Here is a 56,022-nt window from a genome sequence, read left to right as displayed (position 1 = left end):
CCGCCACCCGTGAGGGTGTAGAGGAGGTCGACGTTGTTGAACTCCCAGACCGCGCGCAGCAGTGTGGACAGGACGATGGCGTCCTTGAGGTGCGGCAGCGTGATGTGCCAGAACTGCTTGAACCGGCTGGCGCCGTCGACCTCGGCGGCCTCGTACAGGTCCTTGGAGACGGACTGGAGGTCGGCCAGGATGAGGATCGCGAAGAAGGGCACGCCTCGCCAGAGGTCGGCGACGATCGCCGCCGGGAACACGGTGGAGGTGTCCGACAGCCAGCTTGTGCCGTACGCGCCGATGCCGGCGTCGGCGAGGTAACGGGTGATGCCCGTCTGGGAGTTGTAGAGCAGTACCCAGATCGCGGAGGTGAGGACTCCCGAGACGGCCCAGGGCGAGAAGACCAGCGCGCGGCCGATCGACCGCCCCACGAAGGTCTGGTTGACGATGAGCGCGAGTGCCAGACCGAACATCAGCTGCAGGCCGACCTCGACGACGACCCACTTGCCGCTGAAGACCAGCGTGTCCCAGAACTGGGGGTCCTTGGTGAAGGCGTGCGTGAAGTTGTCGAAACCCGCGAAGCCGTTGCGCCAGGGCTTGGTGGGGTTGAAGTTCTGCAGGCTGTAGTAGAAGACGCTGAGGACCGGGTAGGCGATGAAGCCCAGCATGAGCAGGGCGGCCGGTGCGATCAGCAGGTAGGGGAGCCTTCGCGGCGTCGCGGAGGCACGCCGGCGCCGGGGTGGCGTGGGCGGTTTCGCCACGACTGCGGCTTGGGCCATGACTGTTCTCCGTTCTCGGTACGTCGTGCGTGCGTGCGGACGTGCGTCGGGCAGGAAGCGCTTTCTCGCTGTGCGGAGGTCGGCCCCTTTCGCGGTACGGGGTGCCTCTTGCGGTGGTGCGGCGGGCGCGGGTGCGCAGTGGCCTTTCGCGCAGTTCCCCGCGCCCCTGGGTGGGCTGACTCAACCTGCGTAAGGATCTGGGGACTTGCCCGGCCTGGCCAGGAACTCGAAGTCGCAGCCGGTGTCGGCCTGGGTGATCTGCTCGTTGTAGAGCGCGCCGTAACCGCGCTCGTACCGTTCGGCCGGCGGCGTCCACTCCGCCCGCCTGCGCGCCAACTCATCGTCGTCCACGTTGAGTTGGAGCGACCTTCCCTCGACGTCGAGGGTGATGGTGTCGCCGGTGCGGACGAGCGCGAGCGGCCCGCCGACATGCGACTCGGGGGCCACGTGCAGCACGCACGTGCCGTAACTGGTGCCACTCATCCGGGCGTCGGAGATCCGCACCATGTCCCGTACACCCTGCTTGAGCAGGTGGTCGGGGATGGGCAGCATCCCGTACTCGGGCATGCCCGGGCCGCCCTTGGGTCCGGAGCCGCGCAGCACCAGGACGGTGTCGGCGGTGATGTCCAACTCCGGGTCGTTGATGGTGCGTTGCATGGTGCGGTAGTCGTCGAAGACGACCGCGCGCCCGGTGTGCTTCAGCAGGTGCGGCTCAGCCGAGATGTGCTTGATGACGGCGCCGTCCGGACAGAGGTTGCCGCGCAGGACGGCGACCCCGCCCTCGCTCGCGACCGGCCTGTCACGCGGCCGGATGACCTCGTCGTTGTGCACCTGTACGCCGTCGAGCTGCTCGCGCATGCTGTCGTACGACACCGTCGGCCGGTCGAGATGCAGCAGGTCGGTGATCCGGGAGAGGAAGCCGGGCAGGCCGCCGGCGAAGTGGAAGTCCTCCATGAGGTACGTCTGTCCACCGGGCCGTACGTTGGCGAGTACGGGCACGGTCCGCGCTATGCGGTCGAAGTCGTCGAGGGTCAGCCGGACACCGGCCCGGCCCGCCATGGCGATCAGATGGATCACGGCGTTGGTGGAACCGCCGAGGCCGAGGACGGTCGTGACCGCGTCGGTGAAGGCGTCGGCGGTGAGGATGTCGCTCAACCTGCGGTCCTGGTGGACCAGTTCGACGATCCTGAGGCCCGATGCGGCGGCCATCCGGTCGTGCCCGGAGTCGACCGCGGGGATGCTGGACGCCCCCGGCACGGTCACCCCGAGCGCCTCGGCGGCGGCGGTGAGCGTGGACGCCGTACCCATGGTCATGCAGTGACCGGGGGAACGGGCGAGCCCGCTCTCCAGCTCCGTCATCTCGCAGTCGCCGATGAGCCCGGCGCGCTTGTCGTCCCAGTACTTCCACATGTCGGTGCCGGAGCCGAGGACCTCGTTGCGCCAGTGCCCCGGCAGCATGGGCCCGGCCGGCACGAAGACGGCCGGCAGATCGACGGACGCGGCACCCATCAGCAGGGCGGGCGTCGACTTGTCGCAGCCGCCCATCAGGACGGCCCCGTCGACCGGGTACGAGCGCAGCAGCTCCTCCGTCTCCATGGCGAGGAGGTTGCGGTAGAGCATGGGGGTCGGCTTCTGGAAGGTCTCGCTGAGCGTGGAGACCGGGAACTCCAGGGGGAATCCGCCCGCCTGCCACACGCCCCGCTTCACGGCCTGCGCCCGGTCACGGAGGTGCACATGACAGGGGTTGATGTCCGACCAGGTGTTGAGGATCGCGATGACGGGCTTGCCGAGGTGCTCCTCGGGCAGATAGCCGAGCTGGCGGGTACGGGCCCGGTGACTGAAGGAGCGCAGCCCGTCCGTCCCGTACCACTGGTGGCTTCGCAGCTCCTCCGGTGCTTTTCGTGCCTGTCCGGGCTTCATATGGACCACCCGGCGGCTATCTCGGCGACCTCGGCACGTTCGTCCTCGGGCAGCGCGCGGCTCGGCGGGCGGACGTCGCGCCGGCACAGGCCGAGGGAGGCGAGGGCCTCCTTGACGACGGTCACGTTGTTCGCGGAGGCGTTGGCGCCGCGCAGCTCCTCGAAGCGGCGGATCTGCTCCCAGACCTTCATGGCGCCCGGGAAGTCACCCGACCGAAGCGCTTCGATCATGTTCAGCGAGACGGCCGGGGCGACGTTCACCAGGCCGGAGGTGAAGCCGGTGGCGCCGGCCGAGAAGTAGGAGGGCGCGTAGGGCTCGGCGAGCCCGGCCACCCAGACGAAGCGTTCGAGGCCGGCGTCCCGGGCGAAGGCGGCGAACCGGGCGGCGTCCGGGACGGCGTACTTCACCCCGATGACGTTGGGGCAGACATCGGCGAGTTCGGCGAGCCGGAGCCCGCTGAGCGAGGCGTTGCGAATGTACGGAACGACGCCCAACTCCGGTACGGCCTCGGCGATGGCCCGGTGGTAGTCGACCCAGCCGCCTTCGGACACGTACGGGTGGATGGGCTGGTGGACCATCACCATCGCGGCCCGGTTGTCCCGGGCGTGCCGGGCGGCGGCCACCGCGGTCGGTACGTCGTGGCCGACGCCGACGAGGATCACGCTCCGGTCGCCGACCTCGTCGACGGTCAACTCGGTGACCAGGCGCCGCTCTTCGGGAGTCAGGGTGTAGAACTCGCCCGTGTTGCCGTTCGGCGTGAGGGTGGTGATGCCGCCGTCGACCAGTCGGCGCAGCAGGGCCCGGTGAGCACTCTGGTCGACGGAGCCGTCCTCGGCGAACGGGGTCACCGGGATCGCCACCACGTCGGCCAGGGCCGCCCGTTGGGCCTCGAACGCCACGCCGCTCATTCCTGACCGCCCTCTCCCTGGACCTCGGACTCCCCTGCGGGGTAAGCCCGTTGCACGAACGACTCGATATGGGCGTGCAGGGCGCGCGCCGCACCGTCCGAGTCACCGGCCAGGGCGAGCCGCAGGATCTCCCGGTGCTCGTCCGCCTCCCGCTCCCACGACGGGTTGGCGGCCCAGGCGACGGCGGAGACCAGGGCCGCCTGGTCGCGCACCTCGTCGAGCATCCGGCCGAGCAGCGGATTGCCGCACCGGACGTAGAGGGAACGGTGGAACTCCCGGTTGGCCAGGGACCGTTCGGCGGTGTCGGTGGCCTCGTCGGCCCTGGTCAGCGCATCACGAGCGGCGTCGAGCGAGGCTCCTCTGCGGACGGAACGTTTGAGGGCCTCCGGCTCCAGGAGCAGCCGTACGTCGTAGACCTCGCGCGCCATGTCCGCGTCCACCATGCGCACCGTGACGCCCTTGTACTGGTTCATCACGACGAGCCCGGTGCCGGCCAGTGTCTTGAGCGCCTCGCGCACCGGGGTCTTCGACACCCCGAACTGTGCGGCGAGCTCGGTCTCGACCAGGGCCTGCCCCGGCGTCAACTGTCCGGTGAGGATGCGGTGTTTGATCCCCTCCAGCACGAACTGCGTGCGGGACGGGATCGGCGTGGGCACAGAGGTCATGCGTGCCTCTCGGAGCTTGACGGACCTGACCCACCGGATCAGATCTCGCGTATCGGATCTCACATATCGCGTCTCATATATGACGTACGAAGTACGACGGCTTGAAGGTAGGAGGGGCGCCGTGTTTCGTCAACGCTTCTGACAAGAGAAGTTGAGAAGAGAAGTCGAGGAGACGCGCGGAACCGAACGTGTCCCGTGCGTCAGATGAGCTTCGTGGTGCCTTCGAACGCCGTGTCGGTGGGCCCGCCGAACACGGCGGCGGCTCGGTCGGTGGCCGCCTCGGGAGTGAGCGTGGGCCCGACGTGCGTGATGAGCAGCGAGGCGGCACCCTTCGCGTAGGCGCCCGCGTCCTCCGGCGTCAGGTGCACCTGTTCGCCATCGCCATCGTCGTGCCGGTCGATGTCGGCCTCGCACAGGAACAGGTCGGCGCCCCGGGCGAGTTCGGCGAGGGCGTCGCAGGGGCCGGTGTCCCCGGAGTAGGCGAGAGCCTTCCCCTGCGACTCGGCCCGCAGCCCGTACGCCTCGATGCCGTGGGAGACGGCCCGGCTCGTGAGGCGCAGGTTCCAGTGCCGGACGGTGTGGCCGTCGTGCAGCGGCCTGAAGTCGAGGATTCCGCTCAGGAAGCCGAGGTTGGGCTGTCCGAAGAACCCGGCGATCCGGCGCGCGCACTCGCGAGGCGCGTAGACGGGAATGGGTGCGGGCGGGGTGAGCCCGCCGTATGCGAACCCGTAGACAGCGGCCAGCAGATCGGCGTTGTGATCGGCGTGCAGATGGGAGATCCAGATCGCCGTGAGGCGGGCGGGATCAGTGTGCCGCTGCAACTCCGCGAACGTTCCGGGCCCGGCGTCCACCCACACCTCGGCACCGCCGCCGCGCACCAGATAGCCGGAGCAGGGGCGTCCCGGCGCCGGATGCGGAGAGGCGGTGCCGAGGACGGTGAGGCTCAGGGGCATGCCCGGAGCGTACGGGGCGGTGCGGGCGGCTGTACGGGGTTTGGCACGCGTTGCGGGCGGTGACAGGCCACCCGCTCCCGGTCACTCGGCCGTCCACCTCGGATCCCGTCCGCTGAGCCCGATCACCCGGTCCAGCAGCGGAGCGTCGTCCGGCACCGGGACGACGGGGCCGAAGACGCCGGCCCCTCCGCTCTGGTCGACAGCGGCGGCCAGGAAGCCGTGGGCCGCTTCCACGGCGGCCGGATCGGGCTCGTACTCCTGCCCGGTGGCGCGGGCCAGATCCCAGCCGTGGACGACGAGTTCGTCGGCCGCGACGGCCGCGGCGACCGCGCCCGGCAGTGTCACGCCACCGGCGCGGGTCTCGCCGGTCCAGGCTGCCGGGTCGCGCCAGGCGTCGGCGAGTTCGTCGAGCGCCTTCGGCAGGCTCTCGCGCCAACCGTCCGCGATGTCGGGCACGGCATCGGCCGGGCTGGTGTCCGTCGTCGCGCCGAGGTCCTTGCGCGCGGCGTCACGGAAGGCGACGGCCAGTCCGGCGACATGCCCCAGGAGATTGCGCACGGCGTACGCCGGACACGGCGTCCCGGCCGCGAGCCGCTCGTCGGTCACCCGCTCCGCGAGCCGGGCCACGATCCGGGCCTGCGGTCCGAGGTCGAGGGTGGTCGTCCGGTCGGTCATGGGTTTCTCCTCAGGGCTGGTCGGCACGGCAGGGGGTAGACCGCCGCCGTGGGCGAAACTCATCGCCCCTCACTCCGAACCTCCCGCCCACTCCCGTCCCCGGCCCTTTTCTAGGGCACCTTCCCGATCCCTCCGACCACCCCTTAGCTGAACGATGACCAGGCATGACGACTCGAAACTGGTCCGTGGTGCGCGTGCTGCGGGACCGCGCCGCCGGGCTCTGTCTCGCCGGGGTCGTGGTCTCCGGGTTCGGCACGTCGGCGCTGTGGCTCGCGTCCGGGATCTGGGTCAAGGACCTCACCGGCTCGGACGGCCTGGCCGCGCTCTGTCTGTTCGCCATGTGGGCGCCGAGCCTGGCAGGCCCGCTGCTGGGCACGCTCGCCGACCGAAGCCTCAGAAAGCCGCTCCTGATCTGGACGAACCTGACCCTGGCGACCCTTCTGACGGCTCTGTTCACGGTCGACTCCGCGGACCGCGTGTGGATCCTCTTCGCCGTCCTGTTCGTATACGGCGCGGTGGGCGTCGTCCAGGACGCGGCCGAGCCGGCCCTGGTCGCCACGGTCGTCGACCCAACGTTGCTGGGCGACTTCAACGGCCTGCGCATGACGGCGAACGAGGGCATGAAACTGGTCGCCCCACCGGCCGGTGCGGGCCTCTACGCGGCCTACGGCGGCCCGAGCGTGGCACTCCTGGACGCCGTCACGTTCGTCCTCGCCACGCTCCTGTACGCCTGTCTGCGCGTCCACGAGAGCCCTCCGCAGCCCCCGGTGACCGGCCTGCGCGCCCGGACCGCCGAGGGCGCCGTCTTCCTCTGGCGGCACGACCGGCTGCGCCCGCTCGTCCTGGCGGGCGGCACGACGATGCTCCTGTCGGGCCTGAGCGCCGCCACCCTCTACGCCGTCGTCGAGGGGCTCGGCCACTCCCCCGCGTACGCCGGGCCGCTGTACGTCCTCCAGGGCGCCGGCTCGGTGGCGGTCGGCCTGGCCTCGGGCCCACTGCTGCGCCGCCTCGGGGAGCGCGGGTTCGCGGCGTACGGGATCGTCCTGACCGGCGCGGCCATGGCGCTGCGGGCGGTCCCGGCCGACCTCGCGGTCCTCGGCTCCGGCGTGGCGGCCGGGATGGGCCTGCCGTGCGTGCTGATCGCGGGCCTCACCGCCGTCCAGCGGGAGACGCCCGAGGAACTCCTCGGGCGTACGGCGGCGACCGCCAACACCCTGATGTTCGCGCCCACGGCGATCGGTCTGGCCGTGGGCGCCGCACTGGTCGAACTCGTCGACCACCGGGTGCTGCTCCCGCTGTACGCCCTCGCTCTGCTGCTGACCGCGGTCCCGCTGTTTCAGCGCCGGGCGAGCGCGTCCCGTACCGCGTCCAGGTCGCCGTCCGACGCCAACCCGGCGTGATAGAGCCGCAGTTCGGTGGCTCCGAGCCCGGCCGCGCGCTCCGCGTCCGCCGCGAGCGTGGCCGGGCTGCCGCCCATCCCGGAGACCACGACCAGGTTGGCGGCGAGGACCGCGCCCCGCCGCTCCACCTCGGCGAACGGCGTCAACAGGGCCGCCCCGCCCGTGCACGGCACCACCACTCCGTCCGCGACGGACAGGATGTGCGCGGGGTCCACGCCCGGGTTGGCACCGACGTGGTAGGGCACGGGGTCGGCGTGCAGCAGCACCTGGAAGCCGGCCGGGGCCGCCGCTCGGACCGCCGCGACGGCCAACTCCTGGAGCGTGCGGGCCGTCTTCTCGCGCCACGCCCACGCGCGGGCGGCCCGGTCGTCGCCGAGGGCCTTCTCGACCCCCGCCCAGCCCCCGTGGTCCGGCTCGCCCCGCCACAGTGGCTCCAGGGCCGCGCGTACGGCCGCCGCCAGCTCGTCGGGGTCGAGGCCCTGACCGCCGTACCCGGCCCGGCAGGACGGGCAGAAGCAGAGCGCCATCAGATACTGGCCGGCGTCGCCGAGCCCGATGCCACCGGTCTTGTCGTGGGCGTGCAGATGTGTGAGTCCGTACCAGCCGAGGGACTCCAGTTCCGTACCGCGCGCCCCGGGCCGTACGGCGGCCTCGGCGGCGAGATCGACGAGGTACGCGCGCGTGGCGGGCTGCGCGATACAGGGCGCCCACGGGTAGCGGTCCCCGTAGGCGTTGACCACGGAGGTGTCCGGACGGTCGGCGCCCAGGCGGGAGTTGTGCGCGAGGACGACCCAGGTGTGCACGTCGAGACCCGCCTCGGCGAGGGCGTCGGCGGCCTCGCCGTACGCGTCCCCGGGGGCCCAGGCTCCGGCGGCGTACGGCCGCAGCTCACGGCCCGCCCAGCGCTCGTCCGGCGGGTACAGCACGGCCGCGTGCTCGGCGGTGACGATGCGGTGGCGGGGGTGGCGGGGGGTCAACGCGCGCGTGGAGTGGTACGCGGAGGCCAGGGTCACCTGTTCCACGCCGAGCGCGGCGATCCGCCGGGCGGCGTCGGGGTCGCCGTTGACGTCCCAGGGATAGACGAATGCGGACGCCTTCACACGCTCTCCTCGAACTTGTCGAACTTGCCGAACTCGGAATCGTCGACCGCGGCGCGGTGACGGACGCCCTCGGCCCCCGCACCGCTGCCGGCACCGGACTCGGCGTCGAGCAGCGCGTGACCGCGCTCCACGAGCCCCACGAGCTGCTTCACATGATCCTCGGCCGGCTCGTGCAGCGGCGGCCGGACCTCCCCGACGTCGAGTCCGGTCTGTCGTACGCCGGCCTTGACGAGCGAGACGGCGTATCCACGCCCCCGCGCCCGCAGTTCGACGAACGGCCGGTAGAAGCCGTCCACGAGCCGGTTCGCGGTGACGTCGTCGCCGGTGCCCAGCGCCTTGTGGAAGGCGAGCGCGATCTCGGGCGCGAAGCAGAAGACGGCCGACGAGTAGAGGGTGACGCCGATCCCCCGGTAGGCGAGCTGGGTCAGTTCCGCGGTCGGCAGCCCGTTGAAGTACAGGAAGTCGCCGGGCACCGCCGTGCGGACGGCGCTCACGATCCGCTGCATCAGGTCCAGGTCGCCGAGCCCGTCCTTCAGCCCGATGATCCCCTCGGTGCTTGCCAGTCCGACGACGGTCTCGGGCTTGAACACGGCGTTGTCACGCTGGTAGACGATGACCGGCAGCGCGGTGGCGGCGGCCAGCTCCCGATAGTGGCGCAGCAGCCCCTCCTGCCCGGCCACGACCAGATACGGCGGCATGGCGAGCAGCCCGTCGGCTCCGGCGTCCTGCGCGAGACGCGCGTACCGCACGGCGAGCGCGGTGCCGTATCCGGCACCCGCGACCACGGGTACGCGCCCGGCCGTCGCCTCGACCGCCGCCCGAACACAGTCCTGGAACTCCTCCGGCGTCAGCGCGTGGAACTCCCCGGTGCCGCAGCACGCGAAGACGGCCGCGGCACCCGCCTCCACACCCCGCCGCACATGCGTGCGATACACGTCGAGGTCGAGCGAGCCGTCGGGGCCGTACGCGGTGACGGGGAAGAACAGCGGACCGCTCGGGACGGTGAGTCGGGCGGCGAGGGGGGCTGGCGTCACGGGCTCTCCCTGGACAGGCATTCGTGCACGCTTCTGATTCATGTCTACATTTCTGAACACTTTCACGCTAAGGGCCCACCGCGGGGCGGGTCAAGCCGATCGACACCCGCCCAGAGGCAGAATGCGCAGCTCTGCGCCACACTTGACGGCAGCCGCCACGGCTCCATAGCGTGTCCACGAATGTGAATGCCGTACACGCATACGGCCGCCACATCCCGCCGCACCAGGGAGGTCCCAGGACCCCTCCAGGAGCCCGAAGGAGACCCGAGGATGCCCGCTCCCCGCACCGTCCTGCTCACCGGCGCCGCCGGCGGACTCGGCACCCTGATGCGGGACCTGCTCCCGTCCTACGGCTACGAACTGCGCCTCTTCGACCTGCTCCCCGTCGAGGGCGAGCCGGACGCGATCACCGCAGACCTCACGGACAGGGCGGCGCTGCGCGAGGCCGTGCGAGGCGTCGACGCGATCATCCATCTCGCGGGCATCTCCCTGGAAGCCTCTTTCGACAAGATCCTCAGGGCGAACATCGAGGGCACGTACAACCTGTACGAGGCCGCGCGCGAGGAGGGCGTCTCACGCGTCGTCTTCGCCTCCTCCAACCACGCGGTGGGCTACACCCCCCGACCCCAGGGCACCGATCCGCTGATCCCGGTCGACACCCCGCACCGCCCGGACACCTTCTACGGCCTCTCCAAGGCCTTCGGCGAGGACCTGGCCCAGTTCTACTGGGACAAGCACGGTCTGGAGACCGTCTCCGTCCGCATCGGCTCCTGCTTCTCCGAGCCGACCAGCGTGCGCATGCTGTCGCTGTGGATGAGCCCCGCCGACGGCGCCCGCCTCCTCCACGCGGCCCTGACCGCCGAGGAGGTCGGCCACACCGTCGTCTACGGCTCCTCCGCCAACACCCGCCTGTGGTGGGACCTGGACTCCGCGCGGGCGCTCGGCTACACCCCGCAGGACGACTCCGAGCCGTACGCCGAGAAACTCATCGCCGAACAGGGCGAACTCCAGACCGGCAACGAGGGACACGCCTACCTGGGCGGCCAGTTCGTGACGGACCCGCCGATCTGGCCGTACTGAAGTCCGGTCGAGAGCGCGGACGGGCACCGAACGGGCCGCCCGTTGCCCCATTCGGGCACGCGAACACCCGCTGCCGTACCCCTGGAACGGGCGCGGCAGCGCCCTTCCAGGGGCGCGGGGAACTGCGCGACCAGCCACATCGCACCCTCGGCCGGCACCCAACAGCACCCACCGGGCTCCTGGTCCCCACCCGAACCCGGACCGGCCCGAACGGGCACACGCGGGCACTATCACCCCCGTAACAGACCTGGTCACCCTCCCGCACCCGCTGTAGAACTTCCCCCACAGGCCCGAACGGGCAACGCGGCAGGCAGGCGGGTGACAGACAACATGACCAACACCGCGGAAGACCGCCAGCGGCACATCGTGCGCACCGCCCGCACCACCGGCTCCGTCGACGTGACCACGCTCGCGGGCGAACTCGGCGTGGCCAAGGAGACCGTACGGCGCGATCTGCGCGCCCTGGAGGAACACGGCCTCGTCCGCCGCACCCACGGCGGCGCCTACCCCGTGGAGAGCGCCGGTTTCGAGACGACGCTCGCCTTCCGCGCCACCAGCCACGTGCCCGAGAAGCGCCGGATCGCCGCCGCGGCGGCCGAACTGCTCGGGGACGCCGAAACGGTCTTCGTCGACGAGGGGTTCACCCCCCAGCTCATCGCCGAGGGACTGCCCAGGGACCGGCCGCTGACCGTGGTCACCGCGTCCCTGCCCGTCGCGGGCGCGCTCGCGGAGGCCGAGAACACCTCGGTCCTGCTGCTCGGCGGGCGGGTCCGCCCCGGCACCCTCGCGACGGTCGACCACTGGACGACGAAGATGCTGGCCGGCTTCGTCCTGGACCTGGCCTACATCGGCGCCAACGGCATCTCCCGAGAACACGGCCTGACCACGCCCGACCCCGCTGTCAGCGAGGTCAAGGCACAGGCGATCCGGGCCTCGCGGCGCACGGTGTTCGCGGGCGTGCACACCAAGTTCGGGGCGGTCAGCTTCTGCCGCTTCGCCGACATCGGCGACCTGGACACGATCGTCACGAGCACCCTGCTCCCCACGGCGGAAGCACACCGCTACGCCCTGCGAGGCCCGCAGATCATCCGCGTCTGAACCCCCACCCCCCGACTCCCCCACCCCCACACCGCACCACCCCCAATCCATCCCCACTCCCCCCTCCATCGCCACTCCCTGACACCCCTTTCCGGGTACACCACCCCCAGACGTGCCCTTTATGCCCCCATACCTCCAGGAGCGATCCATGCGAACCCCGAGCCGACGGAGGCCACGAGCCACGCTCGCCCTGGCCGCCGCAGGAACGCTGCTCACCCCGCTGCTCTCCGGCTGCTGGGCCGGAGCGGGCGGGTCCGGTTCCGGCGGCGACGCCGTCAACGTCCTGATGGTGAACAACCCGCAGATGGTCGAGCTGCAGAAACTCACCGCGGCCCACTTCACCGAAGAGACCGGCATCAAGGTCAACTTCACGGTCCTGCCCGAGAACGACGTCCGCGACAAGATCAGCCAGGACTTCGCCAACCAGGCGGGCCAGTACGACGTGGCGACCCTCTCCAACTACGAGATACCGATCTACGCCCGCAACGGCTGGCTGCACGAGATGAACACGTACGTCGCGAAGGACAGCGCGTACGACGAACAGGACGTCCTCACGCCGATGCGCCAGTCCCTCACCGGCGACGACCGCAAGCTGTACGGCCAGCCCTTCTACGGCGAGTCGTCCTTCCTGATGTACCGCAAGGACGTGTTCGGGGCGAAGGGCCTCACCATGCCGCCGCACCCCACCTGGACCCAGGTCGCCGACCTGGCGGCGAAGGCCGACGGGGCCGAGCCGGGCATGAAGGGCATCTGTCTGCGCGGACTGCCGGGCTGGGGCGAGGTCATGGCACCCCTCACCACGGTCGTGAACACCTTCGGCGGCACCTGGTTCGACAAGAACTGGAAGGCGAGGCTCGACTCGCCCGAATGGAAGCGGGCGGTGACCTTCTACGTCGACCTCGTACGCGACCACGGCGAGTCCGGCGCACCCCAGTCCGGCTTCGCCGAGTGCCTCAACAACATGACGCAGAGCAAGGTCTCCATGTGGTACGACGCCACCTCCGCGGCCGGCTCCCTGGAGTCGGCGAACTCCCCGGTCAGGGGGAAGATCGGCTACGTCCCCGCCCCCGTCGAGAAGACGGAGTCCTCGGGCTGGCTCTACACCTGGGCCTGGGGCATCCAGAAGGCCTCCCGAAACCCCGACAACGCCTGGAAGTTCGTGTCCTGGGCGTCCAGCAAGCAGTACGAGCAGCTGGTCGGCGACAAGATCGGCTGGTCCAACGTCCCGGCGGGCAAACGCGCGTCGACGTACGAGAACCCCGCCTACCGCCAGGAGGCCGCCGCCTTCCAGGAGACGACGAAGGAGGCCATCGAGGGCGCCCGCCCCGAGGACCCCGGAGTCCAGCCGCGTCCGGCACCCGGAATCCAGTTCGTCGGCATCCCCGAGTTCACCGATCTCGGCACCAGGGTGTCGCAGGAGATCAGCGCGGCCATCGCCGGACGCCAGTCCGTCGAGTCGGCCCTGAGGAAGTCCCAGAAGCTGGCAGAGGAGATCTCCGAGGAGTACGAGGGACGATGACCGCGACCACCACAGCCCCGACAGCCACCGCACCATCCGTACGCGCCCGGCAGCGCACCTCGGGCGACCGGCTGCGCGCCTGGGCCACCCGGGCCCCGCTGCTCCCCGCCCTGATCTTCATGATCGCCGTGACCCAACTCCCGTTCGTGGCCACGCTGGTGATCTCGTTCCTCGACTGGAACGCGCTCTACCCGAAGGCCCGCCGCTTCACCGGCTTCGCCAACTACACGGAGGTCCTGACCGACGCCGACCTGCGTCAATCGGTGTGGACGACGGTCCTGCTCACGGCGGCGGTGGTCCTGGCCAGCCTGGTCCTGGGTCTGGCCCTGGCACTTCTCCTCGACCGCCGGTTCCGCGGCCGGGGCTTCGTCCGCACACTCCTCATCGCCCCCTTCCTGGTGGTCCCGGTGGCGGCGGCCCTGCTCTGGAAGCACGTGCTCTACAACCCCGAATACGGCCTGCTCAACGGCCTGTTGCACTACGTGGGAGGCCCGCAGCCGGACTGGATCTCGAACACCCCGCTGCTCGCGGTGGAGGCGTCGCTGGTCTGGCAGTGGACGCCGTTCATGATGCTGATCCTGCTGGCGGGTCTGCAGAGCCGCGACCAGCAGCAGATCGAGGCGGCGAAGGTGGACGGGGCGAACGACTGGCAGATCTTCCGCCACCTGACCCTCCCCCACCTGCGCCGATACCTGGAACTGGGCGCGTTGCTGGGCTCGATCTACATAGTCCAGAACTTCGACGCGGTCTTCACCATCACATCAGGCGGCCTGGGCACGGCGAACCTCCCCTACACCGTCTACCAGAGCTTCTACCAGGCCCACGAGAACGGCCTCGCCTCCGCGGCCGGTGTCCTGGTGGTCATCGGCTCGATCATCATCGCGACCTTCGCACTGCGCGTGGTGTCGTCCCTGTTCCGCGAGGAGGCGTCCCGAGCATGAGCGCCACGGCGACCGTACGTGAACGTCCCCGCCGCACCCGAGGAACGGGCCTGGGGCTGCTGGCCTGGCTGGCGGGCGTCCTCTTCTTCCTCCCGATCGCGTGGATGGCCCTGACGTCCTTCCACTCGGAGGAGGACGCGGCGACCAACCCCCCGTCCTTCGGAGCCGCGCTGACCCTCGACGGCTACCGCGAGTTCTTCGGCACGGGAGGCGGCGCGAGCCCCTGGCCGTCCCTGATCAACTCGACGGTGGCGTCGCTGACTTCGACCCTCTGCGTCCTGGTCCTCGCGCTCCCCGCGGCCTACGCCCTGTCGATCCGCCCGGTGCGGAAATGGACGGACGTCCTGTTCTTCTTCCTGTCGACGAAGATGCTGCCGGTGGTGGCGGGCCTGCTGCCGATCTACCTGTTCGCGAAGAACACGGACATGCTGGACAACATCTGGTTGCTGGTCATCCTCTACACGTCCATGAACCTGCCGATCGCGGTGTGGATGATGCAGTCGTTCCTCTCCGAGGTTCCGGTGGCGATCATCGAGGCGGCCAGGGTGGACGGGGCGAGGCTGCCCACGGTCCTCACCCGGGTGGTCGCCCCGATAGCCCTCCCGGGCATCGCCGCGACGGCCCTGATCTGCTTCATCTTCAGCTGGAACGAGCTGCTGTTCGCACGAGTGCTGACGGGCGTGGTCGCGGAGACGGCCCCCGTCTTCCTGACCGGCTTCATCACCAGCCAGGGCCTGTTCCTGGCGAAGGTGTGCGCCGCGTCGCTCGTCATCTCCCTGCCGGTGCTCGCCGCGGGATTCGCCGCCCAGGACAAACTGGTCCAGGGCCTGTCACTGGGAGCCGTGAAGTGAAGGCAGCCGTCATCGAGTCCATGGGCAAGGCCGTCGTCACCGAGGTCCCGGACCCGACACCGGGCCCCCGCGAGGTCGTCGTCGAGGTCGCGGCCTGCGGCCTGTGCGGCACCGACCTGCACATCCTCCAGGGCGAGTTCGCCCCCACACTGCCGATCGTGCCGGGGCACGAGTTCGCGGGCGAGGTGGTGGGCGTGGGCACGGCGGTCACGGAACTGTCGCTGGGCGACCGGGTCGCGGTGGACCCCTCCCTCTACTGCCACGAGTGCCGCTACTGCCGCACAGGCCACAACAACCTCTGCGAACGGTGGGCGGCGATCGGCGTGACGACGGCGGGTGGCGCGGCCCAGTACGCGGTCGCCCCCGTCGCCAACTGCGTACGTCTGCCGGAGCACATCCGCACCCAGGACGCGGCGCTGGTGGAGCCCCTGTCGTGCGCGGTACGGGGCTACGACGTCCTGCGCTCGCGTCTCGGCGCCCACGTCCTGATCTACGGCTCGGGCACGATGGGCCTGATGATGCTGGAGCTGGCCAAGCGGACGGGCGCGGCGAGTGTCGACGTGGTCGACATCAACGCGCAACGCCTGTCCACGGCCCAACTGCTCGGCGTGTCCGGATCGGCGACGAGCGCGGACGAGCTGGACCGTCCACAGGGCTGGGACGTCGTCGTGGACGCCACGGGCAACGCGGCGGCGATCCAGGACGGCCTGGACCGGGTCGCGAAGGCGGGCACGTTCCTCCAGTTCGGCGTCGCGGACTACGCGACCAGGGTCACGATCGACCCGTACCGCATCTACAACCAGGAGATCACCATCACCGGCTCGATGGCGGTCCTCCACAGCTTCGAACGCGCGGCGGAGCTGTTCGCGGCGGGTGCGCTGAACCCCGAGGTGTTCATCAGCGACCGCCTGCCGCTGGACCAGTACCCCCAGGCACTGGACCAGTTCGCCTCGGGCGTGGGCCGAAAGATCGTGGTGGTGCCGTAGGGGACATCTCCCACCCACCCGTTCACCGCCTCCGCCCAGCGCGGCCCCGGGTGCCTCACCCTGCCCGGCGTTCGAGGACAGGCCCCTCCCGCCCCACCCATCCCAACCCGCCCGGCACCTTCCCAGCGCCGGCCCGCCGTCCCAGCCCGTCCGGCGTTTGAGGACAAAGCCCCTTCAGGGCCGATGGGGGGTCTGGGGGCGCAGCCCCCAGGAACGGGATGGGACGGGTAGGGGCGGCGGGGGCGAAAAACCCTACGCGGCCCCCATCTCACCCCACCCGAACCAAATGACCCCAAGGTAAGGGAACGGCAAAGCGGGTCCGCTCGTTCACCGGTCATGACAGCTATGACACCCGGCTCGAACATCCCTCTCCCCGTCACCAGAGTGACGGTGGACGTCGCTGCCCCGGTGCGGCTCGACGTATCGAGCCTGCTGCTCACCGCCGACGGCAAGGTGCGCTCCGACGACGACTTCATCTTCTACAACCAGCCGACCGGCCCCGGCGTGACCTACCGCTCCGGCGGCGGCACCAGCCCCGACTCGATCACGGTCGACACCACCGCCGTCCCCCCGGGCATCGAGAAGATCGTCGTCACGGCGAGCCCGGACGCCACGGGCCAGACCTTCCAGGGCATCGAACCGACGGCCACCATCCGCAACGCGGCCGACAACAGCGTCCTCGCCTCGTTCACGCCCCCTCAGCTCGGCACGGAAACCGCCCTGGTGATCGTCGAGATCTACCTCCGCAACGGCGCCTGGAAAGCCCGCGCCGTGGGCCAGGGGTATGCGAACGGCCTGGCAGGCATCGCCACGGACTTCGGCGTGAGCGTGGAGGAACCGGCACCCGCACCGGCACCGACCCCCGCACCGACCGCCCCGCAGGCGACCCCGGTCCAGCCGCAGGCGCCCCAGGCACCCCAGGCACCCCCGACGGCACCCCCCGCTCCGCCCCTCGGCGCCGGAAAGATCAACCTCGACAAGGGCCGCGTAAGCCTCCAGAAGAACCAGACCGTCTCCCTGGTCAAGGGCGGCCGGCCCCTCCTCTCCCAGGTCAAGATGGGCCTCGGCTGGGAGCCGGCGTTCCGGGGCAAGGACATCGACCTGGACGCGTCGGTCATCGCGTACGGCCCGCAGCGCAACCACATCGACAGCTGCTACTTCGGCAAGCTCTCCATCGTGAACGGCGCGATCAAGCACTCCGGCGACAACCTCACGGGCGAGGGCGGGGGCGACGACGAGGTGATCGTGGTCGACCTGGGCCGTCTGCCCCAGGAGGTCACCGGTCTGGTGTTCACGGTGAACTCGTTCTCCGGTCAGAAGTTCACCGAGGTGGCGAAGGCGTACTGCCGTCTCCTGGACGCGGCGACGGGCGAGGAACTGGTCCGCTTCGACCTGACCAGCGCCGAACCGCAGACGGGCGTGATGATGGCCAAGATGATCAAGCAGTTCTCCGGCGAGTGGGAGATGACGGCGATCGGCGACTTCGTGAAGTCCCGCACGGTCAGGGGCATGGTGAAGCCGGCCGCACAGTCGCTGTAACCACCCTCAACCACTCGCCCGCACCACCACACGCCCGTATCACCGCACCACCGCACCACCCGCCGAAGCGGACCGTGGGCAAGACATCAAGCCGTCACCGTCACCGCCAACACGTCACTCCGTCACCTTGACGAAGAACGCGGCGACGTTCCCCACGGTCCGCCGGATCTTCTCCTCCAGAGTGATCGTCTCGTGCAGCCGCGCCCCGGCGCCCGCGTCCCTCCTGCCCCGCACATACAGCGAGCAGCAGAGGTCGCCGCATATGTACGCCCCCACCGAGTTGCCCTGCTTCCCTGCTTTCCCCGCCTTCCGCGCGACCATCAGGGACACGCCTCCGGTGTGCGAGGTCAGGCACATCGAGCACATGCTGCGCCGCGTCTGCCCAAAGGCGGGCGCCGAACTGCGCAGGGCAAGGCCCGCCACCCCGCCGTCCACCTCGGCGACGAGGTAGGCCCGGTCGGGCGCCTGCGGATCTCGCCACCCCAGGAAGTCGAGGTCCTCCCAGGGGCGGTCGGCCAGGTCACGCGGCACGGCCAGACGCTGCGCCTCACCCTTCGTACAGTTCACGAACGCGGCACGGATCTCTTGCTCGGTCAGCGGCTCCATAACAGCAGGCTAATTTGCCTAAACTCTTTAGGCAAACCTATATTCGCCTTGGCCGAACAGCTTCGGCTGAACAGGAGGAGGGTCATGGCACGCGCGGGACTCACCACCGAACGCCTGACCAGAGCCGGAGCGGAACTCGCCGACGAGGTCGGCTTCGACCAGGTGACCGCCTCGGAGCTGGCCCGGCGGTTCGACGTCAAGGTCGCGAGTCTGTACTCGCACATCAAGAACACCCAGGACCTGAGGACCAGGATCGCCCTGCTCGCCCTCGACGAACTCGCCGACCTCGCCGCCGACGCCGTGGCCGGACGGGCCGGCAAGGACGCCCTGACCGCCTTCGCGAACGTCTACCGGGACTACGGCAGGGAACACCCCGGCCGCGCCGCCGCCACCCGGATGAGACTCGACCCCGAGACGGCCGCCGCCGGCGGGGGCGTCCGCCACGCTCAGATGACCCGGGCGATCCTGCGCGGCTACGACCTCAGCGAACCCGACCAGACCCACGCGGTCCGTCTCCTGGGCAGCGTCTTCCACGGTTACTCCAGTCTGGAGTCGTCGGGCGGCTTCAGCCACAGCGCCCCGGACTCGGAGGAGAGCTGGACCAGGATCCTGGACGCCCTCGACGCCCTGCTGCGCAACTGGCCGACCCCTCCCACCCGTTGACCGACAGGCCGAGGACCGACATGCACACCCAGCGCAGCTGGACGACGACCCCGATCACCGCGGACCTGATACGCGGCGCCCTCGACCTGGAGCACACCTCCCACGGCGTGCTCCCCCACCGTCTGCCCGCCCGGGCCCGCGCCCAGTGCACGGACCCCCAACTCGCCGCGGCGGAAGCCCAGCCCTCCGGCGTACGGCTGGTCTTCCGCACCCGGGCGACCTCCGTCGAACTGGACGCGCTGCCCACCAAGCGGGTCTACGCGGGCGCCCCGCCCCGCCCCGACGGCGTGTACGACCTCCTCGTCGACGGCCGGCTGACCGCCCAGTCCTCGGTGACCGGAGGGGGCAACACCCTGACCGTCGACCTGACCGCCGGGACGACGACACACGAACCCGGCCCGCACGGCACCCTCCGCTTCACCGGGCTGCCGGACCGCCTGAAGAACATCGAGATCTGGCTGCCCCACAACGAGACCACCGAACTGGTCGCCCTGCGCACCAACGCCCCGGCCGAACCCGTGGCCGCACGCGACAGGACTCGCGCGGTGTGGCTGCACCACGGCAGCTCGATCAGCCACGGCTCCGACGCCGCGAGCCCCACGGCCATCTGGCCCGCGCTCGCCGCGTCCCTCGGCGGTGTGGAACTGATCAACCTGGGCCTGGCGGGCAGCGCGCTGCTCGACCCGTTCACCGCCCGCGCGATGCGCGACACCCCCGCAGACCTGATCAGCGTCAAGATCGGCATCAATCTGGTCAACACCGACCTGATGCGTCTGCGCGCCTTCGGTCCCGCGGTCCACGGCTTCCTCGACACCGTCCGCGAGGGCCACCCGACCGCACCGCTCCTGCTCGTCTCACCCCTCTACTGCCCCATGCACGAGGACACCCCCGGCCCCACAGCCCTGGACTTCAGCACGATGGGCGCCGGTCAGGTGCGCTTCCAGCCCATGGGCGACCCCGCCGAGCGCGAGGCCGGCAAACTGACCCTCAACGTCATCCGGGAGGAGCTGGCCCGCATCGTCGAGCAGCGGTCGGCGGACGACCCGAACCTCCGCCATCTCGACGGCCGCGTCCTGTACGGCGAGGCCGACTTCGCCGACCTCCCGCTGCCCGACCAGCTCCACCCGGACGCGGCCACCCACCGCCGTATCGGGGAGCGCTTCGCCGAACTCGCCTTCACCGGACCAGAACCACTCCTGCGCTCCTCGGACTCGGCCTTCCGGAGGGACCGGTAGAACCAGTAGAGCCTGTCCATCGCACCGACTAGAACAGCGCACTGTACGCGTTCAGCGCGGGCTGACCGCCCAGGTGCGCGTACAGCACGGTGGACTCCCGCCCGATCTCCCCCCGCGCCACGAGGTCGATCATCCCGGCCATCGACTTGCCCTCGTACACGGGATCGGTGACCATCCCCTCGGTACGGGCGGCGAGCCGCATCGCCTCCAGGGTCGTTTCGTCCGGGATCCCATACGTACCCGCGTGATAGCGCTCGTCCAGCTCGACGTCCGCCTGGGTCAACTCCCGCTTTACACCGATGAGTTGGCCGGTGTTGTGGGCGATCCGCGCGATCTGCTCCTTCGTCCGGGCGGGCGCCGCCGACGCGTCGACGCCGAGCACCCGCCGGGACCGGCCGCCCGCCTCTTCCAGCGCCGCGAATCCGGCGACCATTCCGGCCTGGGTCGACCCGGTCACCGAGCACACCACCACGGTGTCGAAGAAGACCCCCAACTCCCTTTCCTGTTCCGCGACTTCGTACGCCCAACCAGCGAACCCGAGGCCGCCCAGCGGGTGGTCGGAGGCGCCCGCCGGAATCGCGTACGGCTTGCCGCCCCCTTCCTCCACCTCCCGCAGCGCCAGCTCCCAGCTCTCCTTGAACCCGATCCCGAACCCGGCGCGCACCAGCCGCACATCGGCCCCGGCGAGCCGGCTGATCAGGATGTTGCCGACCTTGTCGTAGACGGAGTCGGGCCACTCCACCCAACTCTCCTGCACAAGCACGCACTTGAGCCCGGCGCGGGCGGCACAGGCGGCGACCTGACGGGTGTGGTTGGACTGCACCCCGCCGATCGAGACGAGCGTGTCGCAGCCCTGGGCGAGCGCGTCGGCGACCAGGTACTCCAGTTTGCGCGTCTTGTTGCCGCCGTACGCGACACCGGAGTTGCAGTCCTCGCGCTTGGCCCAGAGGGCGGCGCCGCCGAGATGCGCACTGAGCCGCTCCAACGGGTGCACTGGGGAGGGCCCGAAGAGAAGGGGGTAACGCTCGTACGAGGCAAGGGACATGGGGTTCCTCCCAGGATCAGTCGCTGTCGGCGAGCTCGGCGAGGCCCCGCCAGATCTCCGCGGTGACACGGACCGCTTCGTCCACGTCTCCGGCCGCGCAGGCGTCGAGGAGCCGGTCGTGCAGGCCGGCCGAACGGCAGTTGCCGCCCTCGCCGAAGCGTCGTCGCTCCAGACGGCGGATGAGCGGTGTGTAGCGGGCGGCGGTGGCAGCGGCGGCGCGATTGCCGCTGACCCGCACGAGGACGTCGTGCAACTGGTCGTCGGCGCGCAGAGCGGTCTCCACGTCACCCGCGCGGACCGCCTCCGCGAACCGCTCGTTGGCGGCGCGCATCGTCTCGACGTCCGCGGCGAACAGCCGGGGCACGGCGGCCCGGGTGACCAGCTCGTGCATGGCCCCGACCACGGCCGCCGCGTCCCGCACGTCGGCGGCCACGACCGGCGTCACCTTCGTGTAGCTCTGCGGCTTGCTCTCCAGCAGCCCTTCGTCGACCAGCCGTGCGAACGCCTCACGCACCGGCGCCCGGGACAGCCCGAGCCGCTCGGCGAGCTCGGCGTCACGCACCACCGCACCGGGTTCGATCTCCCCGGCGACGATGGCGTCCCGGATCGCTTCGTACGCGCGATCCCTGAGCAGGGTCCGAGTGACGGGTCGCATGGCATCCACAACTGAAATGTTAGATGTCAGACCGGTCGACACACAAGGGTTTGCTCGGTAGCGCACACAGCGATGTGGCCCGCACCGAAGTACGGGCCACACACCACTCGTCTCGCTGTACTTCGCCTCGCCTCAGACGACCCACGGCCAGTCCGCGTCGCGCGCGCCTTCCAGCAGCGGAATCATCCGGAAGGCCGCGTCGGAGAGCCCCCCGAAAGTGTGCCGGTTGCCCGACCCGGACGGGCCGTGGCCCGCCTGGTACCCGGCGAGGTTCCAGGTGTAGACCGGCACGTCGGCCGGCACCTGCTCGGTCGGGTCGCCGTGCACACTGTGGGCGTACTGCTCGTCCGTGACGATCACCACCCGGTCGTGCCCGCGGTAGTGGCGCCGGACCGCCGCGGTCGTGTCGGTGCCGCCCAGGTCGCCGAAGCGGTCCAGGATCCTCAGCACCGACTCACCCCCGCGGTACGACAGGCGCTTGCTCGACGTACCGAACTCGACCAGATCCGCGCCCGCCGCCCGCAGCGCGAGCGCCGAGCCGAAGATCGCCGCCGCGTCGGCCCGGGTGAGTTCCGAACGGTCGGACAGCCGGGAGAAGAACATCGAGCCCGAGCGGTCGACGAGGACGAGCGTCCGCCCGTCCAGAGCCGGCACATTGGCCAGCGAGTGTCCGAGCGCCTGCTCCAGCGGGTACGACCAGCGCAGCGAGGGCGCGTGCCGGTACGCGGCGAGGTACCGGAAGGGGAACTGCCGCGAGCGCGCGACCTCGGCCGGGTCGCTGATCCTGGCGGCGACCCACGCCGCGACCTCGTCGCTCACCCCCGCCTCGTCGAAGTTCCGCAGGTTTCGCACCAACGCCATCGCGCCCATGGACGGGATGACCGCCTCCCAGGCCGCCTTGTCCATCGGGCCCTGCAGCCAGCCCGCCAGCGCCTCCCAGGTCATGCCCGCGTCCGCGAGCCGCCCCGCTCCGCCCGCTCCGGTCACGACCTTGCGTCGCTTTGCGGGCCGCAGCGCCATCAGGTCACGGTGTGCGGTGAGCACGGGCAGCGACTTGGGGACGACGGCCGTGTCCGGGTTGTGGCGCCGGTCCAGCGCGTACTGGAACAGCTCGCCCTGCCACGGCTTGTCCGGGTCCGGCGCCGCGTGCACCAGATTGAGGATGTCGCCGAAGCGGTAGCCCTTGGACGCGGTGTCGTACTTCAGCAGCGACTTGCCGCTGTAGAGCCGCCGTACGGCGTCGGCGACGCCACGCTTGACGGGCTTGGGGATGTTGCGGCCGTACCGGGAGGTCCAGTAGGCGAGCAGTTCGCCGGGCTCGTCCGGGCGGCGCAGTACGGAGTCGATGACCTGACGGTTGGTGGGACCGTCGGTGGCGTTCGCGTCGAGGCGTGCCTTCACGTACTCGGCGGCACCCACGATGGCGGCCGTACGCAGGTTGCCGTCGCCGCGCAGCCAGCCGAGCAGTCCGGCCGTCCACGCCGGGTCGGTGACTGCGAGCCGGCGGACGAGCGCGGCGAACCGGTCGTCGCGGTCCTCGCCGCTCTCGTAGAAGGTCTTCTGCGCCACGAAGTTGGCGATCGACAGCAGGAAGAGTTCAGAACGCTCGTCCCGCTCACGGCCGCGGCCCCCCTGGTGGGTACGGAGCACCCGCCCCGTCGAGGTGACCCGCGAGGTGGGCCGCGCCTTGGCGGCCTTGGTGTTGAATCGCGCCATGATGAATTCCCCCCATTCGCCAGCACTTCGTGCGTGGAAAGGCTTTTTTGGAGGGAGGCGCGGCAATAGGAGGATGCCCGAGATCGAGATCGGCGACGGTCGCTTATAAACTGGCGCGTCTTCCGTTCCGCCACACCGACCCGAGGTCGATGACGGGATTCGAACCCGCATGAGGAGCTGTCCCCACCAGTTCCCGAAGTATCCGCTGCCTTCGCACCGGGCACCCACCATTTGCCGCACCTCCCCGAGATCGAATCGCGCACCGGGAGGTGCCTGAAGTTGTAGGTGTCCAGAGATCGAAGCCGGCGGAACCGACGTAGGCGCTCTAACCCCTGAGCTACACCGGCACGTTGTACCGGTGACGGGACTCGAACCCGCGGCCGCCCCATTATGAGTGGAAGTAGGTCCTGCCTTCGCACCTGGACGTTCATCACTCTAGGAGGCGTACCGCGGGCCGAGCGACCCAATTAATTATCCGCGCTTCTGCCGCTTCCAGGGCCCGGTGATCGCCAGCATGATCCCCGGCGTCTGAATGTTGGCGTACAGCGTCTTTCCGTCGGGCGAGAAGGTCACACCGGTGAACTCGCTGTATTCGGGCGCCTCTTCGGTGCCGGCGTTGAGTTCATTGCGGGCGATCGGGTACGTACGTCCGCTGTCCGTCGCGCCGAACAGGTGCTGCACGCCTTCGCCGTCCTCGGCGATGACCAGGCCGCCGTACGGGGACACGGTGATGTTGTCGGGGCCGTCGAAGGCGCCGTCGGCCGACGGGTCGGGGTTCACGCCCAGCAGGACCTTCAGGGTGAGGGTGCGGCGCTTGGGGTCGTAGAACCAGACCTGGCCGTCGTGCTGTACGGGGCTCTCGGAGCGGGCGTACGACGAGACGATGTAGGTGCCGCCGTCGCCCCACCACATGCCCTCGAGCTTGCGGGCCCGGGTGATCTCCCCGGCGCCGAACTGCTTGCGCACGTCGACGGTCCTGGCATCGCGGTCGGGTACGTCGACCCAGTCGACGCCGTAGACCGTGCCGATCTTCGTGGCGCGGGAGAGGTCGTCGACGAACTTGCCTGTGGAGTCGAAGCACTTGGGCGCCTGGAGGGTGCCCGCGGTGTCGGAGAGGGTGCGGAGGTTGCCGTGGCCGTGGTGGCAGGTCCGCGGCGGGGTCCAGCGGTAGAGAAGGCCGTTGGGAGACGCGGCGTCCTCGGTGAGGTAGGCGTCGCCGCGCTTGGGGTCGATGACGACGGCCTCATGGTTGTAACGCCCGAAGAACTTCAGGGGCTTGGGGTTCCGGTTGGCGCGCTTGTCGGAGGGGTCGACCTCGAAGACGTACCCGTGGTCCTTGGTCATGCCGTTGACGCCGGCGCGGTCGGAGTTCTCCTCGCAGGTGAGCCAGGTACCCCAAGGGGTGCTGCCGCCCGCGCAGTTGGTGGAGGTACCGGCGATGCCCACCCACTCGGCGACCTGGCCGCCGGGACGCACCTCGACGACCGTGCAGCCGCCGGACGCGGCGGGGTCGTAGACGAGGCCCTCGGTGAGCGGCACCGGGTACTTCCAGTCGGCGCGCGGGCCCTTCAACTCGTGGTTGTTGACGAGGAGGGTGGTGCCGCGCGGGCCCGCGAAGGCGGCGGTGCCGTCATGGTTGGACGGGGTGATCTCGCCGGACTCCAGCGTGGTCTTCCCGCTGTGGGTGATCACCCGGTACGAGAACCCGGCGGGCAGCGCCAGCAGGCCCTTGGGGTCGGGCAGCAGCGGGCCGTAGCCGACTCCGTGGTGCCGGTCCGCCGATTCCCCGTCCGCACTCCCGGTCTCCGTGGACGCGAGGGCGTTCGGCGCGGTGGCAAGAGCACCAACGGTCCCGGCCAGCACAACCCCGGCCGAGCTGATCGCGGACTGTCTACCGAAGTCCCTACGGGTGAGCGCCATGACGTCTCCTATGACGATGAACCTGCCGTGACCGCCACGTTCCCGCCCACGCCTGAACGGAAGCTGAACGGAAGCCGACGTCACGGAGGCAGCTGCCCCGAAGGGGCACTGCCGAGGGGCGCGGGGAACTGCGCGACAAGCCACAACGCACCCGCAGCCGGGGTCGGACAGCACCACCCCCCACAGAATCCGCCCCGCTCAACCCCCTTGCTGCGACCGCGCCTTGAACGCCGCCTTACGCGCCTCCTTGGCCACCCGCTTGTCCGGATGCAACCGCCCCATCGCCTCCAGCACATCCGCCGTAGCCGGATGTTCCACCCGCCAGGCCGCCTCGAAGAAACCGCCGTGCTGCTGGGCCAGCCCCTCGACCAGCCCGAGCAGCTCCGCCGAGTTGCCCTCGGCCGCGAGCTGCGCGGCCACCGTGTCGATGGTCAGCCAGAAGACCATCGCCTCGGACGGCGCCGGCACGTCCGGCGCGCCCTGCTCGCTGAGCCAGACCCGGGCGAGGCCACCCAGTTCGGCGTCGTCGAGGACCTCGCGCAGCGCGGGTTCGGCCTCGGCGCCGACGAGGGACAGCGCCTGCTGGCAGCGCAGCCGCCGTAGCGGCGCACCGGCGTCGCCGCCCCGGGCCGCCGCGAGCAACTCCCTTGCCGCACCAAGGGGTTCGCGGCGGGTCAGCCACTGTTCGGTCTCGGCCCGCGCGGCCGTCGCGGGGAAGGCCGCCGTGCCGTCGAGCAGCGCGTCCGCGCCCTTGTCGGCGAGGTCACCGACGGCGGGCGCCGCGAAGCCGGCCTCCAGGAGCCGGGCGCGTACGCCGTACAGGCCGAGCGGGGTCAGCCGCACCATGCCGTAGCGGGAGACGTCGGTGTCGTCGCCCGTCGGCGTGCCCTCGGTGGGGTCGTCGATGTCCGCCATGAGCGCCTCGTCGACGGGCTGGTAGGCGACGAGCCCGATGGGTTCGAGCAGCCTGAACTGGTCGTCGAGGCGCATCATCATGTCCGAGACCTGCTCCAGGACGTCGTTGGTGGGCTCCCCCATGTCGCTCGGTACGACCATCGACGCGGCCAGCGCCGGCAGCGGCACCGGGCCGTCGGCGGGCCCGGCCTCGCTGACGCTCAGCAGGTACAGGTTGGCGAGCACACCGTCGAGGAAGTCGGCATCCGCCTCGGGGTCCCAGTCCAGCTGGGAGAAGTCGACCTCGGCGCTGTCGTCCATGGCGTCGACGAGATCGTCGAGGTCGGGCACGCTCGCGTCGGCGAGGACGGTCTCCAGTGCCCCGAGCCATACCGCGAGCACCTCGTGCGGTGCCCCGGAGGTGAGCAGCGTCAGGTCCTCGCCGACGGTGACGGTGCCCTCGTCCTCGTCGACGACCTCGACGAGCCCGGCGTCCACGGCGACCCGCCAGGCCTCACCGGCGTACGCGAGCGCGTCCTCTACGTCCGCCCCACCGGCGGCTTCGCCCTCGATCAGGCCCAGGGCCCGTGCCGCCGCGGCCAGTTGCTCCTGGACCAGTTCGCCGCCGGCCCCGACCCTGGTGTCCGGTCCGGCCCAGCGGGCGAGCCGGGCGGCGCGGGACACCAGCGGGGCGGCGAGCGCGTCCCGCGCCAGTTCCGCTTCGGAGTGCAGTCGCACCGGCGGCAGGGGGGAGCTGTCTGACATCGGCTGTTTTCTCCTCAGGCGCCCGAAAGGCCGTACCACGGCACCCGGATGCGCCCGGAGTCCGACGACGGCGTCTGACGACCGTACGACGTTGCGTTGAAGGCCGTACGACTCAGCCGCTCAGCCTAGACGGATTTGGCACCATGCCGCCCGGTTCATGAACCTGTCAGAGCTGGTACATGGCTGAAACCTTGACAAGTGGCGTGACCAGGCAGGAGATTGACGCGCGTAGAAGTCGAGGGGACGCCGGGCCACCGCATCGCCTCGCCTTCCGCCAGGTTCTATCGTGTTCACTGTTCTCCCAAGCCGGGCGTTCACTGCCGATCGCCCGGTGGCCGAGCCTTCGGTGCGAAGCCTTTCGCACCGGGAGTTCACCCGATGTCTACGCGCGTCGCCAGCCGCCCTGCAGCTCGCGTTCCCCCCACGGCACCACCCTTAGCTTCTTCGTCCCGGCACCCATGTCTGTCCCCGGAGGGATCCCGTTGCCGAGCAAGTCTTCCGCGCGCCTCGGCGCGCTCACTGTCGCCGCCGTCTGTTCCACGCTCGCCACCCTGGTGGTGCTGCCGTCGACCGCTCACGCCGACACCGTGCGTATTCATGACATCCAGGGCACCACGCGCCTGTCCCCGCTCGCGGGCCAGAAGGTCACGGACGTGGCGGGAATCGTCACCGGTGTCCGTACCTACGGTTCGTCGCGCGGGTTCTGGATCCAGGACACGACCCCGGACGCCGACCCGGCCACCAGCGAGGGCGTCTTCGTCTTCACCAGCTCGAAGCCGACCGTCGCGGTCGGCGACTCGGTCACCGTCACCGGCACGGTCTCCGAGTTCGTGCCGGGCGGTGCCGCGTCCGGCAACCAGTCGGTGACGGAGATCGTCAAGCCGACGGTCACCGTCGTCTCCAGCGGCAACGCGGTCCCGGCCCCGGTCGTCGTCGACGCCCGGTCCGTACCGGCCGTCTACACCCCGGCCGGCGACACCGCCGCGAGCGGTTCGGTGAACGCGCTGACGCTGCGTCCCAAGAAGTACGCCCTGGACTACTACGAGTCCCTTGAGGGCATGAACGTCCAGGTCAAGAACGCCCGCGTGGTCACCGCCACCGACCCGTACACCGAGCTGTGGGTCACGGTGAAGCCGGACGAGAACGACAACCGGCGCGGCGGCACGGTGTACGGCGCGTACACCTCGCAGAACACCGGCCGGCTCCAGATCCAGTCGCTGGGCGCGGTCGCCGACTTCCCGACCGCGAACGTCGGTGACAGCCTCAAGGGCGCCACGACCGGCCCGCTGGACTACAACCAGTTCGGTGGCTACACGCTCGTCGCCAACGAGCTCGGCACCCTCAAGCAGGGCGGCCTGAAGCGCGAGACGACCCGCAAGCAGTCGCGCGGTGAGCTGGCGGTGGCGACGTACAACGTCGAGAACCTCGACCCGTCGGACAACACCTTCGCCGCGCACGCCGCCGCGATCGTGAACAACCTGCAGTCGCCCGACATCCTGTCCCTGGAGGAGATCCAGGACAACAACGGCGCGACGAAGGACGGTACGGTCGCCGCCGACCAGACGGTCAAGAAGCTGGTCGACGCGATCGTGGCGGCAGGCGGCCCGGCGTACGAGTCGCGCTCCATCGACCCGGTGGACCTCGCGGACGGCGGCGAGCCCGGCGGCAACATCCGTCAGGTGTTCCTGTTCAACCCGGCGCGCGTCTCCTTCACCGACCGGCCGGGCGGCGACGCCACGACCGCCGTCGGTGTCACCAAGGACCACGGCAAGGCGGCCCTGACCCTCTCGCCGGGCCGAATAGACCCGACGAACGTGGCCTGGACGAACAGCCGCAAGCCGCTCGCGGGCGAGTTCGTCTTCCGTGGCAAGACCGTCATCCTGATCGCCAACCACTTCGCCTCGAAGGGCGGCGACCAGGGTCTCACCTCGCAGTTCCAGCCCCCGGCGCGCAGCTCGGAGACCCAGCGTCACCTCCAGGCGACCGCGGTGAACACGTTCGTCAAGGACATCCTGAAGGTCCAGAAGAACGCGGACGTGATCACGCTCGGCGACATCAACGACTTCGAGTTCTCCGACACCGCCAAGCTGCTCGAAGGCGACGGCGAACTGTGGTCGGCGATCAAGTCGCTGCCGAAGAGCGAGCGTTACACCTACGACTACCAGGGCAACAGCCAGGTCCTGGACCAGATCCTGGTCAGCCCGTCGATCAGCCGCAGCTGCGACTTCGACTACGACTCCGTGCACATCAACTCGGAGTTCAACGACCAGATCAGCGACCACGACCCGCAGGTGCTGCGCTTCCAGCCGTAACGGTGAAGGCGAACAGTCAACAACCCCTCTGGATCAGGGCTGGTCGAACACACCGTTCAGCCAGCCCTGCCAGGCGGTCTCGCACTCCTTGATGTCCGCGCCCGGCGTGAAGTCGTGCAGGGAGATGCCGACCGGGTGGCCCCAGTGGTTGCGCCCGAAGATGCGGGTGAGCCCCCGGTCGGTGCGCAGCCCGATGAAGTAGTCGTCGCGGAAGTCGACCACGGCCTCGAACTGGTCAGGCCCCTGGACCGTCACCCGCGAACCGACCGGCACGTCCTCTCCGACCCCGAGCGCCCGCCCGACGGCGGCGAGGGCGTCGGCGGCCTTGGACGCCTCGGGCCCGTCGAACGTGGCGAAGGCGACAGGCCGGGGCGCGAAGTGGGTCAGGTACTCGCGCAGGGTGTGCAGATAGAAGTCGGTGTGCCGGGCAGCGCCGTCGTACTGGTTGTCCCAGTCGTCGACGAAGATGCCACTGTGCACGTACCGCACCCAGGCCCGGCGGCCGTCGTCACGCGGCTCGACCGTGTAGTCGAGCTGGTTGAGGGTCTGCTCGGAGATGCCGTCGACGTTCTCGACGCGGTTGGTGTAGCGGTGCGGCGGATCCCAGGCGATGACCTTGGACCCGAAGGGCCCCCGGCCGCCGACGTGCGGCTCCGGCGGCTCCATCGGCCACAGATATCCTCCGGTCCCCGTGGTGAACGCCTCCCACACCTCCTCCGGACTGGCGTCGACCTCGAACTCACGAGCGATCTCGAATTCCCTGGAAACTTCCTCGGACATGGCGCTCACTCCTGGATTTCCGCAGTGCCTGTGCTGTCCACAGTGCCTGTGCTGTCTACGATTTCGGTGATATCCACGCTGCCGGTGGCGTCCCCGGTGTCCGTCGTACCGGAAGTCGGCTCACCGGCCTGGGGTTTGACCGTCGGATGCACGGCCACGACGATCCGGTGATCGCGCCCACCCTCGACGCCGGGCGAGTCGTACTTGCGCACCAGCGCGCTGACGCCTGCCGTCAACTCCTCGATGAACGCGGCCCGGTCGACGGCGGAGGCGAACCGCACCTCGCCGTCGAGCGCATAGGTGGCGAGCCGCTTACGGGCCCGGGCGGCCCCGGTGACCAGTGTGCCGACGTCCCGCACCAGCCGCGCACCGACCGCCAGCAGCCAGCGCGCGGAGAGCTGATCCCGGAACCGGTCGGGATCGGGCTGTACGGCCGCCAGGGCGAGCGGTGAGATGACGTACGACGCGGCGGTCGCCCGCATCAGTCGCTCGTTGACATTGCCCTTGCGACGCTCCCCGGCCAACTCGACCAGCCCGTGCCGCTCCAGCGCCTTGAGGTGGTAGTTCACCTTCTGCCGGGGCAGCCCGACCTTTCCGGCCAGCATGGCGGCCGAGGCGGGCCCGGCGGCCAGCTCGGCGAGCAGCCGGCCCCGTATGGGGTCCAGCGAGGCGGCGGCGGCCGCCGGGTCCTCGATCACGGTGACGTCCAGCATGGCTCCACCGTCCCACCGAAAACTTTTTTTGTCCAGGAGAGAAAATTATTCGGCAAGCATTTTTTCACAACACTGAAGCATCGCTTACGTGCACTCGGTAAGAAAATTAAGTGGAGCTTCACAGACACCTTGCCGAGACTGGTCGTATGACGACACCACCCACGCCGCCTCCTCCCCCGTTCGGCCGCGCCCTGTGCGCGATGGTCACCCCCTTCACCGCCGAGGGGGCCCTGGACCTCGACGGTGCACAGCGGCTCGCCGACCGGCTGGTGACCGGGGGCTGCGACGGCCTCGTCCTGTCCGGCACGACGGGCGAGTCCCCGACCACGACGGACGCGGAGAAGTCGGCGCTGGTACGGGCGGTGCGGGAGGCGGTCGACGGACGGGCGTCGGTCGTGGCGGGCGTCGGCACCCCGGACACCCTGCACTCCGTCGAACTGGCGCGGGCGGCCGAGAAGTCGGGCGCGGACGGCCTGTTGGCGGTCGCGCCGTACTACAGCAGGCCCCCGCAGGACGCCGTCGAGGCCCACTTCCAGGAGCTGGCGGACGCCACCGCCCTGCCCCTGATGCTGTACGACATCCCAGGCCGCACCGGTGTCCGCATCGCCCCGGAGACGATGATCCGCCTCGCCGCCCACCCGAGGATCGTCGCCGTCAAGGACTGCGCGTACGACCTGATGGGCACTCAGCAGGTGCTGTCCCGGACCGACTTGGCGATCCACACGGGCTGCGACGAGTACGTACTGGCGCTGTACGCGCTGGGCGGCGCCGGATACGTCAGCACCGTGGCGAATGTGATCCCCCGTCACTTCCGCTCGATCATCGACGCGTTCGACGCGGGCCGGACCACCGAGGCCGCCCGCCTCCAGCAACGGGCGCTGCCGCTCACCGAGTTGATGATGGCATCCGGCCTGCCCGGGGCGGTCACGGCCAAGGCACTGCTCGGCGGGCTGGGCCTGCCCTCGGGTCCGGTACGGGCCCCGCTGCGGCCGGCCGGCCGGGAGGCGACGGACGAGCTGCTGGCGGCGTACGAGGACGTGCGGGACATGACGTAGGGCACGGCGACCGAACGGAAAGGGCCCGTACCACGCGCGAAGGCGGCGGTACGGGCCCAGACCCATGAAGGCCGACAGTCATTCGCCGGCGGTCATTCGTTCGTCGACAGGCGCTCGCCGACTGTCATTCCCAGCGGTACCCGTCACCGAACAGCAGGAAGTGCTCCAGCACGTCCTCCATCGGATCGTCGACCTGGCCGATGTTGACCAGACCGACCCGGGGGCCGTTGTGCGAACCGGTGTTGGTCTCGTCCGCGTAGGCCGTCCCCACGGGGACCCCGCAGACCACGGCCGCGGTGACCGCGCCCGTCAGCCAGCGCGCCGCGCCCCTCTTCCGCCCGTTCGTCATGTGCTCCACCCCTCGTCGGCACTTCCACTACCTCTGCTCCGGCAGCTGATCGGACCCTGTGTCCACCCGTTCATCTGCCTGAAGCCCGACGAGGTCACGCGGAGTAACCCGTACGTGATCTTGGGCGTCGCCGTCCGTACCCGTACGGCTGGAGGGATCCGTCAGTTGTGGCTGTGCAGGACGTCGTTCAGACCGCCCCAGACCGCGTTGTTCGGGCGGGCCTCGACCCTGCCCGTGACGGAGTTGCGGCGGTAGAGGATGTTGGAGGCACCGGAGAGTTCGCGGGCCTTGACGATCTGTCCGTCGGGCATGGTGACGAGGGTGCCGGCGGTGACGTACAGCCCGGCCTCGACCACGCACTCGTCGCCGAGGGCGATCCCGACGCCGGCCTCGGCGCCGACCAGGCAGCGCTCGCCGATGGTGATACGGACCTGCCCGCCACCGGACAGCGTGCCCATCGTCGAGGCACCGCCGCCGATGTCGGAACCGTCTCCGACCACGACACCGGCGGAGATCCGGCCTTCGACCATCGACGTACCGAGCGTGCCGGCGTTGAAGTTGACGAAGCCCTCGTGCATGACGGTCGTGCCCTCGGCGAGGTGCGCACCGAGGCGCACCCGGTCGGCGTCGGCGATACGGACGCCCTTGGGGGCCACGTAGTCGGTCATACGGGGGAACTTGTCGATGGACGTGACCTGGAGGTACAGGCCCTCGGCGCGAGCGTTGAGCCGCACCTTCTCCACGTCGTCCACGGCGACCGGGCCGAGCGAGGTCCAGGCGACGTTGGCGAGGTGGGCGAACATGCCGTCCAGGTTCTGCCCGTGGGGCCGCACGAGCCGGTGCGAGAGCAGATGGAGGCGGAGGTAGACGTCGTGCGCGTCGAGCGGCTTGTCGTCGAGGGAGGCGATGACCGTACGGACCGCGACCACCTCGACGCCCCTGCGCGCGTCCGGCCCGACCGCTTTCGCCGCCCCTTCACCGAGCGCCTCGACGGCCTGCTCGACGGACAGCCGCTCGGTACCGGCGGGGCCGGGCTCGGCGGACAGCTCGGGGGCGGGGAACCAGGTGTCGAGAACGGTGCCGTCGGCGGCAAGGGTGGCGAGCCCGGCGGCCACGGCGCCGGTGGTGCGGGAAGCAGTCGTGTCGGTCATGGAGAAAACCTAACGTGAGCCGCCCCGCGCGGGCGAACCACTACGAACGCATCTCAAGGACCGGGCACAGCTGGACGGCGCCCCGGCACCACGAGCCTTCAACGCTGCCTGGAAATCGAAATCGAGGCGAGACGGGTGGGTGGGAAAGGCAGTTAGAGCGCACCCTGCAAACAAACCGAGACGGGCGGGTGAGCGGGTAGACAAAGCCCCCTACCCCCGCAGCACCCTCCCGAACACCTCCCGAGCGAACGCCTCCTCGTACACGGCCCCCGTGAGCAGCACCTGCAGACACATCCCGTCCAGCACCGCCACCAGCGCCCGAGCCGTCACCGCGTCCGTCCGCTCGGCCAGCAGCTCCGCGACCCCCTCCGCCCACTCGGCGGCGACAGGCCGCAACGCCGGCCGCCGAAGCGCCGCCAGATACAGCTCGCACTCCAGCTCGACCCCCGCCCGGTCCCCCGAAAGCCACTCCCCGAGCAGTCCGGCGAGTTCCCCCGCAAGATCGGCCCGGTCGTCCCGCAGCCCACCCCTCGCGGCCACCACCTTCGCGAACCCCTCGTTCGCCTGGCGCAGCGCGGCCACGAGAAGTTCGTCGAGGGTGCTGAAGTGGTACGTCGTGGACCCCAGCGGCACATCCGCCTCGGCCGCCACCGACCGATGACTCAGCCCGGCGATCCCCTTCTCCCCCACGACCCGGATCGCCGCGTCGATGATCCGCTGGCGCCGCTCGGGGTCGTACCGCCGCCCCATCAGTGCGCGCCGCCCATGTTGAGCACGATGACCCCGCCGATGATGAGCACGATTCCTGCGACCTTCGCCACACTCATGCCCTCCCCGAGGAACACCGCGCCGATCGTCGCGACAGCCGCGGTGCCGATGCCCGACCAGATGGCGTACGCCGTGCCCACGGACACGGTCTTCAGCGTCTGGGCGAGCAGCACGAACGCGACGGCGTACCCCAGTCCGGTGAGCACCGAGGGCCACAACCTGCTGAAACCGTCGCTGTACTTCATGGCGGTCGTGGCGCCCACCTCCGCGGCGATGGCTCCGACCAGCAACACATATCCCATGTGTACGAGTGTACGCATCGATACGTACAGCCGTACACAGCGGCTGCGCCCAGCGCATACACAAATCCACCCGCACTCCGCATCACATCATCAACTCCCCCACCCCCCGGTCTCATTGAGGAAACAACCCTTCTCAGGGCACTGGACGTCACCTAGCCTCGCGTCCATTACTGTTTCAACCACTCATTCACACGTTCGCCACAGGCGACGCCGGAGGAACAGCGCATGACAGAAGAAAAGCCCCGGCTCATCCCAACTCAACCCTGGGAGAACGGCTGGGCCCCGGACACCACGCGTGTGCCCGGGACGCGGCGGCTCTGGATGGCGGGCACCCTGGCCCTGTCGGTCGTGGCCGCCTGTGTGACCGCGATCGTCATCACGGACCGGCAGCCCGAGGAGACGGTGCCCGTGGCGAAGGCCCCCGCGGCTTCGCCCGGTTCGACGTACCCCGGTCTCCTCACCTTCGCCTCTCCGTCCGTGACCGGAACAACCGAGCCCCCGGGCGGAAAGAGCGGCCTGTCGTCGGCGCAGCCGACCGCGTCGGACGCCTCGACCCCCGCTTCCGCCCCGGACGTCAAGGGTTCCGCCTCCGCTCCCGTGACGGAAGCCTCCAAGACGCCCGCCGCGTCCCCGTCCCCCAGCAAGACCTCGGCCGCTCCCTCGACGCCCGACCGCTCCCTCCTGCGGTCCGTCGAGGCGGTCAACTATCCCGACCGCTACTGGCACGTGTCAGACGGCCTGGTGAAGCTCGACCAGGTCGGCGGTTCGGAGTTCCGCCAGGACTCCACCTTCAGCGTGGTCAAGGGGTTGTCCAACAACTCCTGCTACTCGTTCAAGACGCACGACGGCAAGTACCTGCGCCACCGCAACTTCATCCTGCGTGCCGAAGGCAACGACGGCTCCTCGCTGTTCAAGCAGGACGCCACCTTCTGCGGCGGGTACTCCGGGTACACGGGCTCGGCCGTGCTGCAGTCGGTGAACTACCCCAACTACGCGCTGCGCCACAAGAACTTCCAGCTGCGCCTGGACCCGTACGGCTACAACACGACCAACCGGCAGGACTTCTACTTCCGCGTGGTGGCCCCACTGGCCTGAGGCACACACGAAAGCGGCGGCACCCGAGGGGGGTGCCGCCGCTTTCGTGTGCGGTGTTGTCTCAGACGTCGTCTCAGACGTCGTCTCAGACGTTGAACCCGAGCGCCCGCAACTGGTCGCGCCCGTCGTCCGTGATCTTGTCCGGGCCCCACGGCGGCATCCACACCCAGTTGATGCGCAGCTCGTTGACGATGCCGTCCGTGGCGGACTTGGCCTGGTCCTCGATGACGTCCGTGAGCGGACAGGCCGCCGACGTCAGGGTCATGTCGATCGTCGCGATGTTCGCGTCGTCGATGTGGATGCCGTAGATCAGGCCGAGGTTGACGACGTCGATGCCCAGTTCGGGGTCGACGACGTCGTACAGCGCCTCGCGGACCTCGTCCTCCGAGGCCGGCTTCATCTCGATCGTTGTCTCGCTCATGCCGTCTTCCTTTCGGCGGCGTCCGAGCCCAGAGCCTGGGCCGTCGCGTCCTTCCACGCCATCCAGCTCAGCAGCGCGCACTTCACCCGGGCCGGGTACTTGGAGACACCGGCGAACGCGACGGCGTCCTCCAGCACCTCCTCCATCGCGTCGTCCGGTTCAAGCCGGCCCTTGGACTGCATCAGCTCCAGGAAGGTCTCCTGGATCTTCTGAGCCTCGGACACGTCCTTGCCGACCAGGAGCTCGTTCAGTACGGAGGCCGATGCCTGGCTGATCGAACAGCCCTGGCCCTCGTACGAGACATCGCTGATCGTCGTACCGTCGTACTTCACGCGCAGGGTGATCTCGTCGCCGCACGTCGGGTTGACGTGGTGCACCTCGGCGTCACCGTCCCGCAGACCACGCCCGTGCGGGTGCTTGTAGTGGTCCAGGATGACTTCCTGGTACATCGAATCAAGCTTCATGCGATCGCTCGCCAATCTCCTCAGCCGAAGAAGTTCCGTACGTGCTCCAGTCCGTCGACCAGAGCATCGATCTCGGCCGGCGTGGAGTACAGATAGAACGACGCTCGCGTGGTCGCGGGAATTCCGTAGCGCAGGCAGACCGGGCGTGCGCAGTGGTGGCCTACGCGGACCGCGATGCCCTGCTCGTCGAGGACCTGGCCCACGTCGTGCGGGTGGATGTCGCCGAGCGTGAAGGAGATCGCCGCGCCCCGGTCCTCGGCCGTGCTCGGGCCGATGAACCGCAGGTCGGGGACCTCGCCGAGCCGCTTCATCGCGTACTCGGTGAGCGCGTGCTCATGGGCGAGGATCTTGTCCATGCCGATCGCGGAGAGGTAGTCGATCGCCGCGCCGAGACCGACCGCCTGGGCGATCGGCGGAGTACCCGCCTCGAACTTGTGCGGGGCGGGAGCGTACGTCGACGAGTGCATCGACACCGTCTCGATCATCTCGCCGCCACCGAGGAACGGCGGAAGGTCCTCCAGCAGCTCCTGGCGGCCCCACAGCACCCCGATGCCCGTCGGGCCGCACATCTTGTGGCCGGTGAAAGCCACGAAGTCGGCCTGGAGGGCCTGTACGTCCAGCGGCATGTGCGGGGCGGCCTGCGAGGCGTCGATCAGGACCAGGGCCCCGACCTCCTGCGCGCGGCGCACGATCTTCTCGACCGGGTTGACCGTGCCCAGGATGTTGGACACCAGCACGAAGGAGACGATCTTCGTCTTCTCGGTGATGACCTCGTCCATGTTCGAGAGGTCCAGCCGGCCGTCGTCGGTCAGGCCGAACCACTTCAGCTTCGCGCCCGTACGCTGCGCGAGCAGCTGCCACGGCACGATGTTGGAGTGGTGCTCCATCTCCGTGATGACGATCTCGGTCTCGTGGTCGACCCGGTAGGGCTCGTCGGCCCAGCCCAGCATGTTGGCCACGAGGTTCAGCGACTCGGAGGCGTTCTTGGTGAAGATCACCTCGTCGCGGCTGGGCGCGTTGATGAACGCGGCGACCTTGTCCCGCGCGCCCTCGTACAGCGCCGTGGCCTCCTCGGCGAGCACATGGATGCCACGGTGCACGTTGGCGTTGTGCTGCTCGTAGTACTCGGACAGGGTGTCGATGACCTGGCGGGGCGTCTGGGAGGTCGCCGCGTTGTCCAGGTAGACGAGCTTCTTGTCGTCGTGGAGCACCCGGTCGAGGATCGGGAAGTCCTTACGGATCGCCTCGGTGTCGAGGAGGCCCGGCAGCTGCGTCACGCGGATACGCCACCCTTCGTGGTGTAAGCCTCGTAGCCCTCGTTCTCCAGCTTGTCGGCGAGTTCGGCGCCGCCGGACTCGGCGATCCGGCCGTCGGAGAAGACGTGGACGAAGTCGGGCTTGATGTAGCGCAGGATGCGCGTGTAGTGCGTGATCAGCAGGGTGCCGACCTCGCCCGACTCGCGGACGCGGTTGACGCCCTCGGAGACGATGCGCAGGGCGTCGACGTCCAGACCGGAGTCCGTCTCGTCGAGGATCGCGATCTTCGGCTTGAGCAGCTCAAGCTGGAGGATCTCGTGGCGCTTCTTCTCACCGCCGGAGAACCCCTCGTTGACGTTGCGCTCGGCGAAGGCGGGGTCCATGTTGAGGCGCTGCATGGCCTCCTTGACCTCCTTCACCCACAGGCGCAGCTTCGGCGCCTCACCGCGGACGGCGGTGGCGGACGTACGAAGGAAGTTGGAGACGGAGACACCGGGGATCTCGACCGGGTACTGCATCGCCAGGAACAGGCCCGCGCGGGCGCGCTCGTCGACGGACATCTCCAGGACGTCCTCGCCGTCGAGCAGCACGGTGCCGCCGGTGATCGTGTACTTCGGGTGACCCGCGAGCGAGTAGGCGAGGGTCGACTTGCCGGAGCCGTTGGGGCCCATGATGGCGTGGGTCTCGCCCTGCTTCACGGTGAGGTCGACGCCCTTGAGGATCTCCTTCGTGGCGTTGTCGGCCTCGACGGTGACGTGCAGGTCGTGGATTTCAAGCGTAGCCATGGGTTCCTCAGGACTCCTGGGTGAGGGAGACGAGCACGTCGTCCCCTTCGATCTTTACGGGATATACGGGGACGGGGCGCGTCGCGGGAAGGCCGGACGGCTTGCCTGTGCGGAGGTCGAAGCTGGAGCCGTGCAGCCAGCACTCGATCTGACAGTCCTCCACCTCGCCCTCGGAGAGCGAGACGTTCGCGTGCGAGCAGATGTCGTGGATCGCGAACACCTCACCCTCGGTACGGACGACCGAGACCGGCGTGCCGTCGAGTTCCACCCGCTTGGGGGTGTCCTCGTCCAGCTCGCTCAGCCCGCAGGCGCGTACGAACGTCGGAGAGGCGGTCATCAGACGGATGCCTCCAGCTCCTCGTCGATCTTCGCGAGAAGGCGGTCCTGGATGTCCTCGACGCCGATCTGCTGGACCAGCTCGGCGAAGAAGCCGCGGACGACCAGCCGGCGGGCCTCGTCGGCCGGGATACCGCGGGCCATCAGGTAGAACAGCTGCTCGTCGTCGAACCGCCCGGTGGCACTCGCGTGCCCGGCGCCGACGATCTCGCCGGTCTCGATCTCCAGGTTCGGTACGGAGTCCACGCGGGCGCCGTCCGTGAGAACCAGGTTGCGGTTCAACTCGTAGGTGTCGGTGCCCTCGGCCTTGGCCTCGATCAGCACGTCGCCGATCCACACGGCGTGGGCGCCCTCGCCCTGGAGCGCGCCCTTGTAGGCGACGTTCGACTTGCAGTGCGGGGTGTTGTGGTCGACCAGGAGGCGGTGCTCCTGGTGCTGGCCGGCGTCCGTGAAGTACAGACCGAACAGCTCGGCCTCGCCGCCGGGACCGGCGTAGGAGACACGCGGGTGCAGGCGTACCAGGTCGCCGCCGAAGGTGACGACGAAGGACTTGAAGGTGGCGTCGCGGCCGATCAGCGCGTTGTGCTGGGCGACGTGCACGGCCTGGTCGTCCCAGTCCTGGACGGAGACGACGGTGAGCTTGGCGCCGTCTCCGAGGACGTACTCGACGTTGGCTGCGAGCACGGCGTCACCGGTGTGGTCGATGACGACCACGGCTTCGGCGAAGGCACCCAGCTCGATGACCTGGTGGCCGTAGGCCACACCGCCCTCGCCGTGCACGGCGACGCGGATCGGTTCGGTGAGGACCGTCTCCTTGGGGACGGTGATCACACCGGCCGCCTCGAAGGAGCTGTACGCCTGGGCGGCGACGCGGTCCACCGGAGTGCCGGCCCGCCCGAGGCGCGCGTCGTCACGGCCGACGGCCTCGACGGTGACGCCCTCGGGTGCCTGGACGTCCACCTTCACACCGGTGCCGGTGGCGACCGCGGTGCCGTCGTGCAGCCCGCGCAGGCGCTCCAGCGGGGTGAACCGCCACTCCTCCTCGCGGCCCTGGGGGACCGGGAAGTCCGCCACGTCGAAGGAGGGGGGCGCGCTCATGCGCGTGGCGACGGTCGACTCGGCCGCGGCCGCAACCGCGATCGAGCCGGCGGTGGTGCTGCCCACCGGAATGTTCTGAACCTCAGCCATGGCTGTCGGTCTGCTCTCTTTCCTGCGTAAGTGACGTGATGGGGACGCGGTCGACGACTAGCCGACCGAGCCTTCCATCTGGAGCTCGATCAGCCGGTTGAGTTCCAGCGCGTACTCCATGGGCAGTTCCTTGGCGATCGGCTCGACGAAGCCGCGCACGATCATCGCCATCGCCTCGAACTCGGTCATACCGCGGCTCATCAGGTAGAAGAGCTGGTCGTCGGAGACCTTGGAGACGGTCGCCTCGTGGCCCATGGACACGTCGTCCTCGCGGACGTCGACGTACGGGTACGTGTCGGAGCGGGAGATGGTGTCCACCAGCAGCGCGTCGCACAGCACGTTGGACTTGGAGCCGTGGGCGCCCTCGCCGATCTCGACGAGACCGCGGTAGGACGTACGGCCGCCACCGCGCGCCACCGACTTCGACACGATGTTCGAGGAGGTGTTCGGCGCCATGTGGACCATCTTGGAACCGGCGTCCTGGTGCTGGCCCTCGCCCGCGAAGGCGATCGACAGGGTCTCGCCCTTGGCGTGCTCGCCCATCAGGTAGACGGCCGGGTACTTCATCGTCACCTTGGAGCCGATGTTGCCGTCGATCCACTCCATGGTCGCGCCCTCGTACGCCACGGCGCGCTTGGTGACCAGGTTGTAGACGTTGTTCGACCAGTTCTGGATGGTCGTGTAGCGGCAGCGCGCGTTCTTCTTGACGATGATCTCGACGACCGCGCTGTGCAGGGAGTCCGACTTGTAGATCGGCGCCGTACAACCCTCGACGTAGTGCACGTAGGCGCCCTCGTCGACGATGATCAGGGTCCGCTCGAACTGGCCCATGTTCTCCGTGTTGATACGGAAGTAGGCCTGGAGCGGGATCTCGACCTGCACGCCCTTGGGCACGTAGATGAACGACCCACCGGACCACACGGCGCTGTTCAGCGAGGCGAACTTGTTGTCGCCGACCGGGATGACGGTCCCGAAGTACTCCTTGAAGAGCTCCGGGTACTGCTTCAGCGCGGTGTCGGTGTCGAGGAAGATGACGCCCTGCTCCTCCAGGTCCTCACGGATCTGGTGGTAGACGACCTCCGACTCGTACTGGGCCGCGACACCGGCGACGAGGCGCTGCTTCTCCGCCTCCGGGATGCCGAGCCTGTCGTACGTGTTCTTGATGTCCTCGGGCAGGTCCTCCCAGGACTCCGCCTGCTTCTCCGTGGAGCGCACGAAGTACTTGATGTTGTCGAAGTCGATGCCCGACAGGTCCGAGCCCCAGTTGGGCATGGGCTTCTTCTCGAAGAGGCGCAGGCCCTTGAGGCGGAGCTTGGTCATCCACTCGGGCTCGGACTTCTTCGAGGAGATGTCGCGGACGACGTCCTCGTTGATTCCTCGCTTGGCAGAGGCACCGGCCACGTCGGAGTCGGCCCAGCCGTATTCGTACGTGCCCAGACCCTCGAGCTCGGGGTGGGCAGTCTCCTCGATGGGGAGCGTCATGCTGGGTTCCTCCCGGCGGTACTTGCGGATGCTTTGTGGGCGGTGGACAACGTGGTGGACAGCTGTGGAGCGGGTGGCGCCGAGGCGTGCGAGGCCTTCGGGATGAATGTCGTGCACACACCGTCGCCGTGGGCGATGGTCGCGAGCCGCTGGACATGCGTTCCGAGCAGCTGGGAGAAGATCTCGGTCTCCGCCTCGCAGAGCTGCGGGAACTTCTCCGCGACATGGACCACCGGGCAGTGGTGCTGGCAGAGCTGCTCTCCGACCGGTGCGCTGCGCGCCGTAGCAGCGTACCCGTCCGCGCTCAGGGCCTTGGCCAGGGCTTCGGCGCGCTTTTCGGGGTCGGCGGCCTCGACCGCCTCCCGGTAGTTCGCGGCCTGCTCGGCGAACCGGGCCCGCGCGAAGGCGAGCACCGCCTCCTCGCCGCCCTCGCGCGCCGCGATCCAGCTCAGCGCGTCCATGGCGAGCTTGTCGTAGGACTGGTCGAAGGCGTCGCGGCCGCAGTCGGTGAGCGCGAAGGCCTTGGCGGGCCGGCCACGGGTGCGTGCCCCGTAGACCCGCTGCTCACGCGGTTGTACGACGTCGTCGGCGACCAGCGCGTCAAGGTGACGCCGTACGGCCGCATGGGTCAGGCCCAGGCGCCCGGCGAGCTCGGCGACGGTCGACGGACCGTGGTCCAGGATGGACCGCGCGACCCGGTTGCGCGTGGAGCGCTCACCGGTCGCGGCATCCTCCTGGGGGGCACCCATGGGGGCCTCCCGAACCTCGCCGTCGTATTTCACAACACCATTGTTGCGTAATTCCTCAGAGCGCGGCAAGCCGCGCTCTGTCTCCTCGACGGTGCCCTGCATCACTTAGGTTCACCTAACCTGACCTGCGGAAACGATCTTTGATCGATCAGCGGACAGCCCTGAGCAGCACAGCAGCGGGGCTGGAGCCGTCGCGCACCGAGCCCGGACCCGGCCCCCGCGCACCTGGACGGCTCCTCCCGTACCTAGACTCTGGACCCATGCGAAGCGAGCCCGTGGTCCAGGTCCAGGCCCTGGTGAAGCGGTACGGCACGAAAACCGCCGTGGACGGCCTCGACCTGGTGGCCCGGGCGGGCATCACCGCCGTACTCGGCCCGAACGGCGCGGGCAAGACGACCACCGTCGAGACCTGCGAGGGATACCGCAGACCGGACTCCGGGACGGTACGTGTCCTGGGCCTCGACCCGGTACGTGAATCCGCCGTCCTGCGTCCACGGGTCGGCGTGATGCTCCAGTCCGGCGGCGTCTACTCGGGCGCCCGCGCCGACGAGATGCTCCGCCATGTGGCCAAACTGCACGCGCACCCCCTGGACGTGGACGCGCTCGTCGAACGCCTCGGCCTCGGCGCTTGCGGCCGGACGACCTACCGCCGCCTCTCCGGGGGCCAGCAGCAGCGCCTGGCGCTCGCGATGGCGGTCGTCGGCCGGCCCGAGCTGGTCTTCCTCGACGAACCGACCGCCGGCCTCGACCCCCAGGCCCGCCGCGCCACCTGGGACCTGGTCCGCGACCTGCGCGGCGACGGCGTCTCCGTCATCCTCACCACCCATCACATGGACGAGGCCGAGCAGCTCGCCGACGACGTCGCGATCATCGACGCCGGCAAGGTCATCGCCCAGGGCAGCCCGGACCAGCTGTGCCGGGGCGGAGCCGAGAACACCCTGCGCTTCATGGGCCGGCCGGGTCTGGACGTCGGCTCCCTGCTCAAGGCCCTCCCGGCGGACTGCACGGCCGTCGAGCTGACCCCGGGCGCGTATCGCGTCGGCGGCAAGGTCAACCCGCAGCTCCTGGCGACGGTGACGTCCTGGTGCGCCCAGCACGGGGTGATGCCGGACCGGATCTCGGTGGAACGGCACACCCTGGAAGACGTTTTTCTGGAGCTGACCGGCAAGGAGTTGCGTTCATGACCACCACCCCGACTCCCGCGGGCACCTACACCCCGCGGCCCGGCGCCGCCCCGCTCCCCCGCATGATCGGGGCCCAGGCGGCCCTGGAGACGAGGATGCTGCTGCGCAACGGCGAACAGCTGCTGCTGACAGTGGTCATTCCCACCCTCCTCCTGCTGCTGTTCGGCTCGGTGGACATCGTCGACACGGGCACCGGCAAGGCGGTCGACTTCCTCGCCCCGGGCATCCTCGCCCTCGCGGTCATGTCCACGGCCTTCACCGGCCAGGCCATCGCGACAGGCTTCGAGCGCCGCTACGGCGTCCTGAAGAGACTCGCGTCCTCCCCGCTCCCCCGCTGGGGCCTGATGACGGCGAAAACAGCGTCCGTGCTGGTCACCGAGATCCTTCAGGTCGCCCTGGTGACGGTGATCGCCTTCGCGCTCGGCTGGTCCCCGCACGGCGACCCCTTCGCCGTACTGCTGCTGCTCCTCCTCGGCACGGCCGCCTTCTCGGGCCTCGGCCTGCTGATGGCGGGCACTCTGAAGGCGGAGGCCACCCTGGCCGCCGCGAACCTCGTCTTCCTGCTGCTCCTGGTGGGCGGCGGGGTGATCGTCCCGCTGGACAAGTTCCCGTCCGGCGTCCAGGACGTACTGTCCCTGCTCCCGATCTCGGCCCTGTCGGACGGGCTGCGGGACGTTCTGCAGCACGGCGCCGGCATGCCGTGGGGCGACCTGGGGATCCTCACGGTCTGGGCGGTCGCGGGGCTGGCGGCGGCCGGCCGGTTCTTCCGCTGGGAGTGAGCCGTGCCGAGCCGGGACCGGCCGAGGGGCCGGGGGACCCCTCGTGAAAGCGTGCACAAGCAGCCGCCTACGATGGGACGCGTGCCAAAGATGACCCCCGCCGAGGCCCTGTCCGCCGCGCGGAACCCGCTCGCCTTCATCGCCGCCCGCTGGACCCCGACCCCTCGGACGGTTCAGCGCGCGGCCCTCGCCGCGCTCGTCATGTCGGTGGTCATCGTGGTCACCGGCGGTGCCGTACGGCTGACCGGATCGGGCCTCGGCTGCCCGACCTGGCCCAAGTGCACCGACGACTCGCTGACGACGACCAGCGCGATGGGCGTGCACGGCGTCATCGAGTTCACCAACCGCATGCTGACCTACGTGCTGTGCGCGGCGGTCGGCTGGGCGATCATCGCCGCCCGCTCGGAGAAGCCGTACCGGCGCAGCCTCACCCGGCTCGGCTGGGCCCAGTTCTGGGTCGTCATGAGCAACGCGATCCTGGGCGGCGTCGTCGTCCTGGTCGGCCTCAACCCGTACACGGTCGCGGCCCACTTCCTGCTGTCCTCCGCCCTGATCGCGGTCGCCGCGGTGATGTGGCAGCGCACGCGGGAGGGCGACGAGACACCCCGCCCGCTGGTAGGCGGAGCGGTGCGGCAGTTGGTGTGGTTCCTGGTGGTCGCGACGGTGCTGCTGATCGCGGTCGGCACGGTGGTGACCGGGTCCGGCCCGCACGCCGGCGACTCGAGCGAGATCGAGCGCATGCCGCTGAACTGGGAGAACGTCAGCAAGCTGCACGCGGTGCTCGCCTGGATCGTGGTGACACTGACGTTCGCCCTGTGGTTCGTCCTGAAGGCGGTCGACGCCCCCAAGGACCCACTGGACCGTACGCGGGACCTGTTCCTGATCCTGCTCTCCCAGGGGATCATCGGGTACGTCCAGTACTTCACGAACCTTCCCGAGGTCCTGGTCGGCCTCCACATGCTCGGCTCCGCGCTGGTGTGGATCGCCGTCCTGCGTGTCCTGCTCGCCCTGCGCGAGCGCGCCGGGTCCGACGCCCTGGCCGACGTACCCGGCCCCACGACCGAGGCGACGGTCGGCACGCGCGCGTAGACGTACTTCAGGGCATCAGCTGTACGAGGTCACCAGGCGGTCGATCGCGCCGCCCAGGTAGTCCCGCGTCAGCCCGGCTCGCCGCTCGCGCCACCCCTCGTCGACCGGCCCGCCTTCCTGCCGGTACCGCCGCCGTGCGATGTCCTCGACGACCTCCACGGGTGCCCCCAGCCCCGGCAGCAGGTCCAGTGCCTCCCGTTTCGAGATCAGGCTGCCGTCTCTCAGGGTCATGGTGGCCCGGGCGAAGGTGACCAGCCCCAGATCGACCCAGACGTCCTGAGTCCAGAGGTGGGCCTTGTCCACGACGGGCCGCCAGAAGTCGCGCTGGTCGTGTACGACGAAGTCGGTCAGCTGCCGGTCCGGTACCGCCGGAAGCAGCTCCCCGGGCGCCTTCCCGTACAGCACCCGTCCGAAGGCGTGCAGTTCGCGCCGGGTCACCGGGGTGACGGTGCGCCGGAACAACTGGCTGTGCGCCCAGGTGAGGTGCTGTCGCCCGGGGTTGGCCGTCGTCGCGTCGGACAGGTAGGTGCAGTGCAGCAGCGGGGCGAGCGGGTGCGCGCGCAGACGGGCGTGCAGCTTTCCCACCCGCCAGGCGGTGCCCGGCCCGATCGGCCCCTCCAGGACTGCGATCAGGTCGAGGTCGCTGCGGCCCTCCTGGTAGTCGCCGCCGGCGAGCGATCCATGGGCCCAGACGGCGACCGGGGCGAGTGCTCGCAGCTCCCCGAGGAAACGGTCGAGTAAGGCGTCGGTCAGGACATCCGGGCGGGTCTCACGTGTCGTCATGCCCTCAGTCTTCACAGCTCACCCCAGCCCGTACACTCGTCGCGCGTTGCCCGCCGCGATCATTCCGGCCACTCGTTGCGCGTCCCCCAGCGACCACGCCCCGTCGACGACCCAGCCGCCGAGCACCCGGCCGAGGGCCTCACGGAAGAGGCGCGCGCCCACCACATGGAGTTCCGGCAGGGACTGGGCTCCGCTGGAGAAGAGGATCTTGCCGAAGGGGGCGAGTTCGAGGATCTCGGCGAGGATGGCGGCGGCCCGGGCGCCGGTCCGGACGAGGGCCGCGCCCAGGTCGGCGTACACATGCGGGAAGACCCCGGCCAGGTGGGCCGCGTGCCGGTGGTAGGGGTACCCGTGCAGCAGTACCAGGTCGGTGCCGAGCCCGGCTGTCGCCCGGACGAAGTCCGTGAGCAGGACCGGATCGGTGCGGTCGATGCGTAAGCCGGGTTCACCGAGCCCCGCGTGGAGCTGGAGCGGCAGGCCCGAGGCGACCGCGATCCACAGCAGGTGGCGCAGCAGCACGGGGTCGCTGAGCGGGCCGCCGACCCGGCGTCCGGCCAGCCAGCGAGCCGCCGCGCCCCGTACCTCACCCGGCCCCGGCGGATCGGGCGCGAGGGCCAGCCCGTGCCGTACACCCGCGACGGAGGTGAAGGCCACGGCGTTCGTCGCCGCGCCGTGCACCGACTCGGCGAGGTTGGCGAGGAAGGACTCGACGGTGCCGGAGGTGTCGGCCACCTGCTCGGCCAGGAGTTCGAGACGAACGATCTCATGGGCGTCGGCGGCCCCCGCGGAGGCCATCTCGGCGGGCCCGGTGAGGTCGCCCGGCAGCCCGGCGTCGACCAGGTATGTCGTGATTCCGCTCCCCCGCAGCAGCCGTCGGCCCGATTCCAGTACGCCGAGTTCACGGCGCCGGGCGAGATAACGGGCGGGGGAGGCATGCGGTTCCAGGCCCAGCAGCGGGGGGCACCAGCGGCGTACGGCGAACCCGGTCTGGGTGTCGAAGAGGGTGGTCCCGGCGGCGGGCGGCCCCTCGGTACGCGCGAGCTGGGCCTCGAAGGTGCCGAGACCCAGCTCTGTTCTGAGTACGCCGTGGCAGTACTGGTCCACGAGGGACGGCATGTCGATCATCCGGGCTCCCCGTGTCTGGACCGTGTGTACCCAAGGTCCTAACGGGTGAACCGACCATCAGGTGTTGCTGCCGCACACCCCGTGGGAAGCGCCCCGCGCCCCTGAGATCGGTTGCTCAACCGTTGGACGGTCCGCCCAGTTGGATCCCCGCCATGCGGGTCCACTCGTACGGACCGGTCGTCACCCTGGCCGCGAACTCGCCGTCGAAATCCTCGTGGACGGTGATGCCGGCCTTCTCGACAGCTTGCTGGGCGATGGCGTGGGTGGGGGCCACGAGGTCGCCCCAGCCGCCGTCCGCACCGACGAGCACGATCCGTGCCCCACGCTCCCCGATGTACGCCACCTGCCCCTCGGCCCCGCCGTGCTGCTTGGCGAACCCGTTGATCTGCTTGGCGAGCTTGGCGACCGTGCGCTCTTGTGTATCTGCCATGCCGAGGATGCTACCGACGAGTAGATCAGCTGGCGACGGCAGGGGAAGTGGCCTTGCCCACGAACCCGTCCAGCAGAAGGGCTGTTGGGGGCGCGGGGAACTGCGCGACCAGCCACAACGGCGCCGCGGCCAACCACTAACGCAGGAAGGGATCCACCGCGACAGCCACGAACAGCAGCGAAACATAGGTGATCGACCAGTGGAACAGCCGCATCTCCTTGAGCTTGCCCCCAGTCGACCCGGCCCGCGCACGCCCCTGCAGGGCATGCGCCTCCCACAGCCACCAGCCACCCGCCGCCAGCGCCACCGAGGTATAGAACCAGCCGGTGTAACCCAGCGGAGTGAGCAGCAGCGAGACCGCGACCATCGCCCAGCTGTACGCCACGATCTGCCGGGCGACCGTCTTGTTGGAGGCGACGACCGGGAGCATCGGCACACCCACGCGCGCGTAGTCGTCCTTCACCTTCATGGACAGCGGCCAGTAGTGCGGCGGGGTCCAGAAGAAGATGACCAGGAAGAGGATGAGCGGTGCCCAGGAGAGCGAGTTCGTGACGGCGGACCAGCCGATGAGGACCGGCATGCAGCCCGCGATGCCGCCCCACACGATGTTCTGCGACGTACGCCGCTTGAGGATCATCGTGTAAACAACCACGTAGAAGAGGAGCGCGCCCAGCGACAGCCAGGCGGACAGCCAGTTGACCGTGAGGCCGAACAGGAGCGTGGCGGCGACGGCGAGGGTGATGCCGAAGGCCAGGCACTCGCGCGGGCTGACCATGCCGGTGACCAGCGGGCGCTGCGAGGTGCGGTCCATGAGCGCGTCGATGTCACGGTCGATGTACATGTTGAGCGCGTTGGCGCCACCCGCGGAGAGGTAGCCGCCGAGGCAGGTGAGGAGGACCAGTCCCAGGTCCGGTACACCCTGCTCCGCCAGGAACATCACCGGAACGGTGGTGATGAGCAGCAGCTCGATGATCCGCGGCTTTGTGAGAGCAATGAACGCCATGACCCGGGCCCCGAAGGGCCGGTGACTCCGGTTCTGGCTCTGGCTCGTCCCGGTCATCCCCGCTGGACGGGATTCAACGGCCGTCACGCACACCCCTGACAGAGACATTCCAACAAGCCCCCGGCTGTGAAGTCCCGGTAAAGGCTCGCGCTTACCACGCCACTCTAGACGTTGCCCAGACCCCGCCCTTCGCGGGGGTGGGGTCGTGTTGAGGGGCGCTTTGTGATGGGCGCGACGCGGCTCGATTGAGCACGGGGACGGCCCGCTTCGTATTGCAGTCCGGCAGTGGTCGGGAGGCGGATACGAAGCAGTCCCGGCAGTCTGGAATGACTCGAAATAATGCACGTTCGTACGAGGGTAGGCTCGACAAAGGCCGAGGGTGTCAGCCCCGGCAGCCGGTGGACACCGAGGACGCCGGCATTAGACATGTGGAGAGGAGCCCTGACCCAGGGTGAGCACCAAGCCGACCACCACAGACCTCGAGTGGACCGAGTTGGACCAGCGGGCCGTCGACACCGCCCGCGTCCTGGCCGCCGATGCCGTACAGAAGGTCGGCAACGGCCATCCCGGTACGGCGATGAGCCTGGCCCCCGCCGCGTACACCCTCTTCCAGAAGGTGATGCGGCACGACCCGGCGGACGCCGACTGGGTCGGGCGCGACCGTTTCGTGCTGTCCGCCGGTCACTCGTCCCTGACCCTCTACACCCAGCTCTACCTGGCCGGTTTCGGCCTGGAGCTGGATGACCTGAAGGCGTTCCGGACCTGGGGTTCCAAGACCCCCGGCCACCCCGAGTACGGGCACACGACGGGCGTCGAGACGACGACCGGTCCGCTCGGCCAGGGTGTCGCCAACGCGGTGGGCATGGCCATGGCCGCCCGCTACGAGCGCGGTCTGTTCGACCCGGAGGCCCCCGAAGGGGAGTCCCCGTTCGACCACTTCATCTTCGCGATCGCCGGTGACGGCTGCCTGCAGGAGGGCATCTCCGCCGAGGCGTCCTCGCTGGCCGGCCACCAGAAGCTCGGCAACCTGGTCCTGCTGTGGGACGACAACCACATCTCGATCGAGGGCGACACCGAGACGGCCGTCTCCGAGGACGTCGCCAAGCGGTACGAGGCGTACGGCTGGCACGTGCAGCGGATCGCCCCGAAGCCGGACGGCGACCTCGACCCGCACGCCATCTACAACGCCGTGCAGGCCGCCAAGAAGGTGACGGACAAGCCGTCGTTCATCGCGATGCGCTCGATCATCGCCTGGCCCGCCCCGAACGCGCAGAACACCGAGGCCGCGCACGGCTCGGCGCTCGGCGACGACGAGGTGGCGGCCACCAAGCGTGTCCTCGGCTTCGACCCGGAGCAGTCCTTCGAGGTCTCGGACGCCGTCCTGAACCACACCCGCGAGGCGCTGGAGCGCGGCCGTCAGGCCAAGGCGGAGTGGGAGAAGTCGTTCCAGGAGTGGCGCGACAACAACGCCGAGCGCGCGGCCGAGTTCGACCGCATCGCCGCGGGTGAGCTGCCCAAGGGCTGGGAGGAGAAGCTCCCGGTCTTCGAGGCGGGCAAGGGTGTCGCCACGCGTGCCGCGTCGGGCAAGGTCCTGCAGGCGCTGGGCGCTGTCATCCCGGAGCTGTGGGGCGGCTCGGCCGACCTGGCCGGCTCGAACAACACGACCATCGACAAGACGTCCTCCTTCCTCCCGGCGGACAACCCGCTGCCGGAGGCGGACCCTTACGGCCGCACGATCCACTTCGGTATCCGCGAGCACTCGATGGCCGCCGAGATGAACGGCATCGCGCTGCACGGCAACACCCGGATCTACGGCGGTACTTTCCTCGTCTTCTCCGACTACATGCGCAACGCGGTACGCCTGTCCGCGCTGATGCACGTGCCGGTGACGTACGTGTGGACGCACGACTCCATCGGCCTCGGCGAGGACGGCCCGACGCACCAGCCGGTCGAGCACATCGCGTCGCTGCGTGCCATCCCGGGCCTGAACGTCGTACGCCCGGCCGACGCCAACGAGACGGCCATCGCCTGGCGCGAGATCCTGAAGCGCTGGACGAAGGTCTTCGGCAAGGGCGCCCCGCACGGCCTCGCGCTGACCCGTCAGGGCGTGCCGACGTACGAGGCCAACGAGGACGCGGTCAAGGGCGGCTACGTGCTCTTCGAAGCCGAAGGCGGCACGCCCGAGGTCATCCTCATCGCGACCGGCTCCGAGGTCCACGTGGCCGTCGGCGCCCGGGAGCAGCTCCAGGCGGAAGGTGTGCCGACGCGGGTCGTGTCGATGCCGTGCGTGGAGTGGTTCGAGGAGCAGGACCAGGGGTACCGGGAGAGCGTTCTGCTCCCGTCCGTCAAGGCGCGGGTCGCGGTGGAGGCCGGTATCGGTCTCACGTGGCACAAGTACGTCGGGGACGCGGGTCGCATCGTTTCCCTGGAGCACTTCGGTGCGTCGGCCGACGGCAAGGTCCTCTTCCAGGAGTTCGGCTTCACTGCCGAGAACGTGGCCGCAGTAGCCAAGGAATCGATCGCCGCAGCCCAGCGCTGACGCTGACATACCGACACGTAGGAGATGCATTTTCCATGACAGACGCACTCAAGCGCCTCTCCGAGGAAGGCGTGGCGATCTGGCTGGACGACCTGTCGCGCCAGCGGATCACCTCCGGCAACCTCGCCGAACTGATCGACCAGCAGCACGTGGTGGGCGTCACGACCAACCCGTCGATCTTCCAGAAGGCGATCAGCAGCGGTGACGGCTACGAGCCGCAGGTCACCGAGCTCGCCGCTCGCGGGGTCACCGTCGAAGAGGCGATCCGCATGATCACGACGGCGGACGTCCGCGACGCCGCCGACATCCTGCGCCCGGTCTTCGACTCGACGCAGGGTCAGGACGGCCGGGTGTCGATCGAGGTCGACCCCCGTCTCGCCCACAACACCACCGCGACCGTCGCCGAGGCCAAGCAGCTCGCCTGGCTGGTGGACCGTCCGAACACCCTGATCAAGATCCCGGCCACCGAGGCGGGTCTCCCGGCGATCACCGAGGTCATCGGCCTCGGGATCAGCGTCAACGTCACGCTGATCTTCTCCCTGGAGCGCTACCGCAAGGTCATGGACGCCTACCTGGCGGGCCTGGAGAAGGCCAAGGACCGCGGCCTGGACCTCTCCAAGATCCACTCCGTGGCGTCCTTCTTCGTGTCCCGCGTGGACACGGAGATCGACAAGCGGATCGACGCGCTGGGCACCGACGAGGCCAAGGCCGCCCGCGGCAAGGCCGGTCTGGCCAACGCGCGGCTCGCCTACCAGGCGTACGAGGAAATCTTCTCCTCCGACCGCTGGGCCGCCCTCGACAAGGCGCGGGCCAACAAGCAGCGCCCGCTGTGGGCCTCGACCGGCGTCAAGGACAAGGCGTACAAGGACACCCTGTACGTCGACGACCTGGTCGCGCCGAACACGGTGAACACCATGCCGGAGGCGACCCTGTTCGCCACCGAGGACCACGGGCAGATCACCGGCAACACCATCGCCGGTACGTACGAGCAGGCCCGCGCCGAGATCGACGCGGTCGAGAAGCTCGGTATCTCGTACGACGAAGTGGTCCAGCTGCTTGAGGACGAGGGCGTCGAGAAGTTCGAGGCGTCCTGGACCGACCTGCTCAAGTCGACAGAGGCGGAACTGAAGCGCCTCGCCCCCTCGGAGGGCTGAAACCTTGTCAAGCAGCAACCCGCTGCGTGACCCCGCAGACCGACGGCTCCCGCGTATCGCGGGGCCGTCGGGCCTGGTCATCTTCGGGGTCACCGGCGACCTGTCACGCAAAAAGCTGATGCCTGCCGTGTACGACCTCGCCAACCGCGGGTTGCTGCCACCGGGCTTCTCCCTCGTCGGCTTCGCCCGGCGCGAGTGGGCGAACGAGGACTTCGCGGCGGAGGTCCACGACGCCGTCAAGGAGCACGCTCGTACGCCGTTCCGTGAGGAGGTCTGGCAGCAGCTCATCCAGGGGATGCGCTTCGTCCAGGGCACCTTCGACGACGACGAGTCCTTCGAGCGGCTGCGCTCGACGATCGAGGAGCTGGACAAGGCGCAGGGGACGGGCGGCAACTTCGCCTTCTACCTCTCCGTGCCGCCGTCCGCCTTTCCGGTGGTCATCAAGCAGCTGAAGAAGCACGGACTGGCGGACCAGGACAACGGTTCCTGGCGGCGCGCGGTCATCGAGAAGCCCTTCGGCCACGACCTGAAGTCGGCGGAGGAGCTCAACTCGACCGTCGAGGAGGTCTTCGCCCCGGACCAGGTCTTCCGGATCGACCACTACCTCGGCAAGGAGACCGTCCAGAACATCCTGGCGCTCCGCTTCGCCAACCAGATGTTCGAACCGATCTGGAACCGGTCGTACGTCGACCACGTCCAGATCACCATGGCCGAGGACATCGGCATCGGCGGCCGGGCCGGGTACTACGACGGCATCGGCGCGGCACGTGACGTCATCCAGAACCACCTTCTCCAGCTGATGGCCCTCACGGCCATGGAGGAGCCCGCCTCCTTCGACGCGGACGCGCTGGCCGCCGAGAAGACCAAGGTCCTCGGTGCGGTCAAGCTGCCGCAGGATCTGGGCAAGGACACGGTCCGCGGGCAGTACGCGGCGGGCTGGCAGGGTGGCGAGAAGGCCATCGGCTACCTCCAGGAAGACGGCATCGACCCCAAGTCGAAGACAGACACGTACGCCGCGATCAAGGTCGAGGTCGACAACCGCCGCTGGGCGGGCGTCCCCTTCTACCTCCGTACCGGCAAGCGTCTGGGCCGTCGCGTCACGGAGATCGCGGTGGTCTTCCAGCGCGCTCCCCACTCCCCCTTCGACCACACGGCGACGGAGGAACTGGGCCAGAACGCGATCGTCATCCGCGTCCAGCCCGACGAGGGCATCACGGTCCGCTTCGGCTCCAAGGTGCCCGGCACCTCGATGGAGATCCGGGACGTGTCCATGGACTTCGCGTACGGCGAGTCGTTCACGGAGTCGAGCCCGGAGGCGTACGAGCGTCTGATCCTGGACGTCCTCCTCGGCGACTCCAACCTCTTCCCGCGCACCGAGGAGGTCGAGCTGTCCTGGCGGATCCTCGACCCGATCGAGCAGTACTGGGACAAGCACGGCAAGCCCGCGCAGTACCCCTCGGGCACGTGGGGCCCCGTCGAGGCGGACGAAATGCTCGAACGAGACGGACGGAGCTGGCGGCGCCCATGAAAACGGACCTCACGGACACCACGGCCAGCAAGGTCAACAAGGCGCTGGTGCAGGGCCGTCGGGCCATAGGCACACCGGCCGTCGGCATGGTCCTGACCCTCGTCATCGTCACCGACGAGGAGAACGCCTACGACGCCCTGAAGGCGGCGAACGACGCCTCGCGCGAGCACCCCTCACGCACCCTGGTCGTCGTCAAGCGCGTCTCCCGCTCCCCCCGCGACCGTACGACGTCCCGCCTCGACGCCGAGGTCAGGGTCGGCGCGGACGCGGGCAGCGGCGAGACGATCGTCCTGCGTCTGTACGGCGAGGTCGTCGACCACGCCGACTCGGTGGTGCTGCCCCTGTTGCTGCCCGACGCCCCGGTGGTCGTCTGGTGGCCGGTGAACGCCCCGCTGGACCCGGCGAAGGACCCGCTGGGCGCTCTGGCGCAGCGCAGGGTGACGGACACGTACGCGGCCGAGCAGCCGGTACGGGAACTGGCGGCGCGCGCGGACGCGTACACGCCGGGCGACACGGACCTCTCCTGGACCCGGATCACCCCGTGGCGCTCGATGCTGGCCGCCGCCCTGGACCAGGTCACCTGCGAGGTGGACGCGGTCGAGGTGGAGGGCGAGGAGTTCAACCCGAGCTGCGAGCTGCTGGCGATGTGGCTGGCGGACCGGCTGGACGTCCCGGTGAAGCGTTCCCTGTCCTCCGGCCCCGGTCTGACGGCGGTCCGGTTGAAGACAAGCACGGGCCCCATCACCCTCGACCGTGCCGACGGCTCCCTGGCGACCCTCTCCATCCAGGGCCAGCCCGACCGCGCGGTGGCGCTCAAGCGCCGTGAGACGGCCGAGCTGATGGCGGAGGAACTGCGCCGCCTGGACCCGGACGACACGTACGCGTCGGCGCTGCGGTACGGGGTGGAGCGGCTGACCGCTTCGCCTGCGCCCAGGGCTTCCGCGCCGGCGCCGGCGTTGGAACCGGCGCGGAGGGAGACCCCCGCGGAGGCCTCGGACAGGGCGACACCGGCCCTGATGCCGCCGGTGAAGAAGGCGGCCTCGAAGTGACTGGGGCACCGCAGCTCGTCGTCCACCGCGACAAGGAGCTGATGGCCGAGGCGGCCGCGGCGCGCCTGATCACGAAGATCGTGGACGCGCAGGCCTCACGGGGCTCCGCGTCGGTGGTCCTCACGGGCGGCCGCAACGGCAACGGCCTGCTGGCCGCGCTGGCCACCTCGTCCGCGCGGGACGCCATCGACTGGGCCCGGCTGGACCTGTGGTGGGGCGACGAACGCTTCCTGCCCGAGGGCGACTCGGACCGCAACGTCACCCAGGCGAAGGCGGCGCTGCTGGACGCGGTGCCGCTGGACCCGAGCCGGGTCCACGCCATGCCGGCGTCGGACGGCCCGTACGGCTCCGACGTGGACGCCGCGGCGGAAGCGTACGCGGCGGAACTGGCCAAGGCGGCGACCCCGGAATCCCACGGCCGGGTCCCGACCTTCGACGTCCTGATGCTGGGCGTGGGCCCGGACACGCATGTGGCGTCCCTGTTCCCGGAGCTGCCCGCGGTCCGCGAAACGGACCGCACGGTGGTGGGCGTCCACGGCGCCCCGAAGCCCCCACCGACCCGGGTCACCCTCACCCTCCCGGCGATCCGCGCGGCCCGCGAGGTATGGCTGCTGGCGGCGGGCGAGGACAAGGCGGGGGCAGCGGCCATAGCCCTGTCCGGCGCGGGCGAGATCCAGGCCCCGGCGGCAGGCGCGTACGGCAGACAACGCACCCTGTGGCTCCTGGACGCGGCGGCCGCATCCCAGCTCCCGAGGTCGCTGTACCCCCCGGCATCCGCCTGACCGACAACGCCGGACGGACTGACCAACCAGCCCGTCCGGCGTCTGAGGACGAGGCCCCACCACACCTGCAGCCCCGGCCCGCACCATCAGCCCGTCCGGCGTTTGAGGACGAGGCCCGTTCAGGGCCGATGGGGGGTCTGGGGGCGCAGCCCCCAGGAACGGGATGGGATGGGACGGGTAGGGGCGGCGGGGGCGAGAAAACACCCCCTACTTCCCCCGCAACTCCCGATACCTGGCAACCAGCGCCACCGTGGACGCATCCAGCCCCGCCACCTCCACCCCCTCCGTCAACGCCGGCTCCACCCGCTTCGCCAGCACCTTCCCCAGCTCAACCCCCCACTGGTCGAAGGAGTCGATGTTCCAGACGGCGCCCTGGACGAACACCTTGTGTTCGTAGAGCGCGATCAGCTGCCCGAGGACGGAGGGGGTCAGC

53 protein-coding genes and 1 pseudogene (1 of these 54 only partly in view) are annotated in these 56,022 nt (G+C 69.7%); 21 read left to right on the top strand and 33 right to left on the bottom strand.

Annotated features, from left to right (window positions below):
- The 6 genes from PV734_RS37010 to PV734_RS36985 all read right to left on the bottom strand — a co-directional run.
- Positions 1 to 770 carry the 5' portion of a sugar ABC transporter permease gene (locus tag PV734_RS37010; RefSeq protein ID WP_319093780.1) on the bottom strand. The gene continues 166 nt to the left of window position 1, outside the view, so only the first 770 of its 936 coding nucleotides appear in the window; it begins with the start codon at positions 768 to 770; its stop codon lies off the left edge, out of view.
- 180 nt (positions 771 to 950) lie between these two features.
- The gene (gene araD, locus PV734_RS37005) at positions 951 to 2,690 is read right to left on the bottom strand and encodes an L-arabinonate dehydratase (protein ID WP_319293789.1); all 1,740 of its coding nucleotides are present in this window, start codon (positions 2,688 to 2,690) and stop codon (positions 951 to 953) included.
- The gene (locus PV734_RS37000) at positions 2,687 to 3,598 is read right to left on the bottom strand and encodes a dihydrodipicolinate synthase family protein (RefSeq protein WP_319093778.1); all 912 of its coding nucleotides are present in this window, start codon (positions 3,596 to 3,598) and stop codon (positions 2,687 to 2,689) included. Before PV734_RS37000 ends, araD begins: the two co-directional genes overlap by 4 nt.
- The gene (locus tag PV734_RS36995; protein WP_044473595.1) at positions 3,595 to 4,263 is read right to left on the bottom strand and encodes a GntR family transcriptional regulator; all 669 of its coding nucleotides are present in this window, start codon (positions 4,261 to 4,263) and stop codon (positions 3,595 to 3,597) included. The genes PV734_RS37000 and PV734_RS36995 overlap by 4 nt, the downstream gene beginning before the upstream one ends.
- Before the next feature lie 200 nt (positions 4,264 to 4,463).
- Complete coding sequence (locus PV734_RS36990) at positions 4,464 to 5,216, bottom strand: MBL fold metallo-hydrolase (RefSeq protein WP_319093777.1); 753 nt, start codon at positions 5,214 to 5,216, stop codon at positions 4,464 to 4,466.
- Between the two features lie 81 nt (positions 5,217 to 5,297).
- On the bottom strand, positions 5,298 to 5,891 hold the full coding sequence (locus PV734_RS36985) for a TIGR03086 family metal-binding protein (protein WP_319093776.1): 594 nt from the start codon (positions 5,889 to 5,891) through the stop codon (positions 5,298 to 5,300).
- Between the two features lie 164 nt (positions 5,892 to 6,055).
- Between PV734_RS36985 and PV734_RS36980 the strand changes: the two genes are divergently transcribed.
- Positions 6,056 to 7,291, top strand: coding sequence for an MFS transporter (locus tag PV734_RS36980; RefSeq protein WP_319093775.1), 1,236 nt, complete (start codon positions 6,056 to 6,058; stop codon positions 7,289 to 7,291).
- Here the strand turns inward: PV734_RS36980 and PV734_RS36975 are convergent.
- Positions 7,228 to 8,391: a hypothetical protein gene (locus PV734_RS36975; RefSeq protein ID WP_319293787.1), complete on the bottom strand. Its 1,164-nt coding sequence runs from the start codon at positions 8,389 to 8,391 to the stop codon at positions 7,228 to 7,230. The genes PV734_RS36980 and PV734_RS36975 overlap by 64 nt on opposite strands.
- The gene (locus PV734_RS36970; protein ID WP_319293785.1) at positions 8,388 to 9,425 is read right to left on the bottom strand and encodes a 5-dehydro-4-deoxyglucarate dehydratase; all 1,038 of its coding nucleotides are present in this window, start codon (positions 9,423 to 9,425) and stop codon (positions 8,388 to 8,390) included. Before PV734_RS36970 ends, PV734_RS36975 begins: the two co-directional genes overlap by 4 nt.
- 270 nt (positions 9,426 to 9,695) lie before the next feature.
- Here PV734_RS36970 and PV734_RS36965 point away from each other — a divergent pair, with 270 nt between their 5' ends.
- From PV734_RS36965 to PV734_RS36935, 7 genes are all read left to right on the top strand, one after another.
- Entirely contained in the window at positions 9,696 to 10,505 is an 810-nt protein-coding gene (locus PV734_RS36965; protein WP_319093772.1) for an NAD(P)-dependent oxidoreductase, read from the top strand.
- Between the two features lie 330 nt (positions 10,506 to 10,835).
- Entirely contained in the window at positions 10,836 to 11,603 is a 768-nt protein-coding gene (locus PV734_RS36960; protein ID WP_319093771.1) for a DeoR/GlpR family DNA-binding transcription regulator, read from the top strand.
- Positions 11,604 to 11,751: 148 nt separating this feature from the next.
- The gene (locus PV734_RS36955; protein WP_319093770.1) at positions 11,752 to 13,122 is read left to right on the top strand and encodes a sugar ABC transporter substrate-binding protein; all 1,371 of its coding nucleotides are present in this window, start codon (positions 11,752 to 11,754) and stop codon (positions 13,120 to 13,122) included.
- Positions 13,119 to 14,063: a sugar ABC transporter permease gene (locus PV734_RS36950; protein ID WP_319293783.1), complete on the top strand. Its 945-nt coding sequence runs from the start codon at positions 13,119 to 13,121 to the stop codon at positions 14,061 to 14,063. The genes PV734_RS36955 and PV734_RS36950 overlap by 4 nt, the downstream gene beginning before the upstream one ends.
- A complete protein-coding gene (locus PV734_RS36945) occupies positions 14,060 to 14,914 on the top strand; it encodes a carbohydrate ABC transporter permease (RefSeq protein WP_319093768.1) in 855 nt (284 codons plus the stop codon). Before PV734_RS36950 ends, PV734_RS36945 begins: the two co-directional genes overlap by 4 nt.
- Positions 14,911 to 15,900 (top strand): zinc-dependent alcohol dehydrogenase family protein, encoded by a 990-nt coding sequence (locus PV734_RS36940; protein ID WP_319093767.1) that lies wholly within the window; start codon positions 14,911 to 14,913, stop codon positions 15,898 to 15,900. The genes PV734_RS36945 and PV734_RS36940 overlap by 4 nt, the downstream gene beginning before the upstream one ends.
- 345 nt (positions 15,901 to 16,245) lie before the next feature.
- Complete coding sequence (locus tag PV734_RS36935) at positions 16,246 to 17,439, top strand: TerD family protein (RefSeq protein WP_319093903.1); 1,194 nt, start codon at positions 16,246 to 16,248, stop codon at positions 17,437 to 17,439.
- 114 nt (positions 17,440 to 17,553) lie between these two features.
- On the opposite strand, the gene PV734_RS36930 is transcribed toward PV734_RS36935, so the two are convergent.
- Positions 17,554 to 18,045: an FBP domain-containing protein gene (locus PV734_RS36930; protein ID WP_319093766.1), complete on the bottom strand. Its 492-nt coding sequence runs from the start codon at positions 18,043 to 18,045 to the stop codon at positions 17,554 to 17,556.
- A gap of 84 nt (positions 18,046 to 18,129) precedes the next feature.
- On the opposite strand from PV734_RS36930, the gene PV734_RS36925 reads away from it, so the two are divergent.
- A complete protein-coding gene (locus tag PV734_RS36925; protein ID WP_319093765.1) occupies positions 18,130 to 18,708 on the top strand; it encodes a TetR/AcrR family transcriptional regulator in 579 nt (192 codons plus the stop codon).
- Between the two features lie 20 nt (positions 18,709 to 18,728).
- Positions 18,729 to 19,943, top strand: coding sequence for a GDSL-type esterase/lipase family protein (locus tag PV734_RS36920; protein WP_319093764.1), 1,215 nt, complete (start codon positions 18,729 to 18,731; stop codon positions 19,941 to 19,943).
- 28 nt (positions 19,944 to 19,971) lie between these two features.
- Here the strand turns inward: PV734_RS36920 and PV734_RS36915 are convergent, their stop codons facing one another.
- The 5 genes from PV734_RS36915 to PV734_RS36895 form a co-directional block, all read right to left on the bottom strand.
- The gene (locus PV734_RS36915; RefSeq protein WP_319093763.1) at positions 19,972 to 20,988 is read right to left on the bottom strand and encodes a 1-aminocyclopropane-1-carboxylate deaminase; all 1,017 of its coding nucleotides are present in this window, start codon (positions 20,986 to 20,988) and stop codon (positions 19,972 to 19,974) included.
- A gap of 16 nt (positions 20,989 to 21,004) precedes the next feature.
- A complete protein-coding gene (locus tag PV734_RS36910) occupies positions 21,005 to 21,652 on the bottom strand; it encodes a GntR family transcriptional regulator (protein WP_319093762.1) in 648 nt (215 codons plus the stop codon).
- Positions 21,653 to 21,775: 123 nt separating this feature from the next.
- Complete coding sequence (locus PV734_RS36905; RefSeq protein WP_319093761.1) at positions 21,776 to 23,359, bottom strand: TROVE domain-containing protein; 1,584 nt, start codon at positions 23,357 to 23,359, stop codon at positions 21,776 to 21,778.
- A 471-nt stretch (positions 23,360 to 23,830) separates the two neighbouring features.
- Positions 23,831 to 25,279, bottom strand: coding sequence for an alkaline phosphatase PhoX (locus PV734_RS36900; protein ID WP_319293781.1), 1,449 nt, complete (start codon positions 25,277 to 25,279; stop codon positions 23,831 to 23,833).
- A 198-nt stretch (positions 25,280 to 25,477) separates the two neighbouring features.
- A complete protein-coding gene (locus tag PV734_RS36895) occupies positions 25,478 to 26,938 on the bottom strand; it encodes a hypothetical protein (RefSeq protein WP_319093759.1) in 1,461 nt (486 codons plus the stop codon).
- Positions 26,939 to 27,420: 482 nt separating this feature from the next.
- On the opposite strand from PV734_RS36895, the gene PV734_RS36890 reads away from it, so the two are divergent.
- The gene (locus PV734_RS36890) at positions 27,421 to 29,250 is read left to right on the top strand and encodes an endonuclease/exonuclease/phosphatase family protein (RefSeq protein WP_319093757.1); all 1,830 of its coding nucleotides are present in this window, start codon (positions 27,421 to 27,423) and stop codon (positions 29,248 to 29,250) included.
- Between the two features lie 33 nt (positions 29,251 to 29,283).
- Here the strand turns inward: PV734_RS36890 and PV734_RS36885 are convergent, their stop codons facing one another.
- The gene (locus tag PV734_RS36885) at positions 29,284 to 30,030 is read right to left on the bottom strand and encodes an SRPBCC domain-containing protein (protein ID WP_319093755.1); all 747 of its coding nucleotides are present in this window, start codon (positions 30,028 to 30,030) and stop codon (positions 29,284 to 29,286) included.
- 5 nt (positions 30,031 to 30,035) lie between these two features.
- Complete coding sequence (locus tag PV734_RS36880; RefSeq protein WP_319093754.1) at positions 30,036 to 30,743, bottom strand: winged helix-turn-helix domain-containing protein; 708 nt, start codon at positions 30,741 to 30,743, stop codon at positions 30,036 to 30,038.
- A 146-nt stretch (positions 30,744 to 30,889) separates the two neighbouring features.
- Here PV734_RS36880 and dapA point away from each other — a divergent pair, with 146 nt between their 5' ends.
- Positions 30,890 to 31,798: a 4-hydroxy-tetrahydrodipicolinate synthase gene (dapA, locus tag PV734_RS36875; RefSeq protein ID WP_319093753.1), complete on the top strand. Its 909-nt coding sequence runs from the start codon at positions 30,890 to 30,892 to the stop codon at positions 31,796 to 31,798.
- A 124-nt stretch (positions 31,799 to 31,922) separates the two neighbouring features.
- On the opposite strand, the gene PV734_RS36870 is transcribed toward dapA, so the two are convergent.
- The 4 genes from PV734_RS36870 to PV734_RS36855 form a co-directional block, all read right to left on the bottom strand.
- A complete protein-coding gene (locus PV734_RS36870; RefSeq protein ID WP_319293779.1) occupies positions 31,923 to 32,147 on the bottom strand; it encodes a hypothetical protein in 225 nt (74 codons plus the stop codon).
- A 161-nt stretch (positions 32,148 to 32,308) separates the two neighbouring features.
- Positions 32,309 to 33,298: a 2,3,4,5-tetrahydropyridine-2,6-dicarboxylate N-succinyltransferase gene (dapD, locus tag PV734_RS36865; RefSeq protein WP_319093751.1), complete on the bottom strand. Its 990-nt coding sequence runs from the start codon at positions 33,296 to 33,298 to the stop codon at positions 32,309 to 32,311.
- A 210-nt stretch (positions 33,299 to 33,508) separates the two neighbouring features.
- Complete coding sequence (locus PV734_RS36860) at positions 33,509 to 34,048, bottom strand: TetR/AcrR family transcriptional regulator (RefSeq protein WP_319293777.1); 540 nt, start codon at positions 34,046 to 34,048, stop codon at positions 33,509 to 33,511.
- Positions 34,048 to 34,368, bottom strand: coding sequence for a multidrug efflux SMR transporter (locus PV734_RS36855; protein ID WP_319093749.1), 321 nt, complete (start codon positions 34,366 to 34,368; stop codon positions 34,048 to 34,050). Before PV734_RS36855 ends, PV734_RS36860 begins: the two co-directional genes overlap by 1 nt.
- A 225-nt stretch (positions 34,369 to 34,593) precedes the next feature.
- Here PV734_RS36855 and PV734_RS36850 point away from each other — a divergent pair, with 225 nt between their 5' ends.
- Entirely contained in the window at positions 34,594 to 35,463 is an 870-nt protein-coding gene (locus tag PV734_RS36850) for an AbfB domain-containing protein (RefSeq protein ID WP_319093748.1), read from the top strand.
- Between the two features lie 85 nt (positions 35,464 to 35,548).
- Here the strand turns inward: PV734_RS36850 and PV734_RS36845 are convergent, their stop codons facing one another.
- Genes PV734_RS36845 through PV734_RS36810 form a run of 8 tightly spaced genes read right to left on the bottom strand, consistent with a single transcriptional unit; the run spans position 35,549 to position 42,177 of the window.
- A complete protein-coding gene (locus PV734_RS36845) occupies positions 35,549 to 35,884 on the bottom strand; it encodes a metal-sulfur cluster assembly factor (protein ID WP_006373967.1) in 336 nt (111 codons plus the stop codon).
- Positions 35,881 to 36,348 carry a Fe-S cluster assembly sulfur transfer protein SufU gene (gene sufU / locus PV734_RS36840; RefSeq protein ID WP_044471548.1) on the bottom strand — a complete coding sequence of 156 codons (468 nt, stop codon included), beginning with the start codon at positions 36,346 to 36,348 and terminating at the stop codon, positions 35,881 to 35,883. Before sufU ends, PV734_RS36845 begins: the two co-directional genes overlap by 4 nt.
- A 20-nt stretch (positions 36,349 to 36,368) precedes the next feature.
- The gene (locus PV734_RS36835) at positions 36,369 to 37,625 is read right to left on the bottom strand and encodes a cysteine desulfurase (protein ID WP_319093747.1); all 1,257 of its coding nucleotides are present in this window, start codon (positions 37,623 to 37,625) and stop codon (positions 36,369 to 36,371) included.
- Complete coding sequence (gene sufC / locus PV734_RS36830) at positions 37,622 to 38,389, bottom strand: Fe-S cluster assembly ATPase SufC (protein WP_319093746.1); 768 nt, start codon at positions 38,387 to 38,389, stop codon at positions 37,622 to 37,624. Before sufC ends, PV734_RS36835 begins: the two co-directional genes overlap by 4 nt.
- Before the next feature lie 7 nt (positions 38,390 to 38,396).
- Positions 38,397 to 38,726: a non-heme iron oxygenase ferredoxin subunit gene (locus tag PV734_RS36825; RefSeq protein ID WP_055524031.1), complete on the bottom strand. Its 330-nt coding sequence runs from the start codon at positions 38,724 to 38,726 to the stop codon at positions 38,397 to 38,399.
- Positions 38,726 to 39,913 (bottom strand): Fe-S cluster assembly protein SufD, encoded by a 1,188-nt coding sequence (sufD, locus tag PV734_RS36820; RefSeq protein ID WP_319093744.1) that lies wholly within the window; start codon positions 39,911 to 39,913, stop codon positions 38,726 to 38,728. Before sufD ends, PV734_RS36825 begins: the two co-directional genes overlap by 1 nt.
- 57 nt (positions 39,914 to 39,970) lie before the next feature.
- Positions 39,971 to 41,395, bottom strand: coding sequence for a Fe-S cluster assembly protein SufB (gene sufB / locus PV734_RS36815; protein ID WP_319093743.1), 1,425 nt, complete (start codon positions 41,393 to 41,395; stop codon positions 39,971 to 39,973).
- Positions 41,392 to 42,177, bottom strand: coding sequence for a metalloregulator ArsR/SmtB family transcription factor (locus tag PV734_RS36810; RefSeq protein WP_319093742.1), 786 nt, complete (start codon positions 42,175 to 42,177; stop codon positions 41,392 to 41,394). The genes sufB and PV734_RS36810 overlap by 4 nt, the downstream gene beginning before the upstream one ends.
- Positions 42,178 to 42,404: 227 nt before the next feature.
- On the opposite strand from PV734_RS36810, the gene PV734_RS36805 reads away from it, so the two are divergent.
- From PV734_RS36805 to PV734_RS36795, 3 genes are all read left to right on the top strand, one after another.
- Entirely contained in the window at positions 42,405 to 43,328 is a 924-nt protein-coding gene (locus tag PV734_RS36805; protein WP_319093741.1) for an ABC transporter ATP-binding protein, read from the top strand.
- Positions 43,325 to 44,107: an ABC transporter permease gene (locus PV734_RS36800; RefSeq protein WP_319293774.1), complete on the top strand. Its 783-nt coding sequence runs from the start codon at positions 43,325 to 43,327 to the stop codon at positions 44,105 to 44,107. The genes PV734_RS36805 and PV734_RS36800 overlap by 4 nt, the downstream gene beginning before the upstream one ends.
- Positions 44,108 to 44,179: 72 nt before the next feature.
- Positions 44,180 to 45,196 carry a COX15/CtaA family protein gene (locus PV734_RS36795; protein WP_319293772.1) on the top strand — a complete coding sequence of 339 codons (1,017 nt, stop codon included), beginning with the start codon at positions 44,180 to 44,182 and terminating at the stop codon, positions 45,194 to 45,196.
- 15 nt (positions 45,197 to 45,211) lie between these two features.
- Here the strand turns inward: PV734_RS36795 and PV734_RS36790 are convergent, their stop codons facing one another.
- From PV734_RS36790 to PV734_RS36775, 4 genes are all read right to left on the bottom strand, one after another.
- A complete protein-coding gene (locus PV734_RS36790) occupies positions 45,212 to 45,979 on the bottom strand; it encodes a nucleotidyltransferase domain-containing protein (protein ID WP_319293770.1) in 768 nt (255 codons plus the stop codon).
- 18 nt (positions 45,980 to 45,997) lie between these two features.
- Complete coding sequence (locus PV734_RS36785; protein ID WP_319293768.1) at positions 45,998 to 47,104, bottom strand: amidohydrolase family protein; 1,107 nt, start codon at positions 47,102 to 47,104, stop codon at positions 45,998 to 46,000.
- 115 nt (positions 47,105 to 47,219) lie between these two features.
- Positions 47,220 to 47,534 carry a hypothetical protein gene (locus tag PV734_RS36780; protein WP_319093736.1) on the bottom strand — a complete coding sequence of 105 codons (315 nt, stop codon included), beginning with the start codon at positions 47,532 to 47,534 and terminating at the stop codon, positions 47,220 to 47,222.
- 136 nt (positions 47,535 to 47,670) lie between these two features.
- On the bottom strand, positions 47,671 to 48,630 hold the full coding sequence (locus tag PV734_RS36775) for a heme o synthase (RefSeq protein ID WP_415924327.1): 960 nt from the start codon (positions 48,628 to 48,630) through the stop codon (positions 47,671 to 47,673).
- A 358-nt stretch (positions 48,631 to 48,988) separates the two neighbouring features.
- On the opposite strand from PV734_RS36775, the gene tkt reads away from it, so the two are divergent.
- Genes tkt through pgl form a run of 5 tightly spaced genes read left to right on the top strand, consistent with a single transcriptional unit; the run spans position 48,989 to position 55,589 of the window.
- On the top strand, positions 48,989 to 51,076 hold the full coding sequence (gene tkt, locus PV734_RS36770; protein WP_319293766.1) for a transketolase: 2,088 nt from the start codon (positions 48,989 to 48,991) through the stop codon (positions 51,074 to 51,076).
- Between the two features lie 35 nt (positions 51,077 to 51,111).
- Complete coding sequence (gene tal / locus PV734_RS36765; RefSeq protein WP_319093732.1) at positions 51,112 to 52,230, top strand: transaldolase; 1,119 nt, start codon at positions 51,112 to 51,114, stop codon at positions 52,228 to 52,230.
- A gap of 4 nt (positions 52,231 to 52,234) precedes the next feature.
- Complete coding sequence (zwf, locus tag PV734_RS36760) at positions 52,235 to 53,758, top strand: glucose-6-phosphate dehydrogenase (RefSeq protein ID WP_319093730.1); 1,524 nt, start codon at positions 52,235 to 52,237, stop codon at positions 53,756 to 53,758.
- Positions 53,755 to 54,807: a glucose-6-phosphate dehydrogenase assembly protein OpcA gene (gene opcA / locus PV734_RS36755; RefSeq protein WP_319093729.1), complete on the top strand. Its 1,053-nt coding sequence runs from the start codon at positions 53,755 to 53,757 to the stop codon at positions 54,805 to 54,807. Before zwf ends, opcA begins: the two co-directional genes overlap by 4 nt.
- Entirely contained in the window at positions 54,804 to 55,589 is a 786-nt protein-coding gene (pgl, locus tag PV734_RS36750; RefSeq protein ID WP_319293764.1) for a 6-phosphogluconolactonase, read from the top strand. Before opcA ends, pgl begins: the two co-directional genes overlap by 4 nt.
- Positions 55,590 to 55,796: 207 nt before the next feature.
- Here pgl and PV734_RS36745 read toward each other — a convergent pair.
- Positions 55,797 to 56,022, bottom strand: a pseudogene (locus PV734_RS36745) (glucose-6-phosphate isomerase); the annotation flags it as partial.

Origin of the sequence: Streptomyces sp. AK08-02, from assembly GCF_033795085.1 — a bacterium.
GTDB classification, from domain to species: domain Bacteria; phylum Actinomycetota; class Actinomycetes; order Streptomycetales; family Streptomycetaceae; genus Streptomyces; species Streptomyces echiniscabiei.
This window is presented reverse-complemented; position numbering and strand designations above follow the sequence as displayed.

What these genes read in the sequence shown, in the direction of transcription:
- PV734_RS36800 (WP_319293774.1), top strand. Translation starts at nt 43,325, where the DNA reads ATGACCACCACCCCGACTCCCGCGGGCACCTACACCCCGCGGCCCGGC.
- PV734_RS36880 (WP_319093754.1), bottom strand. Translation starts at nt 30,743, where the DNA reads ATGCTGGACGTCACCGTGATCGAGGACCCGGCGGCCGCCGCCGCCTCG.
- PV734_RS36995 (WP_044473595.1), bottom strand. Translation starts at nt 4,263, where the DNA reads ATGACCTCTGTGCCCACGCCGATCCCGTCCCGCACGCAGTTCGTGCTG.
- PV734_RS36790 (WP_319293770.1), bottom strand. Translation starts at nt 45,979, where the DNA reads ATGACGACACGTGAGACCCGCCCGGATGTCCTGACCGACGCCTTACTC.
- PV734_RS36955 (WP_319093770.1), top strand. Translation starts at nt 11,752, where the DNA reads ATGCGAACCCCGAGCCGACGGAGGCCACGAGCCACGCTCGCCCTGGCC.
- PV734_RS36860 (WP_319293777.1), bottom strand. Translation starts at nt 34,048, where the DNA reads ATGGGGCGGCGGTACGACCCCGAGCGGCGCCAGCGGATCATCGACGCG.
- sufC (WP_319093746.1), bottom strand. Translation starts at nt 38,389, where the DNA reads ATGGCTACGCTTGAAATCCACGACCTGCACGTCACCGTCGAGGCCGAC.
- tal (WP_319093732.1), top strand. Translation starts at nt 51,112, where the DNA reads ATGACAGACGCACTCAAGCGCCTCTCCGAGGAAGGCGTGGCGATCTGG.
- sufD (WP_319093744.1), bottom strand. Translation starts at nt 39,913, where the DNA reads ATGGCTGAGGTTCAGAACATTCCGGTGGGCAGCACCACCGCCGGCTCG.
- sufB (WP_319093743.1), bottom strand. Translation starts at nt 41,395, where the DNA reads ATGACGCTCCCCATCGAGGAGACTGCCCACCCCGAGCTCGAGGGTCTG.
- sufU (WP_044471548.1), bottom strand. Translation starts at nt 36,348, where the DNA reads ATGAAGCTTGATTCGATGTACCAGGAAGTCATCCTGGACCACTACAAG.
- PV734_RS36805 (WP_319093741.1), top strand. Translation starts at nt 42,405, where the DNA reads ATGCGAAGCGAGCCCGTGGTCCAGGTCCAGGCCCTGGTGAAGCGGTAC.
- PV734_RS36785 (WP_319293768.1), bottom strand. Translation starts at nt 47,104, where the DNA reads ATGATCGACATGCCGTCCCTCGTGGACCAGTACTGCCACGGCGTACTC.
- PV734_RS36930 (WP_319093766.1), bottom strand. Translation starts at nt 18,045, where the DNA reads ATGGAGCCGCTGACCGAGCAAGAGATCCGTGCCGCGTTCGTGAACTGT.
- PV734_RS36905 (WP_319093761.1), bottom strand. Translation starts at nt 23,359, where the DNA reads ATGGCGCGATTCAACACCAAGGCCGCCAAGGCGCGGCCCACCTCGCGG.
- PV734_RS36780 (WP_319093736.1), bottom strand. Translation starts at nt 47,534, where the DNA reads ATGGCAGATACACAAGAGCGCACGGTCGCCAAGCTCGCCAAGCAGATC.
- araD (WP_319293789.1), bottom strand. Translation starts at nt 2,690, where the DNA reads ATGAAGCCCGGACAGGCACGAAAAGCACCGGAGGAGCTGCGAAGCCAC.
- PV734_RS36950 (WP_319293783.1), top strand. Translation starts at nt 13,119, where the DNA reads ATGACCGCGACCACCACAGCCCCGACAGCCACCGCACCATCCGTACGC.
- dapA (WP_319093753.1), top strand. Translation starts at nt 30,890, where the DNA reads ATGACGACACCACCCACGCCGCCTCCTCCCCCGTTCGGCCGCGCCCTG.
- PV734_RS36855 (WP_319093749.1), bottom strand. Translation starts at nt 34,368, where the DNA reads ATGGGATATGTGTTGCTGGTCGGAGCCATCGCCGCGGAGGTGGGCGCC.
- PV734_RS36980 (WP_319093775.1), top strand. Translation starts at nt 6,056, where the DNA reads ATGACGACTCGAAACTGGTCCGTGGTGCGCGTGCTGCGGGACCGCGCC.
- PV734_RS36885 (WP_319093755.1), bottom strand. Translation starts at nt 30,030, where the DNA reads ATGTCCGAGGAAGTTTCCAGGGAATTCGAGATCGCTCGTGAGTTCGAG.
- PV734_RS36920 (WP_319093764.1), top strand. Translation starts at nt 18,729, where the DNA reads ATGCACACCCAGCGCAGCTGGACGACGACCCCGATCACCGCGGACCTG.
- PV734_RS36870 (WP_319293779.1), bottom strand. Translation starts at nt 32,147, where the DNA reads ATGACGAACGGGCGGAAGAGGGGCGCGGCGCGCTGGCTGACGGGCGCG.
- PV734_RS36850 (WP_319093748.1), top strand. Translation starts at nt 34,594, where the DNA reads ATGACAGAAGAAAAGCCCCGGCTCATCCCAACTCAACCCTGGGAGAAC.
- PV734_RS36825 (WP_055524031.1), bottom strand. Translation starts at nt 38,726, where the DNA reads ATGACCGCCTCTCCGACGTTCGTACGCGCCTGCGGGCTGAGCGAGCTG.
- PV734_RS36845 (WP_006373967.1), bottom strand. Translation starts at nt 35,884, where the DNA reads ATGAGCGAGACAACGATCGAGATGAAGCCGGCCTCGGAGGACGAGGTC.
- PV734_RS36960 (WP_319093771.1), top strand. Translation starts at nt 10,836, where the DNA reads ATGACCAACACCGCGGAAGACCGCCAGCGGCACATCGTGCGCACCGCC.
- PV734_RS36925 (WP_319093765.1), top strand. Translation starts at nt 18,130, where the DNA reads ATGGCACGCGCGGGACTCACCACCGAACGCCTGACCAGAGCCGGAGCG.
- PV734_RS36895 (WP_319093759.1), bottom strand. Translation starts at nt 26,938, where the DNA reads ATGTCAGACAGCTCCCCCCTGCCGCCGGTGCGACTGCACTCCGAAGCG.
- PV734_RS36915 (WP_319093763.1), bottom strand. Translation starts at nt 20,988, where the DNA reads ATGTCCCTTGCCTCGTACGAGCGTTACCCCCTTCTCTTCGGGCCCTCC.
- PV734_RS36945 (WP_319093768.1), top strand. Translation starts at nt 14,060, where the DNA reads ATGAGCGCCACGGCGACCGTACGTGAACGTCCCCGCCGCACCCGAGGA.
- PV734_RS36900 (WP_319293781.1), bottom strand. Translation starts at nt 25,279, where the DNA reads ATGGCGCTCACCCGTAGGGACTTCGGTAGACAGTCCGCGATCAGCTCG.
- PV734_RS36795 (WP_319293772.1), top strand. Translation starts at nt 44,180, where the DNA reads ATGGGACGCGTGCCAAAGATGACCCCCGCCGAGGCCCTGTCCGCCGCG.
- PV734_RS36965 (WP_319093772.1), top strand. Translation starts at nt 9,696, where the DNA reads ATGCCCGCTCCCCGCACCGTCCTGCTCACCGGCGCCGCCGGCGGACTC.
- PV734_RS36985 (WP_319093776.1), bottom strand. Translation starts at nt 5,891, where the DNA reads ATGACCGACCGGACGACCACCCTCGACCTCGGACCGCAGGCCCGGATC.
- PV734_RS36990 (WP_319093777.1), bottom strand. Translation starts at nt 5,216, where the DNA reads ATGCCCCTGAGCCTCACCGTCCTCGGCACCGCCTCTCCGCATCCGGCG.
- opcA (WP_319093729.1), top strand. Translation starts at nt 53,755, where the DNA reads ATGAAAACGGACCTCACGGACACCACGGCCAGCAAGGTCAACAAGGCG.
- PV734_RS36935 (WP_319093903.1), top strand. Translation starts at nt 16,246, where the DNA reads ATGACACCCGGCTCGAACATCCCTCTCCCCGTCACCAGAGTGACGGTG.
- dapD (WP_319093751.1), bottom strand. Translation starts at nt 33,298, where the DNA reads ATGACCGACACGACTGCTTCCCGCACCACCGGCGCCGTGGCCGCCGGG.
- PV734_RS37000 (WP_319093778.1), bottom strand. Translation starts at nt 3,598, where the DNA reads ATGAGCGGCGTGGCGTTCGAGGCCCAACGGGCGGCCCTGGCCGACGTG.